The 57,671-nt window shown below is 67.0% G+C and carries 48 protein-coding genes; 7 read left to right on the top strand and 41 right to left on the bottom strand.

Translation table 11 applies throughout. The annotated features are described in order from the left end of the window. From AB0L57_RS29980 to AB0L57_RS30060, 17 genes are all read right to left on the bottom strand, one after another. Window positions 1-2,504, bottom strand: a 2,504-nt coding sequence (locus AB0L57_RS29980) for an NAD-glutamate dehydrogenase domain-containing protein (RefSeq protein WP_364969275.1), incomplete at its 3' end; no start/stop codon positions are given. A gap of 120 nt (window positions 2,505-2,624) precedes the next feature. Continuing rightward, entirely contained in the window at window positions 2,625-3,395 is a 771-nt protein-coding gene (locus AB0L57_RS29985; protein WP_364969278.1) for a hypothetical protein, read from the bottom strand. Then, window positions 3,392-4,426, bottom strand: a complete 1,035-nt coding sequence (locus AB0L57_RS29990) for a discoidin domain-containing protein (protein WP_364969280.1) — start codon at window positions 4,424-4,426, stop codon at window positions 3,392-3,394. Before AB0L57_RS29990 ends, AB0L57_RS29985 begins: the two co-directional genes overlap by 4 nt. 74 nt (window positions 4,427-4,500) lie before the next feature. Beyond that, a complete protein-coding gene (locus tag AB0L57_RS29995; RefSeq protein ID WP_364969282.1) occupies window positions 4,501-4,839 on the bottom strand; it encodes a helix-turn-helix transcriptional regulator in 339 nt (112 codons plus the stop codon). 27 nt (window positions 4,840-4,866) lie between these two features. Further along, complete coding sequence (gene eccE / locus AB0L57_RS30000; RefSeq protein ID WP_364969284.1) at window positions 4,867-6,528, bottom strand: type VII secretion protein EccE; 1,662 nt, start codon at window positions 6,526-6,528, stop codon at window positions 4,867-4,869. Window positions 6,529-6,572: 44 nt separating this feature from the next. Then, complete coding sequence (mycP, locus tag AB0L57_RS30005) at window positions 6,573-7,931, bottom strand: type VII secretion-associated serine protease mycosin (protein ID WP_364969287.1); 1,359 nt, start codon at window positions 7,929-7,931, stop codon at window positions 6,573-6,575. Then, on the bottom strand, window positions 7,931-9,445 hold the full coding sequence (eccD, locus tag AB0L57_RS30010; RefSeq protein ID WP_364969289.1) for a type VII secretion integral membrane protein EccD: 1,515 nt from the start codon (window positions 9,443-9,445) through the stop codon (window positions 7,931-7,933). The genes mycP and eccD overlap by 1 nt, the downstream gene beginning before the upstream one ends. Next, entirely contained in the window at window positions 9,442-10,920 is a 1,479-nt protein-coding gene (locus AB0L57_RS30015; protein ID WP_364969292.1) for a MinD/ParA family protein, read from the bottom strand. Before AB0L57_RS30015 ends, eccD begins: the two co-directional genes overlap by 4 nt. Before the next feature lie 335 nt (window positions 10,921-11,255). After that, the gene (locus AB0L57_RS30020; protein ID WP_364969294.1) at window positions 11,256-12,101 is read right to left on the bottom strand and encodes an ESX secretion-associated protein EspG; all 846 of its coding nucleotides are present in this window, start codon (window positions 12,099-12,101) and stop codon (window positions 11,256-11,258) included. A gap of 68 nt (window positions 12,102-12,169) precedes the next feature. Continuing rightward, window positions 12,170-12,475 carry a hypothetical protein gene (locus tag AB0L57_RS30025; RefSeq protein WP_364969297.1) on the bottom strand — a complete coding sequence of 102 codons (306 nt, stop codon included), beginning with the start codon at window positions 12,473-12,475 and terminating at the stop codon, window positions 12,170-12,172. Between the two features lie 33 nt (window positions 12,476-12,508). Beyond that, window positions 12,509-12,910 (bottom strand): hypothetical protein, encoded by a 402-nt coding sequence (locus tag AB0L57_RS30030; protein WP_364969300.1) that lies wholly within the window; start codon window positions 12,908-12,910, stop codon window positions 12,509-12,511. A gap of 24 nt (window positions 12,911-12,934) precedes the next feature. Next, on the bottom strand, window positions 12,935-14,431 hold the full coding sequence (locus AB0L57_RS30035) for a PPE family protein (RefSeq protein ID WP_364969302.1): 1,497 nt from the start codon (window positions 14,429-14,431) through the stop codon (window positions 12,935-12,937). Window positions 14,432-14,453: 22 nt separating this feature from the next. Then, window positions 14,454-14,768, bottom strand: coding sequence for a PE domain-containing protein (locus AB0L57_RS30040; RefSeq protein WP_364969305.1), 315 nt, complete (start codon window positions 14,766-14,768; stop codon window positions 14,454-14,456). 107 nt (window positions 14,769-14,875) lie between these two features. Next, entirely contained in the window at window positions 14,876-18,889 is a 4,014-nt protein-coding gene (eccCa, locus tag AB0L57_RS30045; protein WP_364969307.1) for a type VII secretion protein EccCa, read from the bottom strand. Continuing rightward, window positions 18,886-20,451, bottom strand: coding sequence for a type VII secretion protein EccB (eccB, locus tag AB0L57_RS30050; protein ID WP_364969310.1), 1,566 nt, complete (start codon window positions 20,449-20,451; stop codon window positions 18,886-18,888). The genes eccCa and eccB overlap by 4 nt, the downstream gene beginning before the upstream one ends. Window positions 20,452-20,455: 4 nt before the next feature. Then, window positions 20,456-22,216, bottom strand: a complete 1,761-nt coding sequence (gene eccA, locus AB0L57_RS30055) for a type VII secretion AAA-ATPase EccA (protein ID WP_364969313.1) — start codon at window positions 22,214-22,216, stop codon at window positions 20,456-20,458. Window positions 22,217-22,509: 293 nt separating this feature from the next. Next, window positions 22,510-23,478 (bottom strand): NlpC/P60 family protein, encoded by a 969-nt coding sequence (locus AB0L57_RS30060; protein ID WP_364969316.1) that lies wholly within the window; start codon window positions 23,476-23,478, stop codon window positions 22,510-22,512. A 203-nt stretch (window positions 23,479-23,681) separates the two neighbouring features. Here AB0L57_RS30060 and AB0L57_RS30065 point away from each other — a divergent pair, with 203 nt between their 5' ends. Further along, a complete protein-coding gene (locus tag AB0L57_RS30065) occupies window positions 23,682-25,235 on the top strand; it encodes a hypothetical protein (RefSeq protein ID WP_364969318.1) in 1,554 nt (517 codons plus the stop codon). A gap of 65 nt (window positions 25,236-25,300) precedes the next feature. Here the strand turns inward: AB0L57_RS30065 and AB0L57_RS30070 are convergent, their stop codons facing one another. The 10 genes from AB0L57_RS30070 to AB0L57_RS30115 form a co-directional block, all read right to left on the bottom strand. After that, window positions 25,301-27,217 (bottom strand): type VII secretion target, encoded by a 1,917-nt coding sequence (locus AB0L57_RS30070; RefSeq protein ID WP_364969320.1) that lies wholly within the window; start codon window positions 27,215-27,217, stop codon window positions 25,301-25,303. Between the two features lie 83 nt (window positions 27,218-27,300). Then, the gene (locus AB0L57_RS30075) at window positions 27,301-29,874 is read right to left on the bottom strand and encodes a hypothetical protein (protein ID WP_364969323.1); all 2,574 of its coding nucleotides are present in this window, start codon (window positions 29,872-29,874) and stop codon (window positions 27,301-27,303) included. A gap of 5 nt (window positions 29,875-29,879) precedes the next feature. Beyond that, the gene (locus AB0L57_RS30080) at window positions 29,880-30,197 is read right to left on the bottom strand and encodes a hypothetical protein (RefSeq protein ID WP_364969326.1); all 318 of its coding nucleotides are present in this window, start codon (window positions 30,195-30,197) and stop codon (window positions 29,880-29,882) included. A gap of 33 nt (window positions 30,198-30,230) precedes the next feature. After that, complete coding sequence (locus AB0L57_RS30085) at window positions 30,231-30,572, bottom strand: hypothetical protein (protein ID WP_364969330.1); 342 nt, start codon at window positions 30,570-30,572, stop codon at window positions 30,231-30,233. Window positions 30,573-30,584: 12 nt separating this feature from the next. Beyond that, on the bottom strand, window positions 30,585-31,349 hold the full coding sequence (locus AB0L57_RS30090) for a hypothetical protein (protein WP_364969332.1): 765 nt from the start codon (window positions 31,347-31,349) through the stop codon (window positions 30,585-30,587). Continuing rightward, window positions 31,346-31,693, bottom strand: a complete 348-nt coding sequence (locus tag AB0L57_RS30095; protein ID WP_364969335.1) for a hypothetical protein — start codon at window positions 31,691-31,693, stop codon at window positions 31,346-31,348. The genes AB0L57_RS30090 and AB0L57_RS30095 overlap by 4 nt, the downstream gene beginning before the upstream one ends. Further along, window positions 31,690-33,207, bottom strand: coding sequence for a PPE domain-containing protein (locus AB0L57_RS30100; protein ID WP_364969338.1), 1,518 nt, complete (start codon window positions 33,205-33,207; stop codon window positions 31,690-31,692). Before AB0L57_RS30100 ends, AB0L57_RS30095 begins: the two co-directional genes overlap by 4 nt. 24 nt (window positions 33,208-33,231) lie before the next feature. Then, entirely contained in the window at window positions 33,232-34,923 is a 1,692-nt protein-coding gene (locus tag AB0L57_RS30105; protein ID WP_364969341.1) for a hypothetical protein, read from the bottom strand. A gap of 11 nt (window positions 34,924-34,934) precedes the next feature. Then, a complete protein-coding gene (locus tag AB0L57_RS30110) occupies window positions 34,935-35,360 on the bottom strand; it encodes a hypothetical protein (protein WP_364969344.1) in 426 nt (141 codons plus the stop codon). After that, window positions 35,357-35,485 (bottom strand): hypothetical protein, encoded by a 129-nt coding sequence (locus tag AB0L57_RS30115; RefSeq protein WP_364969347.1) that lies wholly within the window; start codon window positions 35,483-35,485, stop codon window positions 35,357-35,359. The genes AB0L57_RS30110 and AB0L57_RS30115 overlap by 4 nt, the downstream gene beginning before the upstream one ends. A gap of 793 nt (window positions 35,486-36,278) precedes the next feature. Here AB0L57_RS30115 and AB0L57_RS30120 point away from each other — a divergent pair. Next, window positions 36,279-37,301, top strand: a complete 1,023-nt coding sequence (locus AB0L57_RS30120; RefSeq protein WP_364969349.1) for a DUF4226 domain-containing protein — start codon at window positions 36,279-36,281, stop codon at window positions 37,299-37,301. Then, entirely contained in the window at window positions 37,301-38,494 is a 1,194-nt protein-coding gene (locus AB0L57_RS30125; RefSeq protein WP_364969352.1) for a transglycosylase SLT domain-containing protein, read from the top strand. The genes AB0L57_RS30120 and AB0L57_RS30125 overlap by 1 nt, the downstream gene beginning before the upstream one ends. A 9-nt stretch (window positions 38,495-38,503) precedes the next feature. Here the strand turns inward: AB0L57_RS30125 and AB0L57_RS30130 are convergent, their stop codons facing one another. The 10 genes from AB0L57_RS30130 to AB0L57_RS30175 form a co-directional block, all read right to left on the bottom strand. Next, entirely contained in the window at window positions 38,504-39,967 is a 1,464-nt protein-coding gene (locus tag AB0L57_RS30130; protein WP_364969355.1) for a DUF4226 domain-containing protein, read from the bottom strand. Further along, the gene (locus AB0L57_RS30135; RefSeq protein WP_364969358.1) at window positions 39,964-40,851 is read right to left on the bottom strand and encodes a hypothetical protein; all 888 of its coding nucleotides are present in this window, start codon (window positions 40,849-40,851) and stop codon (window positions 39,964-39,966) included. The genes AB0L57_RS30130 and AB0L57_RS30135 overlap by 4 nt, the downstream gene beginning before the upstream one ends. Window positions 40,852-40,921: 70 nt before the next feature. Further along, window positions 40,922-43,474, bottom strand: coding sequence for a hypothetical protein (locus AB0L57_RS30140; RefSeq protein ID WP_364969361.1), 2,553 nt, complete (start codon window positions 43,472-43,474; stop codon window positions 40,922-40,924). Window positions 43,475-43,490: 16 nt separating this feature from the next. Further along, window positions 43,491-46,019, bottom strand: coding sequence for an ATP-binding protein (locus AB0L57_RS30145; protein ID WP_364969363.1), 2,529 nt, complete (start codon window positions 46,017-46,019; stop codon window positions 43,491-43,493). Continuing rightward, on the bottom strand, window positions 46,019-46,546 hold the full coding sequence (locus AB0L57_RS30150) for a hypothetical protein (RefSeq protein WP_364969366.1): 528 nt from the start codon (window positions 46,544-46,546) through the stop codon (window positions 46,019-46,021). Before AB0L57_RS30150 ends, AB0L57_RS30145 begins: the two co-directional genes overlap by 1 nt. Then, window positions 46,536-46,805, bottom strand: a complete 270-nt coding sequence (locus AB0L57_RS30155) for a hypothetical protein (protein WP_364969369.1) — start codon at window positions 46,803-46,805, stop codon at window positions 46,536-46,538. The genes AB0L57_RS30150 and AB0L57_RS30155 overlap by 11 nt, the downstream gene beginning before the upstream one ends. An 18-nt stretch (window positions 46,806-46,823) precedes the next feature. Further along, complete coding sequence (locus tag AB0L57_RS30160) at window positions 46,824-47,837, bottom strand: conjugal transfer protein (RefSeq protein WP_364969371.1); 1,014 nt, start codon at window positions 47,835-47,837, stop codon at window positions 46,824-46,826. A 69-nt stretch (window positions 47,838-47,906) separates the two neighbouring features. After that, window positions 47,907-49,031, bottom strand: coding sequence for a GAF domain-containing protein (locus AB0L57_RS30165; protein WP_364969374.1), 1,125 nt, complete (start codon window positions 49,029-49,031; stop codon window positions 47,907-47,909). A 193-nt stretch (window positions 49,032-49,224) separates the two neighbouring features. Further along, window positions 49,225-50,115: an ROK family protein gene (locus AB0L57_RS30170; protein WP_364969377.1), complete on the bottom strand. Its 891-nt coding sequence runs from the start codon at window positions 50,113-50,115 to the stop codon at window positions 49,225-49,227. Window positions 50,116-50,162: 47 nt separating this feature from the next. Further along, window positions 50,163-50,630 (bottom strand): hypothetical protein, encoded by a 468-nt coding sequence (locus tag AB0L57_RS30175; RefSeq protein WP_364969379.1) that lies wholly within the window; start codon window positions 50,628-50,630, stop codon window positions 50,163-50,165. Window positions 50,631-50,914: 284 nt separating this feature from the next. Here AB0L57_RS30175 and AB0L57_RS30180 point away from each other — a divergent pair, with 284 nt between their 5' ends. Together AB0L57_RS30180 and AB0L57_RS30185 are read left to right on the top strand one after the other, a co-directional pair. After that, on the top strand, window positions 50,915-51,622 hold the full coding sequence (locus AB0L57_RS30180; protein ID WP_364969381.1) for a MerR family transcriptional regulator: 708 nt from the start codon (window positions 50,915-50,917) through the stop codon (window positions 51,620-51,622). An 81-nt stretch (window positions 51,623-51,703) separates the two neighbouring features. Then, window positions 51,704-52,117, top strand: a complete 414-nt coding sequence (locus AB0L57_RS30185; RefSeq protein ID WP_364969383.1) for a DUF6508 domain-containing protein — start codon at window positions 51,704-51,706, stop codon at window positions 52,115-52,117. A 4-nt stretch (window positions 52,118-52,121) separates the two neighbouring features. Here AB0L57_RS30185 and AB0L57_RS30190 read toward each other — a convergent pair whose 3' ends face one another. The 3 genes from AB0L57_RS30190 to AB0L57_RS30200 are packed head-to-tail and all read right to left on the bottom strand — an operon-like array spanning window position 52,122 to window position 55,188. Then, window positions 52,122-52,883, bottom strand: a complete 762-nt coding sequence (locus AB0L57_RS30190; protein WP_364969386.1) for an SDR family NAD(P)-dependent oxidoreductase — start codon at window positions 52,881-52,883, stop codon at window positions 52,122-52,124. After that, a complete protein-coding gene (locus AB0L57_RS30195) occupies window positions 52,880-53,815 on the bottom strand; it encodes an alpha/beta fold hydrolase (RefSeq protein ID WP_364969389.1) in 936 nt (311 codons plus the stop codon). The genes AB0L57_RS30190 and AB0L57_RS30195 overlap by 4 nt, the downstream gene beginning before the upstream one ends. Further along, window positions 53,812-55,188 carry an NAD(P)-binding domain-containing protein gene (locus AB0L57_RS30200; RefSeq protein ID WP_364969392.1) on the bottom strand — a complete coding sequence of 459 codons (1,377 nt, stop codon included), beginning with the start codon at window positions 55,186-55,188 and terminating at the stop codon, window positions 53,812-53,814. Before AB0L57_RS30200 ends, AB0L57_RS30195 begins: the two co-directional genes overlap by 4 nt. 150 nt (window positions 55,189-55,338) lie before the next feature. Here AB0L57_RS30200 and AB0L57_RS30205 point away from each other — a divergent pair, with 150 nt between their 5' ends. Together AB0L57_RS30205 and AB0L57_RS30210 are read left to right on the top strand one after the other, a co-directional pair. Further along, window positions 55,339-55,968 (top strand): helix-turn-helix domain-containing protein, encoded by a 630-nt coding sequence (locus AB0L57_RS30205; protein WP_364969395.1) that lies wholly within the window; start codon window positions 55,339-55,341, stop codon window positions 55,966-55,968. A gap of 453 nt (window positions 55,969-56,421) precedes the next feature. Beyond that, entirely contained in the window at window positions 56,422-57,129 is a 708-nt protein-coding gene (locus tag AB0L57_RS30210) for a hypothetical protein (protein ID WP_364969398.1), read from the top strand. Between the two features lie 59 nt (window positions 57,130-57,188). On the opposite strand, the gene AB0L57_RS30215 is transcribed toward AB0L57_RS30210, so the two are convergent. Continuing rightward, a complete protein-coding gene (locus AB0L57_RS30215; RefSeq protein WP_364969400.1) occupies window positions 57,189-57,437 on the bottom strand; it encodes a Smr/MutS family protein in 249 nt (82 codons plus the stop codon). Window positions 57,438-57,671: the final 234 nt, after the last annotated feature.

Raw genomic sequence — 57,671 nt, forward strand, 5'->3', positions numbered from 1 at the left:
TCCAGCCGATCCGACCACCGCAAACCACCACGCGCCACCGCACCGAACCGCAGATGCACACCCTCCACCCGCGGCGAATACACGAAAATCTCGAATCGCGGACGCGGCCGCGGCAATTCGGCGATCGCATGCGGATCGAACTTGAACGACAGCCGGCCGAGCGGATTCCCGTCCGCGTCCCGGCGGAAGTAGTTGGTGCGCAGGGTCGCGGTGATCAGGCCCAGAATCGCACGCAGAATGCGATCGGTGTCGAGGCTGACCACGGCATCGATCTCATCCTGCAGCCGCGCGGAGATACCGGCCGCGCGGGCGGTGGCGACCGGGCCCAGATCTTCGGGATCGAAATAGGCGTCGAACAACTCGGTGAACGCCCGCGCCGTGCTCGGGTGCGTCAGCAGCACGCGGGTGATGTTGGCGAAGGTATAGGCGAACCCGGCCTGCTGCAGATACTTCGCGTAGGCGCGCAGCATGGCGATCTGCCGCCAGTGCAACCCGGCCCGCAGCACCAGTTCGTTGAGCCCGTCGACCTCGCAGTCCCCGAACCACATGGCCGACACCGCTTCCGGCAGTCGACGCCGAATACTGGTGGAAGGCAGCGAATCCAGTGTGGTCGGCTGATCGAGATCGGCCGCGGGATCCGACTCGCCCGCACCGCGAATCGTGTTCGCCGCGACCCGCAGCCCGAAATCGTAGATCCAGCGGGTATTCGAATCCGGCAATTCCAGCCGGTAGGGCTGCTCTTCCAGCACTTCCACCCCGAGGCTGTGCAGCACCGGCAGCACCCGGCTCAACGAGACCTCGGCCCCGGCCACGTACAGCGCGAATCGCCACTCCCCCGCCGGTGCGCCCGGCACCCGGTACAGATCGGTGTCGATTCCGCCATCGGAGAGGCCATGCAGGCGGCGCAGATCGTCCAGCGCCCGCTCCGGCTCGTACTCCTGCCGGTAGGAAGCGGGGAAGGCGGCGGCGTAGTCCGCGACGACGGTGGGTTCGAGTTCGACGGCGCCGGCCGCCGCGGTGACCAGCCGGTCGGCCCAGCTGCGCGTGGTGGCGAACAGCAGATCCTGAACCCGCTCGCGATTGGTTTCGGTGATATCCGCCGGTTCGGCATCGGCACCGCGATGCACCGTGAAATACACGACCGCGAGCTCGGATTCGGTGACCCGGGCCGAATAGGCGATCTGCTCGGCATCGAACTCCCGGCGCAGGATGTCGTACATCCGGGTGCGCACCTCGGTCGAGTAGCGGTCGCGCGGCAGATACACCAGACAGTAGACCGCGTTGCTGCCGACGTCGCGGCGCAGGAACAGCCGGATCTGGCGGCGCAGGCCGAGATTCATGACGGCCGAGACGGTTTCGAACAGCCGGCGCGCATCGGTGGAGAACAGTTCGACCCGCGGGAAGGTCTGCAGCATCTCCAGCAGCGCCTGCCCGGAGAACGAATTGAGCGCCAGCCCTGCCCATTCGATGACCTGGTGTACGCGGCGCGAGATCACCGGGATGTCGAGGATGTTCTCGTGTAGTCCGCTGACGGTGAAGGTACCCACGAACACGTGCTCGCCCACCACCGTCCCAACGACCGACGGGGTGGTCTCGGCGCCGTAATCGGCGACGCTGACGACATACACGTCCGGCGAGCCGGGCAGCAGCGAATCCAGCGATCCGTTGGACAGTCGCAGGATCTGGTCCGGGCCGGTGGCCACCGCACCCACGTCCACACCGGTTCCACTGCGCAGCACGCCCAGCGCGGTACCCGAAACCTGTTGCGGCTCCGGCCCATCGGCGGCGGGGTGAACCCGGTAGTAACCGTAACCGAGCAGGTTGAAGTGCCCGGAGGTCAGCCAGCGCAGCAGCTGCGCGCAGTCGGACGCCTCGGCCGCCGAGGGTTGCGGCACCACATCCAGGCGCGCGGCCAGCGATGCCATGGTGCGGGTCATCGCCTCGGTGTCGTGGGCGACCTGGCGGAGTTCGGCGAGCAGGGGTGGCAGCGCCCGCTCGATCCGGTCCAACACCGCGTCACTGTCACCGGCACCCAACTGGACATGGATCCACGATTCGGTGACGACGTTGCCGCTGGCCTCTCCACGACTGTCCGGATTCGCCTGCGCCGCATCGAAACCCTCACTGGGGGCGATGGCGCGCAGTCGCCCACGGCGGTCGCGCAGCACATCGAAGACCGGGTGGACCACCTCGGTGACGGTCGCGCCCAGCCGCTGCAGCGCGGCGGTCAGCGAGTCGACCAGCAGCGGCATATCGTCGTTGACGATCTGCAGGGCCGGCCCCAGATCACTGCCGTCCCCCACCCGATAGAGCCGGGTCAGCGCGGTTCCGGGCCGCCGGCCCGCGGCCAGTTCCAGATGGTGGCGGAAGATCTGCTCGGCACGGCCGGTGATCGTGGGGGCCGCGGCTCCGGGCTGGATCCAGCGGAAATACACCGCCTCCAGATCCGTCGGATCATCACGGAATCGCTTCCATGAAATCGTCTGCTGGGTAGTTGCCACCATCGACCCGTGCCTTCCCGCGCTCGGTACCCGTCCGCGTCCAGTGCGAACTTTGTTCAATGTACCGTTAAATAACGGCACATTAAAGAGTGTAACAAGGATCGAGCTGATCTACCCGGTTTCTCAGCGAACCAAACCCGAGCGGTACAAAAACGTCTGTGCGCCCGCACGATTGGCGAAGGCCGCGGTCTCGATGCGCAGCCCGGTCCGGGTGTCGGCATACCGGACGGTTGCCGACGGGCCGACGCCGATGAACACCGCGCCGTCCGCGACGACCGTACCGCCCGCCGCGCGCCACCCACTCACCACCGCCGTCAGATCGGCCGGTGGGTCCTCACGCACGGTGAAGGTCAGCGCCCGGCCGCCGGTGATTGCGCCGGCCAGCAACGGCTGCTCGGCGGCGATCACGCAATTGTCCACATCACCGGTGCCGGCCCGACTGCAGGAGGACACCGTCCGGATCTGATCGGGAAGGGACTCGACCGGCGTCAACTGCCCGACCGGCGCCAACTCGCCGATCGGCGACGGCATGTCGATCGAGCAGGACCGGATGACGACGACGACCAGCACCAGCAGGCCGGCGATCACGACGAACACGCCCTTCCAGCCGAGCACCGGCAAAGTCAGTGCGGCGAAACCTTTCTCGGCCTCCCCGGCGACCTTGCGCACACCCTCGCCGGCCTTGCCGATCTCGGCTTCCACCTTTTCCGCCGCATGCGCGGACCCGGTCACCAGCCGGCCCGCCCGCCCGGCGAGCTCCTCCGCGTCCGAGAGCAAGGCATGCCCCACACCGTGTCCCACGGCCGGCAACGGCGCACCGCAATGCGCGCAACGGGATTCGGAATCACCGTTGCGATGATTGCAGTACCGGCAGATCGATTCGGAAATGCTCAATGTCCCGTGATCACAATCGAGGAGATGGCGGTGGCATTGACCGACCTGTCACCCTCGGACTGCTGAACCGTCAGGGTGACCTTCGACGCGTTGACCGCTGGATCGATCTTGGTGACCACGAGGCTGCGCTGGTCGAGAGTCTGCTGGGTGTACTTCTTCTGAGTCGGATCGTTGAACTCGTAGGACACCCGGCTCACCGTGCGGAATTTGCTCCACTGATCGGATCCGTCGCTGCCCACGCTGTCGAAACCGGGGACGATACCGATCGAATCCACCTGATAGCTCTTGCCCAGATCGATCGTCATGACCTGTCCGTCGATCTTGAACGAACGGACACACGACCATGCCTTACCCGGTTCACCGGAAAAGGCATTCATCGCATCCGTACTACCGGCAGAGCACTTGGCCTGCGCGGATTTGGGTTTGATGACGGAACTGGAGGCTTCCGGGGCCTCGCTCTTCGACGGCGGGGCGGGTGCGGCCGAGACCGGTGTCACCACGGCCAGCGGCTGGGTCTTCTCGTCTTTGCCGCTGGTGGTGATGAGCACCAGTACGAGCACGACCGCCAGCACCCCGGCGATCGTGAGGGCCACCTTCGGCTTGCGTACCTGGGTCAGGATCTGCTGCGGGAGGTCGGCTCGCTCACCCGGTGCGGGTTTCGCGGCCTGCTCGCGAGGACCGGATTCGCCCGGGGCGGACTGTTCTCCGGCCCCCGAGGAAGCGCCGAGCCGGCTCGAGCGCTCGGAGAAATCGGAGGCGAAGTCCATCTGCGCCGGGCTCGCAGCGGACTCACCGCTGAGCAGCGCCATGATCCGGTCGCTCGCCTTGGGACCCGAATCGACCCGTCGCGCAGACGGTACGGAGTCCGGATCCGGTAGTGCGGCAACGGAATCCACGGACGACGACGACGCAGACGTCGCCGGGCCGCTGGTCGGCTCGACTTCGGGCGGTCCGAAGGACGGGTCGGAAAGCAGGGCGTCCAGGACCGCGCCGCGATGGCGAAGGAAGACATCTCCCTGGTCCTCGGGCATATCCCGGATGTTATCGGGATTCCCGCCGACGCCCGGACGGCGCTATTCCCGCTGGGGAGAACACTTTCCGGCGATCAACCCTGCCGATCGTCGGTCACGAAATACTCCGGTGGCACGTCGAATACCCGGGCCAGGGCGATGATCAGATCGAGCCGGGGAATCGCCTCACCGTGCACCAGCCGGTACAGGCCCGACTGCGAGACCGGCACATCGGGATAGGCCAGCTCCAGATGCTGCGCCAATGAGTACAGCGTCAGCGACCGGGTCGCACCGTCTTCGGTCGACACCATGGATTCGGCGATCAACTCCGACAGCCGGCGCGAAAATATCGCCGCTGCGCTCTGCCTGGGGGTCAGCGCACCCTCACCTTCCGGAGGTTGGATGTCACCATCGGCCTGTGAGTCCGCTACCACGTTGATGAACATTACCGTCCCGATTCGTCAGCCGGCACCAGGACCTCCGAGCCGCGGGGCCGCGATCACCGGTCCATCGCCTGTCGTTGTCGGCACCTGCGGCGCCGGATTGTCGTAATAGCGGGTCTCACCCCGCGGTTCGATGAGATCGACCCGCACCGTCCGCATCGGAATGCTGACATCCACCGAGGTCGCGGTGACCTGGTTGATCGCGAGATCCACCGACTTGCGCCGCGAGGTACCCGGATCACTGATCGTCACGGTGGTGTGGGCCGTGGAGGCTCGCGGCGTCATCTGGTCGAATACCGCGATCGTGGCCGCCGCCGGAGCGGCGGCCGACTCGGTGGCCACCGATTCACCCGCCAGCCGCAGCGACGACGGGTCACCGACCGCAGATACCAGCTGCGACCAGCGCTGCGGACGAGCGGAGTGCACCTCCACATCCGCGCCGACCACCATCGCCCGCAGCACGATCTGCTGCGCCACCGGCAGGTCCGCGTGGACATCGATGGTGCGCCGACGTGGATTGTAGTGGGCCGGGTCGAACAATGGCAGGGCCAGTGCGTGCTGCGGCTGACCGCTGATGGCACCCAGGATCTGGCCGTTCGGGCCGATGGTGATGGGCAGCTCCGCGAGCATTTCCGCCGTCGCGAGATCGTTGCCGGTGTCATCGCGCGGCAATTCCGACACCGAGGTCCGGGTGGGCAATGTGGCCATCAACGCGGTGGACTGCCGCCCGCCGAGACGCCGGAGATAGTCCGCGGGGGCGGAGGTCACCGGTGGCCCGACATAGCGAACCAGCCCGCGTGGTCCGAGCGCACCGCCGGCGAGACTGACCACCAGCGTCGTGCGTCCCCGATTCCAGCTCCAGCAATCGTCGAGGCCGGCGCCGGCCAGGCGCGTCCAGTCGATGGCGAAACTGGTGACGCAACGTCCCGAGGACGGCGATTCCATCTGCCCCCAGCGCTCCCGCAGATCGGTCAGCTCCACACCGGCGTGCAGCAGCCGGGTGGCCTCGCGCAGCGCGTCCGCGGGCAGCGCATGCGCCGAGAAGCCCTGCTCCCGCAGTCGGGAGGCGATCCGATGAGCCGCGGTGGCAAGCGCTTTCGGCCCGGTGACCTCGCAGGGGCCGCGCCGCGACAAGGTGGCCAGATTGCGCTCCTGGTCCAGCCGGACCACCAACCAGGTCATCCGCTCACCCACCACCGGATGGGTGCCGATCAGCTGGTCGTAGAGCATGCTGTAGCTGCTGGCCGGGCGCACTCGCTGACCGGTGGTCACGATATCGATGTCGACGTGCACGCCGTACTGGTCGAGCATCCGGGCCAGGGCGTCGATCGGCACGACATCTTCGGTGTAGAGGGTCTTCTCCCCGATCACGGTGGGCAGGTCCAGGTTGGGGGCCAACTGGATCATGGCAACCAGGGTGGAATCGTCCGTGTGCACACCACAGATACCCGCGGCGACCTCCACATCGTGGATGTCGCGGTATCGGCTGCGGTCCTGAGCCCGCGCGGTCATCCCGGTGCGATACACGCACCAATCCAGCAGCCAGCGCACCCCGGTGCGGCCGTTGACGCGCACGATGACCGCCGTTGCCATCGCCACGACCACCAGCGAACCGACCCACAGTGGCGCATGAGACCACAAACCGACCAGGACGAAGCTGGCAGCGACCGAGGCCGTCACGATCGGCCCACCTTCCAGACTGCCGATTCGAAAATTCGGAGCGCTCACCGGCGTCTCCCGATCGCATTCCCGGCGTAACTCACTGCGACACCCGCCACGATCGCGACGAGGATGATGATCCCGGCGACGATCGCGGGACGGCGGTCGGCCGCCCGGGCCGGCGGCGGCACGTCGAGCTCGGCCGAACGGAACAGGCCGGTCGGCGGTTGTGGTGCGGTGCGCAGGCTCAACGCGGCCAGCGGGTCGATCATCCCGGCGCCCACGGCATTGTCGATGCCCCGGGCCGGTGCGTGGGCACTGGCCTGCAGCCGCGCGGCGATCTCCCGCGGCGTCTCGTTGGGATAGCGCGAACGCAACAGCGCCGCGACCCCGGTGACATAGGCCGCCGCGAACGACGCGCCACCGACGGGGACCAGCTTGTCCGGCGCGCCGACACCATTGATCAGGCCGCCGCCACCGGGGCCCAGCGATTCGATGCCGGTACCGGGTGCCGCAACCGAAACCCATGGGCCGGCAAGGGAATCCGCCATCGCCGCACCGGTCGCCGTGGTGAAACCGGCGGTCAGCACATCGGGCCCGAACCAGCCGGGTGAGGAGATGGTCTTGACCGAACCCCAGTTACGGGAGTCACGGGGACGGCTGGGATCGATCGGCGGGTTCTGCTGACATCCCGAGGTACCGGTGTTGCCGGCGCCGGACACGATGAGCGCGCCCCGCACATGCACGGCGAATCCGATGGCCGCCGAGAGCATCGACTGGTCGATCTTCGCATCCGCCGGCACACAGACCGGCAGCGATATCGAGATCACCCCGGCACCGAGGTTGGCCGCGTGGACGATGGCGCGGGCCATCGTCCGTAGCTCTCGTTCCATGTCGGCGTTGGGGTTGTTCGCCGGCGACTGCTCCAGGCTGAACGCGCCCGAGCGATAGCGAATCGACACCAGGCGGGCACCGGGCGCCACCCCGCTGAACCCGTCGGCGGGATCGGGCGCCGCGCCGATGATTCCGGCGACCAGACTGCCGTGTGCGTCGCAGTCCGACAGACCGTCACCACCGGCGGCCACATAATCTCCGCCGCCGGTCAGATTGGGTAGCCGCGCGCCGGGACCGACGCCGGTATCGATGATCGCCACCGTCACGCCGGCACCCCGGCTCAGTGCCCGGGCGCGGTCGAGCTCGAGTGCCTGTTCCGGTGGCGGGGTCTGTTTCACGTCGCTGTTCGGCAGCACACCGGCGGCCAGACATCCCTTGTCCTGTTTCGTCGGCGCCTCCGGACCGGGCGGACCGTCGGGCGGCTCGACACCGACCACCACCTCCGGCGGATCCACGGCAAGGGCCGGCGCCGCTCCCAGCAGGACCAGTGCGGCGACCAGAGCCACACTCGCGACTCGGACCGGACGCATCAGATCTCTCGCATGGCGGTGTAGACGCCCATGATCCAGAACGCGAGCACCGGAACCACCACGATCAGCGCGTATTCGGCCAGGTCGATGACACGGCGGGTCACCGGCGACAGGCGCTTGCCCGGCAATCGCAGCGCGGCGACACAGGCCAGTACCGCGAGGGCCACCACCACGATCACGACCACGAGCCGCGCGAACGGCGTCTGGTAGGCGTTGACCTCGATGAAACCGACACCGGCGACCGTGACGGCCGCCGCCGCGACCAGTGCGATCGCCTGTACCCGGTCCGGATACCAGCGTGAGCGCAGTGCCAGCAGACCCGCCACCGCCACCGCCATCACGATCTCGCGGATGCCGCCGGGGCTCGCCGACGCCGCGATGATCGTCGCCACCGACAGCAGGACCGCGATCGCGGCCATCAGCCCGCGCAGACTCGTCACTGCCAGCCGGGCGCGCGCCTCGATCCCCGAGCGCGCCTGTTTGCGGTCGCGTTCGGCCTCTTCCTCACGCTCGGGGTCGCCCTCACGTGCGGCTTCGGCGTCGAAGATGTCGGTGAGTGTCGATGCCGACACCTCGCTGCCCGGATCGGGCAGGTCCGGCGGGCGGATGCGGGCGACGACCACGGCCAGCCGAGGCGCCGCGGTCAGCAGGATGAGCGCGGCGAACACCACACCGGCGGCGACCTGCCGCAGCTCGAGGTCGATATAGGTGGCCGGAACGGCGGCCGCGGTGAGTACCAGCCCCAGCACGGTCACCGACATCAGCGTGGCGATGCCGAATCGGGTGACCCGCATCATGGTCGCGGCGGCCACGGCGGCGACCACGGAGCCCGCGGCGATGTTGGCGGCCGCGAAGGCACCCGGCTCACCGTAGGCGGGTGGCACCAGCATCGCCCCACCGGCGAACAGCAGCGGGATGGCCGATAACGCCAGCCCCAGACAGATGCCCTGTGCCACCCGGCGCCCGCGCGCGACCAGCGCCGCACCCCAATAGGCCGCGCCGAGCAGCAGCGCGGGCACTCCGCACCACCACACCGAGCCGGTCTCGGTCCACGACCGGGCCAGCATGCCCGCCGCGGCGAGCGCGCCGAGCCCGAGCGCACTGACACCCACCAGCGCGACCGTGGGCCGATCGAATTCGGCGAACTCTCGCTCGTTGATCATCGCCAGGGCGTCGGTGATGTCCTCCACGACGGGAGTGAACATCTCGGGCGATTCCACGGCGGTCAGCATGAGAACCGCGCCGTCGACCACATCGTGGTCGGCCAGGCTGCGCCAGCGCGGAATCGGCGGTTCACCAGGACGGGCCAGGCTCCACTGCCCGCTGGGCGGGGCGAAATCCACGGCCTCGTCGTCGATCGCGCGGGCCAGGACGCCCAGCAGATCGTCGATGAAGGTCTCGATGGTGAATTTGGTCGGTACCACCACATCGACCTGATAGGTCGCGACCATGACCGCGATCCGGGCCCGGGCGACCTCGGCCGAGGGCTGCGCCGAGGCGTACGCCGTTGTCATAGCCACGCTCCACGATCGCCGCCGGAGGTCATCGGCGAGCCGGGGAAACTGTCGGCCAGGGCGGCGGCCAGCTCTTCCAGGGCCAGGCCGGTGTCGTCGTCGAGCAGGCGCAGGTCTATCTCGCCGCCCTCGGCCAGATGCGCGTCGTAGGGCAGCTCGAAGGTCGGCCGCTGGGCGGTGGCGAACAGCTTCTCGATCTGGTCGACCTCGACCGTCGGTTTCACCGGATGATGGTGCACGATCGAGACGATCGATTTCGATATCAAATGTTGCATCCCATGGGAATTCAGCCAATTCAAGGTCGCGACCGCGCCCTTGACCCCACCGACGGTCGCCGGAGTGACGACCAGCACCGCGTCACTGTTGCTCAATACGCTCCCGGTCGCCGAATCAAGTACACCCGTTCCGCAATCCACGAGCATCAGGTTGTAGTGACGGCGCAGGATGTCGACCGCGGTGGCGTATTCGCGCCCCGACAACGCCTCCACCGCCTCGGTACTCCACGGCGAGGCGATGACGGCCAGGTCGGCGTCGTTGATGGAGGTGAACGAGTGCACCGCGGAAAATGCCTCGAGATTGGGCGCGCGCACCAGATCTCGCAGTGTCAGACCGTAGGGATGCGACCGCGTACGGGTGGGCAGATCCCCGAAATCGGGATTGGCGTCGATGGCGACCACCCGGTCCGGGCGCAGCCGCGCGAAGGTGGAGCCGAGCGCCGCGGTCACCGTGGTGCGGCCGACACCGCCCTTCACACTGATCACGGCGATCTGGTACGGGGTGTTCAACTGGGTCCGGATCCGACCGCGCCGATCCTGTTTACGCTGTTCGGCGGGTGAGAGGCCCAGGCTGAAACCGACCTTGTTGAGGGCGCCGCGCATTCCGCTGGTGGACTTCAACTGAGCCCGGTGCGCGGCGGCGATATCGGCCAGCAGTTCCGCGGAAGTCAGGGCGGCGGGCAGGATCTCGATGCGATCCGCCCCACTCTGGACCGCGCGCTCCACCCGGTCGGGTACCCGTGTGGCATTCGGATCGGCGGTGGCCCCCGTTGCGGCGGAATAGGTCGCGGGTGTGGACGGGTAGGCGGACGCCCCCTGCCATGAGGTCTGCGGCGCGGCGGATTGCCAGGTGCCGGTGGGGGTTTCGGCCGCGCCCGTCGTGGGTGCGGTGGCCGCCGAAGCCCCGCCGGGCGAAGTCGGCGCGGCGGAGTCGGCGCCGGTCTGTTGTGTACTCGGCTGCTGAGCACCGCCTTGGGGCGCCGGTGCGGCGGCCGGCGGGCGGTTCACCGACTGCTGCGGTCCGGCCTGGGCACCGGCGGGCCGGTACGGACCCGGTGCGGGCACAGCGGGCTGCGCCGACGTTGTCTGCGGTGCACCGGAGTGCGCGGCGGCGGCCGCGGCCGATCCGGCGGAGGGGTCGCTCTGCGGCTGCCCCGGTCCGGCCGCCGACGCGCTCGGCGCGGCCGGAGCCGCAGGCATACGAGCGACATCGTGTTGAGCCGAGGAAGCCGTCGACGCACCGGAGGGCGGCGCGGACCGCTGTGGCGATCCGCCGGCCACCGGCTCGTTCGGCGCTGCGAATCCCGGTGTCGCGGTGTTGCTTCCGGACCAAGCGTCCGAGGATGCCGTGGACGAGTTCGCACTCTCCCCCGGGTATGCCGATCCGCCGGATGGCCCGGCGCCCTGCTGGTCGGGCACCGGGGAGAAGAAGGCGTCATAACCACCCCGAGTCCGTGCCGCATCGGCCGAATGCCCATTGGTGCTCGGTGCTCGGTTCATATCCTCATCCTCTCGAAAACGCCCGGCGGACACTATCAATCGACCCGACTGGTTTCGAACCAGTTGCGGCTGGGTAATAGGTCGACCAGTGCCGCGACACCGGCGCGTAGCGCCGTGTCGTCACCGGGCGCACAGGTCGCCCGAATTCCACCGTCCAGCGCCATACTCGGAGTCACGATGATTCGGCCCGACATTGTGTCGAGCACACTCACGCACGCCTCTGGCTGTGTCGTCGCGCCGTCACGGTGCTCGATCATCACGATCTCCGCACGCCGGACGATCTCGTCCAGCACCCGGCCCAGCAACCCCGCGGTACGGGGCTCGGCGCCGAGTTCGACCAGCGCACGCCGACGCTCGTCCTGCCCGGTGGGCAGCTCGTCGAACTGCTCGGTCCAGGCCGCGAACGGCTCGAATCGCAGCGCCTGGGCAGGCCCCAGCGCCGCGGCCAGTGCCGCGGTCAGTGTGTCCGTTCGCGAGTCGGCACCGAAGACCGACTGGATGACGACATGATCGTCGGAGCGCAGCGCGAGGACATGCTGCTCACCCGAGCGAACCAGCGACAACCGCAACATTCCCTTCGGTTCACCGTCCCGGCCGGTGGTCACTATCCGGGCGGCGAGTTCCACATCCGGCCGGTACAAGCATCGCAGCCAACCCTCGATGGCCGGGTGTACCCGCCCGTCGATCACCGCACCGGCCTCGGCCAGCTGTTCGGCGACGACGGCACGGACACGTTCCCGGTCATCGATCCGGAAGATGTTGGGCAGCAATGCCAGTACCGGCGGATATGAGTCGATGCCGACCATGTGCTGTAGCAGCAGGGCGGCATCGACGTTGATCTCGATCGCGACCGGATCCTGGTCTTCTCCTTCGTCAAACATGGTGTCGTGCAGTGCTCCTCGCCGCCTCGACGGTCGTGCAAACGACGGACGAGGACACCGCTGATCCGTCAGGCGAAGATCGACCCGGCGTCGAAGCCCTTCGCACTCACCTGGTCGGAGGTCTGGAAATCACCACCGCTGCCGGCCACCGTGCCGGTCGCCGACTTCAGCGCCGCAAGCTTCGCCGTGTACACACCCAACTTGGAGTTGAGCATCCTCGTGATCTCGACGTGTGCCTCGGCGGTCGCACCGCCGAAAGCGGGTGCAATCTCTGCCGGCAGCTTGCTGATATTCGCGGCGTTGGTCTCCATTTCACCGATGATCGCTTGCAGCTTCTGAACATGAATATTGGTGTTCTCGAAATCTACGAACATTTCTCACTCCTCGATATCTGTCCGAATGGGTTCTCAGAAGTTGACATTCACGGACGGGGTAGGCACGGCGCCTTCGGCCGTCGCACCGGCGAAGGACTGCCCGTCGCCCACGTTCATACCGTCGTGGACATAGGACTTGGCCACCGATGACAACCCCCGCAGATCGTCTTCCGTGATCTTGCCGGCGCGAGCGGTCAGCTGCCTTTCGATGTTCTCCAGGAACTGCCTGAGCTTCATTCCCTCGGCATGCGCGTCAGCCATCTGCCGCTGGACTTCTGCACCCGTCGCCTTGGTGGCGATGGTCGTTGCCAGATTGTTCTTCGTACCATCGAGCAACCGGAGGTGTGCCTCCAGTTCGCCGATGTATTGCGCTGTCCGGATGGCGGCATGTTTGACATCCGCCTCATCACCCTTCAACGGATTCTGTGATGGCATTTCGCATTTCCTTTCACAACGGGCTTATTCGTGGCCCCGGTGAATACCGGGGACATCCGTGAGCACGGAATCGGTTTCGTCGTCGAAACGTTCGATGACACCGAGCACCGGAACCAATTCGGGTACCGAATCGATCGTCAGATCAGTGTCGTCGTATTCGATGACGCCGACCACCGGAGGCTTCTCGAGTACGGGAACATCTTCATGTTCACCGGGAACGAAGACTTTCGACTCGTTCTTCTCGTCGTCACGACGACGCCGCATCCGAGCCTTCGGCGCGACGGCACCGCGCGGCGCCCTGCGCGGCGGCACCGGCCCGCCGGCCGGTTCGGCCGGTAGCGCACCGAATGCCTTGGCTCCCAGAGAATTCCAGTTGCCCGGCATCCGGAAACCGGTAGCGGTGCCGGGCATGGCGCCCAGTCCGCCGCGGGCCATCGAGAACGCCACGCTGCTGCCGATACCACCACCGAGTCCCGCGAGGGTGGTCGAATACGGTGAGGCGCCGTAGAAGCCGTGTTGCTCTTCGGTCAGATAGTCGCCGCCACCACCGGAGTCCGACAGCGGGTCGGTCATCGACGACATGGCGTCGTTCACCTGGGAGACCGCCTGCTCGGCCTCCGATCCCTGCGGTGTCAGCTGTGTGGGATCGGTCTGGGCAGGATTGTCCGGAGTGACCGCGTTCCCACCCGTGGGATCGGTGCCACCGCCATGCGGCCCACCTCCCGGACCACCACCGGGCCCACCACCCGGGCCGCCGCCCGGCCCACTCGGGCCACCGCCCGGCCCGGACGAATCGAGGCCACCACCGCCGGGAAGATCGAAATGCGAACCGGTCCCGAGGTCCGGTCCACCTCCGTTCCCGGCAATGGGTGGCGCCACCAACGGTGGCGGCAATGCCTCGATGAGACCCACCGATGTCGTCTGATAGACGTTCATCGTGACAGCGGCCTGGATCCGCATCACCTGATACGCCACTTCGTTGGCCAGCAGCAGCGGCGCGGTGCCGAGACTGCTCGACGCCGCCAGAGCGACCGCGGCCTGACGGTTGGCGAGGATCAGGGGCAATGGCGGCATCGATATACGCGCGGCGGCATTGGCCGCCGCGGCACCGAAGGCCAGCCCGGCCGTCACCTCGGCGATGGCGGCCTGCTCCTGATACCACAGGGCATGGTTGGTGAACGCCTGGAGTGCCCGGCGTCCCGCCTCGCTCTGCCAGCCGAGACCCATTGTCGTATTGGCGGCAGCGAGTTCAGTGGCGGCACTGAGCAATCCGGCCGCCACCGCCTGATATGCCGTCCCGGCAGCGAACATCGGGCCCGGACCGGGCCCCCAGCTCAGCATCGCCGACAAGATTTCCGGCGGCATGGCGGCGAACTCGAGCGATTGCATGGCGCCGGTGGCGGCATGCGTCAGATTGGCGAGCTGATTCGCCACCTGCGCACTGGCAGCGGCGTCGGAGGCGGTGCGGCCGGCCGCACCGAGCGCATTCGCACCGGCGGCCGCGCCGGTCACTGCGTCCATCGCGACATCTCCCTGGGCGCGGTCAGGCGGTTCCGAACACGGTCGATCCGACTCGGCTGCCGCCCTTCATGTCGGTGGTCTCATAGTTGGTGATCGACTCCGGCAGCTTGCCGTTGCCCTCGTGGGTCTTGGCGATCCCGTTGTCGGTGATGCCGCAGTAGCCGACCTGATACCGGCAGAACGCCTCCGACAAGACCATGCTGATCGGATCGGCGCCGGCCGACATCGGCATACAGGCCGCCGAATTCGCGTGCATCATGCCCGATGCCGACCCCGCGGCGGTGCTGTTCGCGGCATGCGCGGCCGCGACGGCTTCCGGATTGAACTGGAGAAACATAGAAGTCTCCTCACGAGTGATGCCGACTCTTCAACCGAGCGGTACAGCAAGAACGGTATGGCATTCCCATCTTTGGGAATGTCTGTTGTCTTGCCCACGAACCGGTCTCATTCCTCCGGTGGAACCCAGGCGGCCTGCACCAGATCCCGGCGCGAATGCAGTGGTTCGACGAAGATGCCCCGGCCCACCGGTTGCTTGGTCGGCTTGACGTCGCCGATCAGCATACCGTCGAGTTTCGAGCCGTCCATGATGAATCCGGAGGAGTTCAGGTTCTTGATCTGGCCGAGTACGTTGTCGTACAACGCCATATCGGCCTGCGCGATATTGCGGGCGGCAATGAGATGGAACCCGGTGTCGCGACCGTCGACGATGATGTCCTTCAACGGATCCAGCGGGTTCAGCGCGCCGCGCGACGAGACCATGTGGTAGTCGTCCACCACGACGAAGATCTCCGGACCGGTCCACCAGGATCGCTCGCGCAACTGCTGCGGTGTCACGCCGTTCGGTGGCCGGCGGCTGCGCATCTTTTCTGCCAGCAACGGCAGTCCCTCGATCAGATCACGCTCGGCGGTGAGGTAACCGATGCTCTGTTCCGGCGGGATCGCCTCCATGTGCTGACGCCGGTAGTCGACGAGCAGCACTCGCGCCTGGTCCGGGGTGAACTGCGTCCGGATCGACTGCAGCAGGGCTGCCAGCACAGTCGACTTGCCGGACCCCGGTGAGCCGAAGATCGCCAGGTGGGTCGACACCCCGAAATCGATCGCCGCGGGGCTGAGGTCGGACTCGCGGACACCGAACGGCACAACCAGCCGCTGCGCCGGGGTTTCCGGTGCCGGCCGGCCGGCCATGATCTCGGGCAGCGTGATCCGCGCGGGGAGCAGTTTGACCTCGGGCGCGCGCCGTCCTCCGTAGCGGCGCTCCAGCTCGGACACCGCGGCGGCCGTGCCCTGCGCGGTGGATTCCGGATCTCCGACGCCATCGATGCGGGGCAACCCGGTGAGCATGTGCAGACCCTCGGTCGACAGACAGCGCCCGGGCCGATCGGGCGGAATCGACGCCACCACGGCCCGGTGATTATTGAAGACCGTGTCGGTGAGATCACCGAGTCGCATTTCGAGCCGGGTCTGCAACAGGTCCTTGATGTTCGGCCGAATCGCCGTCCAGCGCGAACTGCTGATCACCAGATGGATGCCATAGTTGAGGCCCTGCAACGCAATGGATTCCACCACCGGCAGGTACTCGTCGAAATACGGTCCGTTGACGGAGAAACCGATGTCCCAGCCGTCGATCATGAAGAACACATCACCGTGTTCGTCACCGTAGGAAGTCAGTTCCGCCGATGCGTCCGGTGAATTCCGGCGGCGGCGGAATTCCCGCATGCTGTCGATACCGAGCTCGGCGAATATCGTCTGCCGGCTCGCGATGAGGTTCGTGATCAGGGCGAAGGTGCGGCGAATCCGGTCGGTGTCGCGCGCCGATGCCACCGATCCGACATGCGGCACCTGCCGCAGTGCGGTCAGGCCACCGGAGAAGTCCAGGCAGTAGAACTGCACCTGTTCCGGAGTGTGCGTCAGCGCGGCCGACAACGCCAGGGTCTGCAGCGCGGTCGATTTTCCGGACTGCGGACCACCCACCACGGCAACGTGGCCACCCGCCGCGGACAGATCGACGGTCCATACGTCCTGGCGCTGCTGCCTGGGCCGGTCCACCACGGCCAGGGGCACCTGCAACCGGCCGGGCTGCACCGCGGGGGTGAGTCGTTCCAGTGTGGGCGGCACTCCCAGCGGCGGCAACCACATCTTGTGCGCCGGCCGGCCGCTCCCGCCCATCTGAGTGAGGACGGTGTCCATGAGGGTGGTGACCTCGCTGTCGTCGTCGGACTCCGGCGCGGCGACCGTCGGCTCGACGAAGGTCTCCGGCCGCAGGGCGACGATGTGCGCGGTGGTGAACTGCTGCGGCGGTTTGTATCCGCCGCCGGGCCGCCGGGCCCGCTGCGCATCGGCCGATGTGGCCGCCTGGGTCGGCGCCTGGTACGGCGAACCCACGTAGGCGGCCTGGAAACGTTGCAGGTCGCCCGATCCCACTCGCAGATACCCCGACCCCGGTTTCTTCGGCAGGTGGTAGGCGTCCGCGGTACCGATGGCATCGCGCGAGTCGCTGGTCTGGTTGGTGCGCAACGCGATCCGATAGGACAGGTGGGCTTCGAGCTCACCCATCCGGCTGGCCGGCACCTTCTGCGAGGACAACAGCAGATGGATACGCAGCGAACGGCCCAGCCGGCCGATCGCGACGAACAGTTTCGCGAAATTCGGATGCTGTTCGAGCAGTTCGGCGAATTCGTCGAGAATGATCAGCAAGGTCGGCAGCGGTTCCAGCTGCGCGCCCTGCTCCCGGGCCCGCTCGTAGTCGGCCACATTCGCGAAGTTGCCGGCATCACGCAACACTCGCTGACGACGCGCCATCTCGCCGTTGATCACATCTTCCATACGGGTGACCAGGTCGGCTTCTTCCTCCATGTTGGTCACGACCGCGGTGACATGATGCAGACGATCGAATCCGAGGAAGGTCGCGCCACCCTTGAAGTCGACCAGCAGCAGATTCAGCACATCCGGAGAGTGCGTCGCGATGGCCGAAAGCACCAGGGTACGAAGGAATTCCGACTTGCCGGAACCGGTCGCGCCGATGCACATGCCGTGCGGGCCCATTCCCTCCTCGGCCGATTCCTTGATGTCGAGATGGACGACCTGACCGGTGGGATCGTGGCCGAACGGGATGTTGAGCCGGTTCCGATCGATGTCGCGGCGCACCGGCCACTGGCGTTCGACGAGGATGGAACCGGGATCGGCGATGCCGACCATTTCCTCCCAGGAGGTTCCGGTGCCGGCCTGATCGGCGACCACCGCCTCGACCACCGTCGAGAGCCGGTACGGCGACAGACTGCGCGTCAGCGCCGTCATCGCGGGCATCGAGATCGCGTCGGCCACACCGACTTTGCGCGGTCCACGGCTGGTGATCTCGTGCAACTCCCGGTCCTGCGACACGGTGAACTTCAGCGCGCGCGGCAGATCTTGCTCGGTGGCGCCCAGCCGGATCCAGGTGCAACCGTCCACACCCGAGATGTCGCGTTCGCTGGCCGCCCCGCTGACATCGACGATCAGGATGTAATGGGTACGGTCCAGGGTGGGCTGGCTGTTGGCGGAGAAGGGGCCGCGGTTCAGTCCGGCGAGAACCTTCGCGCGCAATTCGGACACCGAGCGATAGACCATCCGGCTGGAGCCGATCGCATCGGAATCGCTGGGATGCTGGGTGTGCGGCAGCCACTTGAGCCAGGACCATTGCGGCGCATCGGGATCCGCCAGTACGGCCGCGACGGCCACCTGATCCGGTCCGTGCAGCACCGTGAGCTCGGCGATCATCGACCGCACCAGCGCGGCCACCAGATCCGGGTCACCCTGGAATCCCACCTGTGGCGCGGACAGCAGGTTGATGGCGACCGGCATTCCGCCCACGGTCGAATACGCCTTGGCGAATCGGGTGACCTCCACGACGCCGACCGGGTCGAGATCGGAGGTGGGCGCGGCCTCGGGCACGATCACCCGGACCTGATTGGCGATCCGGCCCCGCCCGATTCGTACCCGCAGGAATTGCGGGCTGGCGACCTGCACCTCCCACATCCGCTTACCGCCGACCAGACGCGCGATCTCGTTCGGCCCGGGATGGGTGTGGCGCAGATAGGTGTGCAGTTCGGTTTCGGCGGTGTGGACGGTCTTGCGGTTCTCCCCGATCGAGCGCAGATAGTCCTTGCGTTCCTCGTTCAGCGAGGCGGCGCCGCCACCACCGTTGCCACCCATGCCGCCACCGACCATGCCGAACATCGACACCAGCATCATGACCGGGAACATCATCATCATCGGGTTCACGGTTCCGCCGCTGCGGAACATCATGACCATCATCCCGCCCATACCGGCGACCATGACGACCGGCATGATCATCTTGATCCGCGACGGCGGAACGGGTTTGGGCAATTCGGTGGGCGGCTGCAGCCGCAACTCCGTGACCGCCGGTGCCTTCGGTCCCCGCTCGGAACGAGCGGGGCGGACGAATCGGCGGGTGGTGGTCATGGAGTTCCTCCATCGGACTTCTCCGGCAGACCGACCGCGGACCTGTCGGTCGGAATTCCGTCGTGCTGCATGCGCGCATCGCGCTGGGACAGTACGGGTCCGACGGCGAACAGCGACACCACACTCCACGGCGCGGGCACCGGCGTCCGCAGCCCCAGTGCGCTCAGAGTCTGGTCGTTGCTGGCGCCCGGCGCGACATCGATGCCGTAGCGAACGCCGCTGTCGGAGACCCAATAGAGCGATTCCCGCAGCGGTGAGCCCGGATTCGCCCCGGTGACCTGGACGAACCGGCCCGTGCCGCCGGGCAGGTAGGCGGCGTCGGCGGTGGCGCCGTGCGAGGCGCTCGCCGTCACCAGGCCCACTGCCCGGCTCTGCTGTTCGCTGGTGAGTGGCAGTTGCCGGCCGTAGAGCAGCCGGGTGCCCGCCTTCGAATCACCGCTGCCGCGCGACCAGTGGTAGCAGGTCACACCGTAGCGGCCCGGATCGACCAGTTCGACCGCCTTGGCGGGGTAATCCGCGGTGCCGGGCCAGGTTCCGGGCCGCAGATTGGCGGCCACCACATCCGGCCCCACCGCCATCGTGGTCGCGGTGCCGTGCGAATCGGCGTTCCGCACGATGGCCGCGAGGACCGCGCTGATCTGCACCAGACCCGACTGCGAAGCCAGGTAGTAGGACGCGCCGCGGTCCGGGGTCGAGACACTCAGCACCGAGCCGATGGGCACCGACAGCCCGGACGACAACACCGTGGTGTTGCCCGCACCGGGCACATCGGGTACCCGCAGCGGCGGCATCTCCGGCAGTGCTTCGATCAATCCGCGCGAGGCCTCGGGCACGTTGGCCGAGCCATCGATGCCCAGGGCGAGCGTCACCGCGGAATCCGACAGATCGATCGATGCCCGGACCACACCCTTGTCACCGTCGGCGTAGACCAGCCATACGACCGAACCGTTGCGCAGCAATCGTGCTCGATTACCGGACAATTCGACGGTGGCGTCACCGTCCACGGTCAACGGACCGCCGATGGCCGTCGTCACCACCGCGGATCCCGAGGTCGTGGGAAGTCCGGTGGACCGGTCCACCGGCCGGTCGGCTCCGGTGCGCGCGGTATCGCAGACCGCCCAGGAGGAATCCCGGTCACCGCTGTCGACGATACTGCCCGGGGCGCCCGGAATTCCGACCCACGGACCACGCGGAAACTTGTCCAGTTCCGCCTGTGACACCTGCACCGGATCTTGTGCGGTGCCGGCGATCAGCCGTGCCGAGGTCAGATTCAGTGCCGGATGCAGCCGCCCGCTGACCTTCACATACAACGCACCGCTGCTCTTGTCGGCGACGATCGCGGAATTGCCCACCTGCTTGGCGGGTTTGAAGAACGCCAGCACCGCGGCGGCGGCCACGACCACGCAGGCCAGCGCGATTCCGATCGATAGGGCGGTGGAGCGGCCGCGCTGCGGATCGTCGATCATCGAGACCTCGCGGCGTACCAGCGCGTGCTCGATGCGGCGCAGCAAGAACCGCCAGCCCGATATCTGGTGTTTGGTCACCACCCGGAATCGCGGCATGGCCTCAGCTGGTCGCGGCCGGCGCCAAACCCGCCAGCGCTGCGGCGATATCGAAGGCGTCGATCGTCATCAATTCCTCGTTGGACAGCGCCGCGATATCGACGTTGTCACGAGTGAAGCGATAGTCGCGTTCGGCCTCGGCGGCCTCCACCACATTGCGGATGAAGCGGCCGTTACCGGCGAGATCGATCAATCGGCGGCCCTGTTTGGTCTGTGCCGCGAGCTGATCACAACGCTCGCGCAGGACCTCCCGCGCCTGTTCCGAGAGCAGCGAATCCTTCTTCTGCGCAATATGATCCGCGATCTGCACCAGCTCGTCGCCGCCATAGCTGGAGAAGCGGATCCGCTTGGTGAAGCGTGAGGACAGACCTTCGTTCGAGGCCAGGAACCGGTCGATCTGGTCCTCGTAGCCGGCGATCACCACGACCAGTTTGTCACGGTCGTTCTCCATCCGGGCCAGCAGTGTGTCCACGGCCTCCTTGCCGAATGCGTCCCCGCCGGAGAGCCCCTCCTGGATCAGGGTGTACGCCTCGTCGATGAACAGCACCCCGCCCAGGGCGGAATCGATGAGGGAGTTGGTCTTCGGTGCGGTGTGACCGAGGTGCGTGCCCACCATGTCGTTACGCGACACCTCGATCACCTCCGGATTCTCGACCACTCCCAGGCCCGCGAAGATCTTCGCGATGACGCGGGCGATGGTGGTCTTACCGGTACCGGGCGGGCCGGAGAAGATCAGGTGCTGCGATTTGGATTCCACCGCCAGTCCGCGCTTGGCCCGGACCTGATCCATCAGCACACCGGATTTGAGCCGGTCGACCTGTTCCTTGACCGAATCCATGCCGATCTGGGCCTGCAACAGCTCCGAGGCCTCGGTGAGCAGCGCGTCGCGTTCCTCCTTCGCCGCCGACGCCGCCGCCTCGGCCGGATCGTCACCGGTGGACGGATCCCACAGATCGGTGCGTGAAGCGAGCAGATCCGGTGTGATCACCTCGAGCCGGAAACCCTTGTCCCGGACCGCGCGCTGCCACTCCTCGCGCTCGGACCACAGACCCGATCCCTGCAAACCCTTGAGGATTCGATCGGCGGTCTCGTGATCGCCGTTGTGCCGGTGCAGCATTCCGAGCAGGAAGTGCGCATCGGCCCAGATGTAGGACAGGTTGCCCGAGGCGCTGTCCTCCACGATGCGCTGTGCACGGGGCATCGCCTCCCCCATGCGGCCCAGATGGGCCAGCGCCGTCGCGGTCATCAGCTCGGCCGCGATATCGAGCAGTCCGTCATCGATGACCGGTTTGGCCGTACGCGCGGTGAGCACATCCGGCCACCGCCGGGTGCGATAGAACAGCGACATCCGCACGAAATCTGCGACATCGTCGCGGGGCACCTGGTCCAGAATCGCTGCGGCTTCCTGCCATTCACCCCCCTCGGCGTAGTAGCAGGCCTGTGCGATCGCGATCTGATCGCGATCGGCCATCGCCACCCGCAGCCCGTACATGCCGATCTCGACCTGACACCACAGCGAGCGATCGACCAGACCCGCCCGTTGCTGATCGCGATAGAGATTGTGAGCCGATCTGTACGCGCCGTAGATCACCTCGGAGGTGATGTCACCGGCCATGGCGCGACCCAGCCAGGCATCGCACATATCCGGATCGAGATCCGTCGCGGCTTGGAACGCCGCCATCGCTTGTTGTTCGTTGCGCACGCCCCCGGCGACCAATCCCAGTGATTGAACACCCGTGTAGAACGCGTCCTCGGCCGCTGACACCTGGACATCCCTTTCGACGCTCTCGCCTGCCCGAACCATAGACAGTCCCCGACCTACGCGAAGGGAGCAATTTCCCATTTTTGGGAATACGTACGCAGGTCGCCTCGAACACCCCCCTCACCCGCACGCGACCAGTGCGAACAGGCACTCCATCAACACCTATTTAGCGGCACACTATTGAATGAGCCGTCAAATAGCGGTAAGATTATCGTGGATCGACAGTCCTCATCCTGACGGTCCAATTCTGGGAAACGAGTATCCGGGAGCCGCGATCCGGCAACCGGGTACTCGTCTCACATCACCCGGACCACCACGGCCTCACTGGGCATCCGCGACCATTTGACGGTCGACCCGGTGTACGGCGCCTCGATGACCATCCCGTTGCCCGCGGCGAGTTGAACGTGTTCGGGCCCACGCGAACTGAATGACGCGGCCGGAAAGACCAGGTCACCGGGCCGCACATCCTGCGGCGGAATCCGCACCCCGCTGTAGATCTGCTCATAGGTGGTGCGCGGCAGCACGACCTTGCCATCGGTGGCTTCCGAAACCGCGTACTGCGTCAGTCCCGAACAGTCGAATCCACCACCGCTCGGTCCGCCGGACCCGCCCCCGCCCCACACATAGGGCAGGCCCAGATAGGCACTCGCCGCGCTGACCGCACGCCCGCCGTTGGTCCCGTCCGACGGGACCGGCCGGTGCATCGCCGGCAACGCGCGGGCCGCACCGCTCGCGCGCGAGACCGTCCTGGCCCTGGTCCGCCGCCGGCGCCGCCCGGGATTCGAGGTGACGCGGCCACGAACGGATTTGGGCGCCGACGGGGGCACGATCTGCGCCGCGTGCCGACGCGCCTGCTCGATGTCGGAATCGACCTGCCGGCTGGCGTTGGTGACCGCGGTGTGCGCGGCATCGAGCAGGGCCGGACCACTGAACCGCAGATCGGAGACCTTGGCGATCGCCTGCAAGCGGGTCTGCAGATCGGCGATCTGCCCATTGACCACCCCGCGACCGGCCACGGTGCCATCACCGGCGGATGTGACGGATTTGTGCACCACCGCGTCACGCTCGGCATGACCGGCCGCGACCGCGGTGTGCATACCGGCCATATCGCGATAGCTGTTCGCCAGCTTTCCCATCCGATTGTCGTCTTCCGATGGCCCCGACATCGCGGATGCGGCATTTCGCCGACTGGGCTCCCCGTTCCCGTACAGACCGAGCAGTGAATTCAGAACGCCGTCCACACCGGCGGTCAATTGCACAGACATCCGACCGCCCCGCCTTTGCTCAGCACCGATCGCCTCCCGAATCGGCCCCGGCTGTCAGGGACCGGTACCCGCGCACCTACTTACGAATATGCAAGCCGCACACGACTATGCGGCAACATCGTCGAGGACCGGAAGCCGCCCACGTTCCCAATTGCGGGAACAACCCACAATGAGGAAGAACTCCGAGGAGGCGGTGCAACGGTATGGCGGGGCCAACCACGACGACGGAATCGGAGCCGGGCTTACTGCGCGGCGCCACGCAATCGCCGGTCAGCGGGACGGTACAGGTCGCACCCGATCAGACCATGGGCGAGCGTGCCGAGCCCGTGCAACCGATCATGGCGCACGATCCGGGCACGGGGCACAACGGTCCCGGTGGCAGTCAGCCGTCCGGCCCAGGGCAACAGCAGGGTGGTCCCGAAGGCACCGATCCGCATCGGATCGACACCCCCGCAAACCCTCCGCAGGTCCCCCGCAACCCCGGCGAGCACCCTGGCGACAACCCGCAACCGGGCCAACCCGGGCAACAGCAGCCGGGCGCCGGGCAACCGAACGGCCGGCCCGGGGATTCCGATCGCATCGGAATCCCGGAGCACTCGCCGCAGACCCCGCGCAACCCCGGCGAAACACCGGGTGACGGCGGGGGCAACAAGCCGCCGCGCAGCACCGACGGTCCCGTCGCCGACACGCACTACCGGACCGTGAAACTGGACCCACCGGCCGGCGCCTCGGCCGCCCTGCGATCCGTTGTCGGCATGGCGCGCACCGCGATTCAGACAGCGGTCGACCTGCTCGGGCGCGGTATGCCGGTACCACCGCCGGAGGTGAGCGATCTGCTCAAACCGGTGGTGTACGGCTATCTCGGCCAGGCCGAGTCGACCGAGAAGTACCAGCGCGCCATGACCGCCGTGAACGCCCGGCAGAGTTCACTACTCACCTACGACCATCAGATCGCCCAGACCTCGATCACCGTCGCCGCGAATCAGGACCAGACGCTGGCCGCCATCAAGGAAATCGTCGACGAATTGCAGACGAAGCTGAAGGCGGTGCCGGCGAAGCTGACCACCAAACAGGAAGTGGCGGTGATGGCGCATGTCGGGGCCGCGGTGAACAAGGTCTACAAACTCGTCTCCGCGGTCTATTCCGACAACCAGTCTCATGCCGGAAATGGCAGTGGCACATCGAATTCCGGGGGCTCCGACAGTTCGAACGGCACCGGCAGCGGCACCGCCGCCAACGCCGGTGCCGCGAACACCGGTGCCGCGAACGCGGGCGCGGGCGGAGGCGGGATCGGGGACATCATCGGTCAGCTGCTGCCGATGGCCGCCATGATGGTTCCGATGGGCGCGATGGCGCTGACACCGGTCATCACCCAGATGATGCAGAAGAACGAGCACGACAAACAGCAGCAGGAACTGCAGTCCAACGGCGAGATCACCCCCGGCGGTGGCGCTGCGCCACTGGCCGCCGACCCGAATGCCGCGGCGCCCGGCGCCGTGATGCCGGGCGTAGCTCCCGCTGCGGTGGATCCCTCGATGGGTGCGCAGAACGCCGGAACGCCCGGTGCGACAGCTCCTTCGACCAACGCACCCTCCGCGGTCACCCCGAACACCGCGCAGACGCCGGGGTCGCTGCCCCCGATCAAACCGTCTCCGGGTACCTCGAAGAACGACCGGACGAAGCCTCCGACTGCTCCCGACACAGCTGCGGAACCTCAGGATCCGGAGCAGCCGGAGGCGGGCGCGTCCCCGGCCTGAGCCGACGTTTCACCCAGGCAACCGCGGAAACCCGCCGGTGGGGAAACCCCGCCGGCGGGACGCACTCACCCGCGCGAATGCTCAGCGGCGTCCGGCGGCGTCACCTTCGGTGCCACCACCGCGCCGCCCGGCGGCGGACCGGCGGTCACGCTCGGTGCGCTGACCGACGGCGCCGCCACACCGGAAGCACCGGTGCCCGCGCTCGCGGTGGACGGGCGGACGACCTGCTCGTCGGCGGTGGCGACCGCGGCCGGAACCTCCACGAAGCGTGGATGTTTCACGATCTGCTCATGGGCGTAGACCGCGTCGCGCAACTGCTGCCGTGATTCCTCCTCGGCCAGCAGCAGCACCAATTCGTTGCAGCGGCGCTCGAAGACCAGCGATCGCAGGGCCGAGACCTCGTCGTCGATGCGAAGCTCACCCGGCTCGACCCGGCCGACATCGACACGGCGGGGCAGCATGGCCGCGGCGAGCAGATCGTCGGCATCGCGCAACTCCTCCCACCACTCACGCGGAATCGTGCGACCGGACCGCTGCGCGGACAGGATGCGATCACGCACGCCCCGCGATTCCGCGGCTTCCGGCCCGCCCGGCGCACTGCGGGCGACCAGTGCGTGCGCCTCGGTGGCCAATTCGCCGCACCGGGCCCGCACTTGTGCATCCGAGACGGAGGCAACGTGTTCCAGCGCCTCGGCCGAACCGGTGAGGCCGAGGCGATCGGCCGTGTCGGGGGTGAAGACGCGCAGGTCGACGTCGTAGGACGGACCGACCATATCCTGCATGGCAACATCGGTGAACCGTTGCCGCAAACCGTTGTCGATCGGGCCGGAGGAGACCAGGGCGGTGAGGTTCGCGCCGGCCTTGCGTCCCCAGGCGAGACCGAATTCCACCAGCACCCGGGCCGGATCGGACACCCCTTCCCACGGGGAGCCCGCACCACCGGAATCACCGCCGAGCAACTCGTCCCACGTCCACGGGGACGACACCTCGAGCGGCAGGTACAAGCCGGCCGGGAACCAGCCGCGGCCCTCATTGGAGGTGATGAACACCCCGGAACCGGCCTCACCGCGCATCACCGCAACGGCCCAATGCAGGCCCAGCACAGAGGAATCCACGGCCGCCAGCACCGCTCCCAGCAGAGTGCGGGCCAGGACCAGATCGCTGTCCACGGCATCGCCCACCACGTACGCGGGCTCGGCGTCCTGGTCCTTGGCCTTCGCGACCGCGGCGGCGAACGGCGTCGGCAGCGGCACCGGCGGCAGATCGCCGGCCGCACTGGCACCACTCGGCGGAGCGGTGGCGGCACGCTCGTCGGGGCCGCCACCGGACGGTCCACCGGGCGGCATCGCACCACCGGGCGCCGTGACGCCCAGCGATCCCGGCGCGGAACCCGAGGACGAACCCGGCGATCCGGCCGATACACCGGCCCCGGCCCCTGCGCCGGCCGCCGCGGGCGCGACACCGGCACCCGGCTCGTCGGCATCATCGGACGTGCTCGCGGCTGTTCCTGGAGCACCCGACGCGACGGCAGCGGCGTTGTCGGCGCCCGGTGTCCGACCGGCGACGTCGGCAGGTCCGACACCGTTGGACGCACCGGCCTGGGGGCCGGTCGCCGATGGTGTCCCGGGACCGGCCGCTACCGGAGCAACGGGTGGTGCGCCGGCACCGGGAGACTCGGCGGCCCTGCGTACGCGTCCGAGACCGTCGTCGTCGGCCCGCTCGAAGTCATCGGCGGCCTTCCGCAGTTTCGCCGCGGTATCGCGGTGTTCCTTGGCCAGTGCCCGGCCCGCGTTCTCCCGGGCGCTGTAGTAGCTCTTCAGTGCGTTGTACACCGGATTGGCGATATGACCGTAGCTGCCGGGGAATTCGTTCAGCCAATCGATGGGCTGATTCGCCCACTCATCGGTTTCGTCGGCGATCCGCAAGTGCTGAAGGGCCAACTCACGTAAGACCGCAGGGTCGATGTCCATGCTGTCGGCCATGCCGAATCAGATCCTTCCGCCGATGACGTCCCCATTCTCAAGCCTTCCCAGCAGCGGGAAGGTTTGAGAATGACACCTCCGGGCTAACCGTTCGGCCCCGCCGTGATCCTCGGCCGCCGTGCCGGTTCCGGCGTGCTCGGCCCGGATGGCAGGCTCGCCAGATATTCCGACACCTGGCCGTGGGCGTACACGATGTCACGCAATCGCTGCCGCGACGGTTCCCCCGACAGCAGCAGGACCAGCTCGTCGCACCGGCGTTCGGCGACCAGACGCCGCAGCGTGGCGGCCTCGCCCGCCGAACGGCCGACCGGCGCGTCGGCCCGTAACTCCCCCAGCGGAACTCGCGAGACATCGATGTGCAGCGGCAGCATGGATGCCGACAGCAGGGTATCGGCGTCGCGAAGCTCTTCCCACCACTGTGCCTGCACCGGGCCACCGCGCAGAATCGTCTGCAGGATGCGGTCGCGCAGTTCCCCGGTCCCGAGGGAGGCGAAGGGATTGGCCGCTGCGCCGGCGAGGCGTCGATGGGCGTCGTAGGCGAAGTCGAGCCCACGGCTGCCGAGTCGGTCGGGGGCAACGGCGGCGACCCGTTCGAGGACCGGTGCGGCGCTGACCAATTCGAGCCGATCGGCCAAACCCGGTGCGGCGGTCGCGAAGTCCATGTGGGCACAGGGCTCGACGCCACCCTCCAGGGCCACCTCGCCGAGTTGCCCGGCGAGGATCTCGTCGAACGGATCCGACGACACCAGCGCCGACAGCCGGGCGCCGGTGCGCCGACCCCAGGCGACGGCGAATTCGGCGAGCACGCGAGCCGGGTCGGCGAACCCCTCCCATCCCGGTCCTTCGGCGACCGACCACACCCACGGTGTGGACATCTCCCGCGGTAGAAAGACCTCGGGCGGCAGCCATCCCCGGCCATCATTCGAGGTCACGAATGCGGTGAGGTCCGCGTCGTGACGCATCACCGACACCGCCCATCCGGCGCCGACCGTCGCGGCCTCGCTCGCGGCCAGCAGACTCGCCAGAATGCTGCGTGCCAGGACGAGATCACCGTCCACCCGCTTGCCCAGCATGAATGTCGGTGCGGCCGAAGCGAACATCGCCGCGCCGACCGCGTCGCGCATCATCTCGCCACTGCCGGCGTTCTGGTCGGACCCGGTCGCGGCGACCGGATCGCCGGGCGGGCGCGCGGGCGGCTCACCTTTGCCGGCGGCGGCGGGCGGCGGGACCGACACACCCGGCGCCGAGACACCGGGGCCGCCCACGGCCGGGCCGCCGGTCGGCGCCGAGACACGTGGCGCCACCACGGGGGCTCGGGAGTCGAATCCCGGCGCGGCCCGCGGATCCGGGGGCGATGCCGACCCCGGTGGAGCGCTCGCGCCGGCCGGTGGAGCTGCCGCGGGTGGCAGCTGCTGCGGCATGAACATCGCCGACTGTGCCGCCGCACCCGCCGCCGCACCGAATGCGGTGGTTCCCACAGCGCCGGGGAACAGATCGGTGCGCAGGTCGGACTCCGGCCCGCTCTCGTCGTCGTGGTGTCGTTCGTCGCCGGAATGCGCGGCCATGGTGGTGGTTTCGGTTCGATCGCCGACCAAGCCGTCATCGGAGGGGGATGCCGTGATCGGATCATGTTCCGAATCGTCCTGTGACGACGAAGTCCGCGCGTATTCATGCGTGGCCGCCGGAGCGTCGGCCGTGTCGGTGGCGGCCATCGGTGTGGCCGGCGCGCCACCGTCCATCTGCCCGATCTGCGGCGCATATCCGGGTTCGGTGAGCTGCCCGGGTGCCGGCCGGCCCTGCACCGGCGGGGCCGCGACGGCCGGGGCATCGGCCATCGCCGGATCACCGTGCTCGAGCGCACCGCCCGCCTCGGGTCCGAGCAGATCGAACCCGGGCAGTTGCGACACCGGAAGTCCCGGCAACAGGTTCCGGAACAGATCCCGCAGATCCTGCAGGGCCGGTGCGCCCGGAACGAAGGTCCCGGGCGGCAACCGCAATCCGTGCGGGAGCGTTCTGAAGCCCGGGGGCACTTGCGGTCCGAACCGGTCCCGGTTCCCCGCCCGCCCCGGTCGGGTACCAGGTCCTCCGGCGCCGCCCGCCCCGGTGGGCCTGCGCCGCCACGGGCCCGGCTGGCCGAGGGCCGCCGCGATCGCCGCCAACTCCGGAAAGCCCTGCGGGCCGACCTCGCCGAGGGCCGCCCGGGCCACCTGATCGACCTCGGCGCGAGCGCGCGCGAGGATTCCCATGATCCGATCCCGCCGCTCGGCGGCGGTGGGCCCGTCCTCGTCATCGGGTTCGGCGTTCACTCGCCCGATATCGCGCAGCGCGCCGTCGACGATATTGAGAATCCGGTCCCGGGTGCGGTCCACCAGAGCCGCCGCGTGCCCGAAGGTGTCCGCCGCCGCGACCAGCGCATCGACGAATCCACGCGTCGTTCCCTGATGTGCCAGCAGATCGTCCTTGACAGGCTGTAGTCCGGCACTGGAATGAACCAGCTCATCGAACGCGCGCCGGGCGCGATCGGCCTCGGCCGGATCGAGGGCATCCGCACCGTCGCGCGCCCGCGTCGCCAGATCCCGCCACGCGCGCGGCGGGATGTTCGGCCAGTTCTCCCCGACAATGGTCTTCCAGTACGGGCTTTCGCGCTCCGGATACATGCGGATCAGGCCGATTGGGACCGGCGCACCTGCTCGCGACCGTCGACGTCGACCGTGTGCAGTGCCGATGCGGTGTCGGTGGCTCGACCGTCGGTTGTGCGCGTGTGCTCGGCATAATCGACGGCAGCGACATCGAACAGGTCGCCGACCTTGTCGAATATCTTCGCCCGCAGCTGGTGATCGAGCTCCGATCGGGGGCTTTCGTCGATCGCCCATCCGCCGGTGACGGCGCCGACCTGGTCGATGAACGACAGTTTCGTTGCCGCGACATGATGCGAGGCGGCGATGACCTCATCCGGTTCACCCATGTTCAACGACGACATGCCGGGCTCCTGTCTCCGAAGTGCCTGTGATACTCAGGAATTCGTGCCGAATTCGGCGATCTCCAAGGCGCGGTAGGACGATTCGGTGGGCAGATCGAACGAATCGATCGTGTACGAGCGGGTGCCGTTGGCTTCCATCTCCGACCGCAGGCCCACTCGCGATTTGGTGTGCGCGAGCCGGGCCAGGCGCACGATCTCCGCGGCGAGCCAGGCGTCGCCGTTGTCACGGGCGTCATCGGTGATGTGCAATCCGATCACCTCACCGTCGCGGTCACAGGCCACCCCGACGGTGCGGTCGGGGTTGAACACCTCGTAGGTGAGGTTCTGCCACTCCGTTGTGGCCGTGTCCGATTCGTCGTCGTATTCATCTGTCATTCGTAGCTCCTGTCACTGTTTCGGCGCGCTGACGGCTCCGGGCGCCGACACCCCTCGGGGCGGTGCGACGGCCGGGGCCGCGGTCGGGGCAGCCTCCGGCGCGGCGGCCGGCTCCTCATCGGCCTCCGACAAGCGCGCGGCGATCTCCGCCCAGGCGTCGTCACCGATGGTCATCACCTGACGCAGCTGCCAGAACCGGCTTCCCAGATACATTTCCGCCGTACCGTCGGCCCCGATGTCGAGGTGATCCGGGCCGTCGGCGGCGGGGTTGAGGGTGATGGTGGTCAGCGGCGGCTGCATATCGTCGACGTTGATGATGGTGGCGGTGCTGCCCGGAATGAAACTGTTGCGGCAGCGTTCTCCGACCGCGGGTGCCAGCTCGGCGCTGTTGGTGGTGATCATCACTTCCGGATTGAGCAGCAGCTGCAGGATCCACGAGCGTGCGGCTCGTTCCGCCGGCTCGGCATTGATCGAAATCGACAGGGAAGCGGCCAGATCCACCACCAGCATCGCATTCGAACTGGTGACCCCGACGATCACCAGCCGTCGCGGCGTCCCCTCCGGATTCGGCAGGTCGTCGGCGGCGAAGGCCAGTACGTCGGAACCGGCGCCCCCGCCGGTGACCGGGTAGGCATTGACCGTCCCGGTGGCCACATCGATGGTGTAGGCCGCCAGCAGATCCGGCGTCCGCTCGGCGAGCGCGGCCAGACGGATCAGGCCCTCACCGTGCAGCCAGCGCGCGGTGTCGGCGATGGTGACACTTCCTGGATCGGTCACGAAACCTGCTCCACCCTGGCCTCTTCCGGTTCCGCGTCGCCCCACGGATCGCTGTCCATCAGCAGCTGGTACTGCCGGGCCGCGTCGGCACTGCTGTCGCGGATCGCCGACGTGATCTCGGAAATCAGTTCCGCACAGCCGAATCGGTCGACGGTGCCCGGTGCCAGGTACAGATCGGTGAGCCGTCCCATCGCATCCACCTCGGGGATCACCGCACCACTGGGCGAGGGCCGGCGGGCGCGGATGCCGTCGATCTTCTCGCGCAGATCGGCGATCTTGTGCCGGAGGTCGCGGGCCGCGTCCAAGGCGGCCTGCACCTCCGGATGGATGTCGGTGTCACTCATGCGGAACCTCCGGATTGAGATGGCAGCTGGTTGGCCGTACTGGGCGTCGCCGGCGTCACGGTCGGCGCGATCGTCGGCTTCTCACCGATCACCGCATCCGTGTGCGGTGTGTCGTCGACATACATCAACCGATCGGGATGCCAGGCGACCACGCGATTGCGCTCGTTGTTCCCCCCGCCCGCACCGCCCATCCCCGGCGACATCGGCATGTACGGCATCATCGGCGAACCACCCGCCGTGCCACGGGCAGCGGCCGCCGCCGGATTCTGCAGTGGCTCGATGACCGGGGTGCGCGGCACACTCGACGACGCGCTGCTCGCGGTCCCGGTGGACGACGACACCATCGGCATCGGGCCCACCGTCACGGGTGTGGACGAAGACGAGCCCATGGCACCGGTGATGTCGCCGATCGAGGCCGAATCACCACCGCCGCCACCGGAGTAGCCATAATCACCGCCCCCGGTGGAGTATCCGTAGTCGTCGTAGCCGTAATCCTCGAGTCCGGTCTCCGTACCCGTGCCGTCCTGACCCAGCATCGGCATACCGGCGGCCATCATGGTGCTCATCAGGGTGGGCAGCATCGAGGCGAGCTGGCTCATCATCTGACTGCTGTCACCCGAGCCACCGCCGGTCCCATCCGCCTGGGCGGCCGCGGCCTTGTCCGAATCATCGGCGTTCTCACCGGTTTTCACCCCGACCGTCGTGGAGTAATCACCGATGGTCTCGGCCGAGCGCGCGTTCTGCTCCTCGAACTTCGCGAGCGCGGCGGCGATCGCGGCCTTGTTCTTCGATCGTGTGGCCCGCACCAATTCCTTGCGGGCCGCCTTGATCTCCTCGGGGGTGGGATGTTTGGCCTTGGCGGTATCGAAAGCCTTGGTGTAGGTGTCGATTCCGTCGGCCAATTTGCCCATGGTGGCGCCGAGATCGTCCAGCCAGCCGCGGTGGCGGCCCAATTCGGCGGCTGCCGCGGTACCCACCGGCTGCCAGTGCTGCATGGCCCCTGCCGCACCGTCCACACCGGTCAGCGCCGCCACATGCGATGTCCCCAAATAGTTCCGGATATCGGAGACGAGTTGCGTCGCCGGTCCGGTACCGGGGCCCGCCCGCAGCTGCTCGGCGAAGGTCAGCGGATCGACGGACCCACCGGCGGCGGGCAGGCCGAAAGCCGGAGGCCGGCGCTGGGTCGGCGGCGGCGCCTGCGGCACCGGGTTCTGCAGCACTTCGCCACCCGCGCCACCGACCTTCCTGGCGCCCTGGTCATCGGTGTCCGTGTAATTCTGTGCGGCGGAACCGATCTTGTGGGCCGTCTCGTGCACCTTGCCGAGAATTCCGGCCATCCCGTTGATCAGATTGGCCGTATGGGTGTTCAGCTGTGGTACCGCCTGCGCGGATATCGGATCACTGCCGGCCGGCAGTACCCATCCTTTCGGCATGGAATCGCCGGTGCCACGCGCCAGTCCGGCGAGTGCCGCCGCCGCAGCGACGAGTTCGTCGGGATCGACTTGTAACGCCACACCTGCCTCCTCTCACCGCAATCCTCACGTCGGGGTGCCGACCGCGGCCGACAGCACTCCGCCCGACTGATCCCCGGGAATGGGCGTACCCGGAGCCGAATCTCCGGAAGCGTCCGGTGCGGCATCGATGCCCGCCGGGCGCTGGAAATCACTGAACGGCCCGAACTCCCCTGCCTTACCGGACAGCGAGTCCATGTTGTCACCGTCCAGGACATGCAGGTCGCCGTCGATGATCGCCTCGATGGAGCCACCGGATTCCGCGGTCCCGAACTTGGCCACCACGGCCGTGACCTTCTCCCAGACCCCGACGACACCGGTGATCATGCCCTGCTCATCTTCCGGAGCCACATGTTCACCGATCTGCTTGGGAGTACTCCATGTGACAGAGGTCTTCTCGTAGGCCTTCTTCGCATCGGTGGCGCTCTTGTTGCCGAACGCGGCGTCCAGCGCCTGCGCCACGACGACCGAGACCTTCTGGGTGCGCCCGTCAGGGAAGGGGTACTCCACCATGCCGTCGGCTCCCGGGGCGCGTGCCGCCGGCGCCGCAGGGCCGTCCGGATGTCCCTGCTGGCTCGACGAGGACCCCTGCGGCGGACCCGACTCCGTCGAGGCCGGTGTCGCATTCGCCGGCTGCGGGGTGGCGTTGACCGGTTGTGCGGAGGTCAGCGGCTGCTGCGGGTAGGCCGCCTGCAGCTGGCCGCGCCGGTTGTTCATGTCCTGATCCTGCATCTGGCGCATCATCTGCTGCTGCGCCAGCATCGGCAGCATCTGACTCATCATGTCGCCCATGCCCGAACCCCCCATCGCGGAGGCCGGCGTGGACATCGACGCCGGAGTCGCGTCGGTGACACTGCTGGGAGTGCTGCCGTACCCATCACCGACGCCGGTCGGATCGGAAGCGGAATCGGTGGATCCGGTGTCCCCGAGCGAATTACCGAGATCATCGGTGCCGGTCGTATCCGCCCCGTCGGTGCCGAGATCATCGAGACCGAGATCGCCGAGACCGAGATCGTCGAGGCCGGTCGGATCGGCGCTGGGATCGGACGGCGTGAGAGCGGTGGGGTCGTAAGGGCTGCCGGTGACGGTACCCGGGTCGGCCCCGGTTCCCTTGCCCGCCTGCAGGTCCTTGACCTGCTGCTCCAGCTTCTTGATCCGCGCCTCGTCTTTTTTGTGCTGATCGGTCAGATCTTTGACCTTCGACGCGGATTCACCGTTGTCATTCTTCGCCTTTTTCAGCGCCTTTTCACCGGCAGTCATGGCTTCTTGCATGTAGGCGAGGATGTATTCGGTTTCGGATATACCATCATCCGGCACCGTCGGCGCCTGCTCATTGACAGCATCGACGACCTGGTCGAGCGTGTCCAAGACCTTGCTGGATACATCCGCAGTCTTGATCGCAATAGGAGCCAGACCTTTATCTGTCTCTTGCATATCCAAGATGGCCTGATTCAATGCCAGCGCGATGACCCCATAGTTTTTCATCGTCTGCGACGCATCCCCGTGCACCTTCAACTTGGAGGCGCTTTCAGGAAGTTGCGGCGCTTCCTTGACCGTGGGCGGCTTGACCTTGGATTTCTCGCCACAACTTTGATAAATTTTATCGAGAAAGTTCAGAGTTTCCTGAGCATACTCACCGGCTTTTTTGTAATAGTCATACCTATGGTCATAGCCATCGGCTTTCATATCCGGTATGAGCATGCGGTGGATCTTCGCCATAGACCGACCTCTCAGACGGCCATGGAGTCGGGCGCACCACCGACTGCTGCCGGTTCATCACCAGGTTTCATCCATTTTGTCGGCAACTTCTTCGGCTTCGGCGGCGTGCCATCTTTCCAATTCGACGTCTGCCATATACTGACGCCTGTTGGAATTGCGGCACGCGCAGCTCCTCGGCCGGCATAGCGGGCAATCGTCCGGAGCATGCCGGCTCCCGCCGCGCCCGCAGCTGCCCGACCCATAAACCTCGTCACGCCCATTCCCGGAATCAGGGCGGATGCGCCGTCCAGCGCCCCTTCCCCGAGCGCCTGCTTCCAGCCCTGCCCCGCCCCCAAGGCACCGGCGGCGCCGATAACGCCAGCCGAGACCGCGCCGATGGGGCCCGGAATCAAAGACGCCGCACCGACGCCTATGTTGGTCCAAGTCTTCAGACTCATGCCCAGAAATGGCATGCGCTCACCCACTCGATCCCAGGGCTGACGCGCATGCGCAGCACGAAAGCTTCCATCGGTGCCTCGACGACGAGATCGGTTCTCGGCACATAATTGGTGATCACAGCCATAGTCGGACCAACCTCCGATCACGAGTCCAGGTACCGGTACACCACAAATCCAGCATCGAACGTCGGTCGGACAGCGACCCGACGCTCGATCTCTCTCATTGTTGGCCATTCCCATAGCTGGGAACCTGAGTTGCAGAGAGCGGGCGTCAGGATTGGTTCGGAGTAAATTCGGCGTACCGGAGAGTCGCTCGCGCAATGGCACGGAGGGAGAGCACATGATGGGCCTCCACGTTGGGCTGATGTCCGCATCATTGCACTGCAACGTCTTTCGGCGCAGGGCTGCCGAGGTTCCCCCCCGATGACTAGTACGGAGCGTACCGCGACAGCGGCGACGGACGCCGATACCGACGAAGCACGGAACGACGGTAACGATGTGCCGACCGTACCGACCACACCGTGGACCAGACCGGTCCGGCGGGAACGCGAAGCGCGCAGTCCGTCTGCATCACTGCCACAGAGCCCGACCGATCATGCCGGGGCGGCCACGGATTCGAGCAGGCAGTCCGGCTCCGCCGCACCGACACCCACCCAGGCTGTCACATCACCGGCGCCGAGCTCCCCGTGGTCGGCGGCCCGAACGACCACACCTGCCGCGCAGCCTGTTTCATCGGCCTCGGATCGATCCGGAGAACCGGAACCGACGTCGGTACCGAGTTCTGGCGCCGCGGTTCTCTCGCCTCAGACGAATCGAGCACCGGCCGCGTCCACACAGATCGCCCCCGCACAGAGCGATACCGGCCAGGGTGATCCGGGCGGGATCGATCCGGCTTCGCTGTCCGGACCGGCCTCGGCGATGAGCATGCTGCCGCTGCTCGCCTCCGCACTCGCCGGGCTCGGCGGAAAGGGCGGGAACGGCTCGGGCACAACCCAGCCCACCAGCGGAGACGGCAATACCACGGGCAGTGGGTCGCTGCCCCCGGAGGCACAGCAAGCCCGCGATGCGTTGCAGAAATTGAAGGACACCTACGGGGACGACAGCAAGGACCCGGCCACCTCCACCACCGCGCCCCGGAAGAAGAAGCTCGACACCAAGGCCGGAACTCGCACTCGCGGTAGCGGCAAGACCGCGACACGGGTGCGGGCGAATCAGCTGTATCAGCGCAATGTCGCGTCCGCGTTCAACACCCTCGACAACGATCTCATCGACTACATGCGCGGCCTGGGGGGTAAACACCAGGTCGACAAGAGGGCTGTCGCCGAACTCCTCCGCGATGTCGACGCCCAGCTCGCCAAGATCGGCCCCGCCGCCTACACCAAGGCCGGGGTGCAACAGGTCCACAAGATCCTGATCAAGGCACTGCTGCAGGCACACCGTATCGTCACCGGTAGTACCGGATTGTCGAAAAGTGGTGCGGCCGAGATCAACCGCTTGACCAAGCAGTACGTCTACAACCTCGCCGGAAAGCAGTATCAGGGTGCGAGCGGTGGTTCGGGCGGTTCGGGTTCGACGGCCGTCGGCGGCACCGTGGGGCAATGGATTCAGCAGGCGCTGCAGGTGCTGAGCGCCGCGGGCTACAACACCGCCGCGATGGATCCGGAAGCGATCGCGATGATCATTCAGCACGAGTCGGGTGGAAATCCGTCGGCCACCAACAATTGGGACAGCAATGCCGCCAAGGGAACTCCGTCGATCGGGCTGATGCAGACCATCGGCCCGACCTTCAACTCCTACGCGCTGGCGGGGCACGGCAACATCTACGATCCGGTCGACAACATCGTCGCGGGTGTGCGGTACGCGATCTCCCGGTACGGGTCGGTGTCGAATGTGCCGGGCGTGGTGGCCGTCCGCAACGGCGGCTCGTACCGGGGCTACTGATGTCCGGGCCGCGCGAACCGGGAGAGCCGCGGGCGAGCGGCACGACGCAGGCCGGTATCGCGACCACCACGCCGACGCGTGATCCACGGTCGAAGCCCTCGGCCAAACAACCTTCGCGGGGTGCGTCACGGTCCTCGCCGGCAACGGGCGGCGCCGCACCGGCGACGGGTTCGGCTCCCGCACAGTCGTCGTCGAGCCCCGGAGCGGGCACCGCATCCGTCGCCTCCGCTCCGGCGGCCGGTGGCGGTTCGGATCTGGCGATGGTCGCCGCCGCCGCGGGACCGCTGGCCATGGCCGCGATGACCGCGTTGAACGCGATGGCCGGTCATTACGGTGGCGGTACCCCGACCGCCGACACCGGCCAGGCCGCGGCGCCCCGCACACTCGCCGACACCGGTGCGCCGACCGGGCCGATCGCTTGGGACAGCGGCGCCGGCGCACGGTATTCGGCTGTGCAGCAGAGCACTTCGGAAGCCGCCGGTGCCCTGGGGTCGGTGAATTCCGAGCTCCGGCGCATCCTGGACGGCGCGGCCGACAACACGATCGCGGGCCGCGCGGCGATGGCCTCGATCATCGCCGAGGCGGACGCGGCGCTCACCGCACTCGGCAAGGTCGGCAATTCGGCCGCGGCACAACGACAAGTCGTGAGCGCACTGGATGCCGCCCTGCAGCGTGCCGGGGCGGTTGCCGGTGACGGTCGCACGCAGTCCGCGGTCACCGCGGATCAGATCAACGCCCTGGCAGCGCGATACATCCGCGAGTCCGGCGGCGGGCAGCCCACCCGCACCTCGCGAGCAGGTGGTTCGAGCAGCGGTCCGCCTTCGGCTCGGCCCTCCGGTGCGGTCGGGCAGTGGATCAACGAGGCCATGCAGATCCTGGCGCAGAACGGTTACGACACGAGCCGGATCGACCCGGCCGATATCGCCGCCATCATTGGACACGAATCCGCCGGCAACCCCAATGCCATCAACAACTGGGACAGTAACGCGGCCGCGGGCACCCCGTCGAAGGGGCTGATGCAGACCATCGATCCGACATTCAACTCGTATGCGCTGCCGGGTCATCACGATGTGTGGAATCCGGTCGACAACATCATCGCCGGTGTGCGTTACGCGATCGATCGTTATGGTTCGGTCAGCGAGGTTCCGGGCATCGTGGGAATGCGCCGCGGCACCGGATATGTCGGATACTGACGGCCGGTATCAGTTCGCCCACCGGCTGGCGGCGTAACTGCTGGGCAGATTGGTGACTCGCACCGTCGACCCCGGCTTCGGCGCCTCGATGCACTGCCCGTTTCCGATATACATCATGACGTGCCCCGGACTGCCATTGTTGAACTGGGCGGCGGGGAAGATCAGGTCACCGGGCTGGATATCGGCCGGATTGACCTTCGGCAGCTGCTGATACTGGTCCGCCGCCACCCGCGGAATGTTGACGCCGGCCGCGCGGGCGGCGTATTGGGTGAGACCGGAACAGTCGAACGAGTTCGGTCCCTCCGCACCCCAGACATACGGGTCACCCTGTTGCTGCAGCGCCACCGCCACCGCCTGCTGCCCCGCGGTGGAACCACCGCCGCCGCCCGCGGCGCTGGCCTGCTTGAATTCCTTACCGGCGAGATTGTAGATGTATTGCTTTGTCAGACGGTTGATTTCGGCGGCCGCCTCCTTGGAATTGACGTTACCGCCGGAGACGATCTGCGTGGCCTTCTTCAACGCGTTCGTGAGAATCTTGTGGACCTGTTGCACTCCGGCCTTGGTGTAGGCGGCGGAACCGATCTCGGCCAGCTGGGAATCGACATCACGCAGGAGTTCGATGACGGCCTTCTTGTCGACCTTGTGTTTACCGGCCAGGCGGCGCATGTAGTCGACGAGGTCGTTGTCGAGGGTGTTGAACGCGGACGCGACATTGCGCTTGTAGAGCTTGCTGAGCTTGATCCGGGTGGCCGTGGCGCCTTTTCCGGCACTGCCGGTATCGCTGGTGTCGAGTTGCTTCTTCCCCGAGGCGCTTTCCGGATCGGAGGGGTCCTTGTCCTCGTCACCGTAGGTATCCTTCAACTTCTGCAACGCGTCCCGGGCCTGCTGCGCCTCCGGTGTCAGACCGTTTCCGGATTGGGTCGCGCCCGAACCGTTCCCGCCGCCACCGAGCCCCGCGAGTGCGGACGCGAGCATCGGCAGCATGCTCATCCCCATCATCGCGGCCGGGGCCAGCGCCATCAAGGTATCGGGATCGAGCAGCCCACCCGAATCCTGCTGCCCGGCGGCATCCTGCGCAGCGACCTGCCCGGTCAGCGGTGGCACCCCGGCCGCGCCCGTCCCCGGGGGAGCCGCCTGCACCGGACCGCCCGCACCGACATTCTGCGCACCCACGCCGGACGGGACCGTGGGCGCCGCCGGAGCCGGTGTGGCCCGGCTCGGCGCGGGGGCGGGTGGCGCCGGGGTCGCGGCTGGTCCGGGCGCCGTCGCCCCGTTCGAATCGGGTGTGCTCCCACCGGGATTGGACGGCGGGGTCGGCGTCACCCGGCCCCCGGAGCGCCCCGCGTTCGGCCGCCCGGTCTTCGACCACGGAGTGTCCGGGTGTTGTTCCGAACCGTCGGCCTGCTCGCCCTCGGCAGGCATCGGCTCCGGCTCCGGATCGATTCCGGTGTGCCACACTTCCGCACTGGTCATGAACTACTCCCAAGCACCCGTTTCACCCGTACCGCGCTACCGGACGGGATCACGGACTCGACGACGCCACCGGTGGCCGGGTCGACCGTCACCATCACCTCCGAGCCGATCACGATTCCCACCCGGCTCGGCGCATGCCGCTGATAGTCCCAGAAGACCAGATCGCCGGACGAGGCCGCGGCGGGATCGACTCGTTGACCACAAACCCCCTGAGCGGCAACAGTCTCGGGAAGGACCACGACCGTACGCGCAGTTTCACCCGGTATCTGCGTGGTGCTTCCGCAGGAACCCGCCGCCGGTGCGAGATCGGTGCCCGCACCGCCGGATGTCGCCGCGGCGTCACCGGGTGCGGCGCCCAGCAGTCCGCAATGACCGGTCGAGTCGACCGCGGACGCCTGGTAGATCACGTTCCGCACCAGAGTCGCGGCACCGCCGGTCCCCGCCGGCTGCCCGATCTGCGCCCCCGCCAGCTGCCGTGCGCAGTTCGCGGCGGCACTCGAATTGATCATCTGCGATTCGGGCAACTGATATGGCGCCGACGCCATTGCCGAGACGCAGTCTCGCTGCCACTGGGAAACACTGGAGTCACCGGGATCGACGGTCATCTCGGCGTAGGGGTTCGTCGTCGGAACGTCCGAAGCGGGCGGCTGCTCCTGAGTCTCGCGTACCCCGTTGCGTGCCGAGGTGGTCGTTTCGGTCTCGGTGCTCTCGGTATCGGGCCCCACGGCACTGTCGCACTGATATCGGAAATCCGAGGACAGGTCCGACGCACTGCCACCGGCCATCAACGCGATGAACATGATGGCCGTGACGAGACCGCTGATGACCAGCAATCCCAGCAGCACCCATCCGGGGAGCAGGGTCAGCAGCCATGCCGAATTCATCAGACGACCGATTGTCGACTGTCCCTGGGGGTTCGGGTTGCTCCCACTCATGCCGCGGATCCGGTGTGGCCTATGGTCGGAATTCCGGCGGTGCCGGGTGGGTGACGGCTCGGTTGGAGTTCGAGGACCAGTTCTCCGTGTTGATCCGGCGGTTCGAGAAATGCCGCACCCAATGGTGGAGATCTTCGTCCAGCATTGTCGTAGAGTTCATGGCGAGCGCGTCGGTAGCTTCCACCAATTTGCCCGCCTCGTCGTTCGCAATATGTTTCATCAGGCGCGCTGCAGGGTCCCGCTCGAGCGACGTATACGGAATATTCAATGTCCCCAGGTTTCGATCAAAAGCGTCGGCCATATCACGGGAATCGCCACGAGAAGCCTTCTCGAGAGCTCTCATTTTCGCCTCGGTGGGATTCGCCAGGTAATCATCTTTGATAGCAATCAGGTGATCGGCATAATATTTTTCATTGTTGAGCGCATTTCTTCCATCACGCAGAGTGACGCCACCCGGGAGCATGTTCTCGCGATAATGCGACGCCCGCGCACGCAATGCGTATACAGCCGCCTCGAGATGATCCTCTTCGCCCTCATGCGGCCTGCGACCACCTACGTGATTGATTCGAAGCAGCGAGTTCTCGGCCAGGTTCTGGGCCGCCATGATGCCCGCCAAATGCCCATCGGCCAGCGGATTGCTCTTGGCCAGCGAGTTCATCAATCCATACACCTGGCCGGCATGCCTGACGGTATTGCGATCCCAGCCGGCCATCTCCAGGGTGGCCATGGAATCGCCCACACCGACATCGCCACGTTTATCGAGCGCCAGCATGGCAGACGCCGCGCCGCGAGCCGACCCTACTCCGCCATCGACATGATCAGCGTTGGACCATCTGCGGGCGAGGTCATTGTAGTACGGCCATTTCATGTACGACTCTTTGTAGGCGCCCATCGCACCGCCCATTTCCGGGTCCGCCCAGAACGGAACCTGCATCGACGAAATGGCCGCCGAGTTCTCGGTGATCCGTTTCTTCTTCAGCGCCTGCGGGCGGCCGACACCAGGAATCGCGCCCAGGGCCCATTCGGTGATCGGTGAATTCACAATCGTGCTGGCGCCGCCCAGAGCCGCCAACATCATCCCGCTGTTCATCTTGTGCGCGGCGCCCATCTCGCCCATGCCGAGCGCCCGGCCACCGCCACCACCCCTGCCACCGGCTGCCGTCGCCCCTTGCGCGATCAACGCCAGCCGGTTGGCCGCGCTGTCGTTCGCGCGTTCCAGAGTGTCGCTCAGCCGCTTGTACTGGGCCATGAACACCATCATCGCGATCGCGCCGATCACGAAGATCGACATCTCGTGGCCCTTCGCCTGCTTGAAGAGGTCACCGAAGAACAGCAGGTAGACCGCGAGTGCGATGATCTGCAAACACATCCGCACCGCCGACATCAGGCCGTGGACGACCGCACGGATCGTGAAGGTCTGTGTCGCCCCGTATATCAGTGCGCCGCCGGCGAATCCGAAGATGGTCGCCAGCCCCCAATACACCGAATCCAGTGCCGACCAGATGATTTTGATCGCCATGTACACCGCGAAGGCGAGCAGGATGAGGGCGGTGAACAACAGGACGAAGCCGGAGCCGATCTGCCCGAAGCTGGGATTGTTCGCCGACGCGTAGGCGGCGGAATCCCCGCAGGACTTCATACCGTCTTTGATCTTGTCTTCACTCCCCGCCCGGACCCCGGCCGACCAGGCCGCGCCACAGCCGGGCCGGTCGTCGACCACATGCCCGAAGTTCCAGACCTGCACCGGATGTCGCGCGAAGTTGTCGGCCATATCCTCCTGCAGGCTGACCACCATCTGGGAGGGATTGGGGTTGCTGTTGCCGTTCAGTCCCGCCGATACCGACAGACCGACATCACGTCCCTGCGCGAGCATTCCGTGCGAGGACAGCACCTCACCGAGTGGATCGGACAGGAACATCGGGCCGAGCACCGCGATGAGCAACATCGCCACGCCCTGCATCGTCGCCTTGGCGTAGTGCCCTTGCTGGACGAAAACGGCGACGAACAACGCGCCGATGGTGGCGCAGGTGATGAACATGATCGTCGTGGCCAGTTGTCCGGTCAGCGCATGCGCGACCCCGTTGAGAGGCCCGCTGAACGAGTCCATCCAGCCGAAACCAAGGACCCAGCCGACGATCCAGGGCGGCAGGATGACAACCACCATGAAGAACCCGAACAGGATGCCGATTCCGATCGACAGACCGGTATTGCCGGGATGCAGGATGCTGCCGTGGTTGGTGGCGAAGATGTAGTCCGACAGCGCCACACCGGATGAATCACGCACCCCGGTGAATCCCAGCACACTGTTGCCGCCGGTGCCCTGGCTCTCCCCCTCGCCCGCGGCCGCGGCAACCGCGCTGACCAGTACCGGCAGCACGCCGAAGACGAACACCACGATCAGCGACCAGGTCACCCACTTGCGGCGGCGAGTGGCCGTGAGCTTGCACCAGATCCGCCGTGCCACCACCCGCGGCTGCCACTCGACAGGGTCCCAGAATTCCAGTTGCCAGGCCAGATCCGAGACACGACTACTGTCTCTGCGATCCCGGGGGGTACGCGTTGCGACGCTCATAGGCCCGACATTCCGATCATGCCGTTATCTGCCGCTCGCCGGACGCGCGGCGCGCGACCATGCTCGCGGTCTGTGGTGTACTGCCGATCGCCTCGGCCCGGTCCTCGCGTGCCGGGCCGAGCACCTTGCCGCGCCCGATGCGATTGAGTGCGTCACGCATGAACATCTCGCCGCGGCGCTCCTCGGGAACGGTGCGTCCCGGGCCGGTGGGCGGTGATGTCTCCTCCCGCAGGATCTGCAGGAGAAACGGCGTCTCCCCGAGATCGACTCCCAGCCATTCCAAACTGTTGCGCGCCAGGGTTTCGTCGCGCTGCCGGAAGACGAATCGGTTCGGAATCAGATTGTGGGCCGCGCCCTGGAAGTCGGTCGACGGATCGTGTGACGCCAAACCGATGGCGGCCAGGTGCTTACGGCCGTCGCGGCTGAAATCGGAGGTGACCGACGAACCCACATGGGTCTGGGTGAAATGGTGCGCCTCGTCGCCGACGAGCAGGCCGAACCGCCCGTTGTCGGACAGGAATGCCTCCCGCGCGGCCACCCCGACGAGTTCGTAGAGCGCCGTGCCCAGCCGTTTGGTCAATGGCAGCCGGTTGTAGAGGTGCGGCGTGATCAGTTCCTCGGCGGTCGGCAGTGCCAGGTTGTGACTGCGCACGACCGTGGCGGCGGCATCGAGCCGAAGCGCCGGCAGCGCGGGGTCGAACAGCACCGGGACGCGATCGAGAATGGTGCCGAGCCGCGCGGCCAGATCCGCGAATTCCTCACCGCTGCCGGGTGTATCGCGCATGCGGCACACCACGTTGTACAGATCCAGCATGCTGCGAATACCGTGTTCGGCAATGCCCCGGGGAGTCAGTAGCGCACTCATCGCGGCACCCGCACCGCTGGTCGGTGACAGATCCAGCAGGGGCAGAATCGAATCCAGCGTCCGCTCGCCCGCGACCCGCGCGCCGAACAGCCGCAGCGGATCGAGCGAGACGGTCGGATTACTCAGATCGATGACCACGGCATCGTCGATGGACGACGCGAAGTACTCCCACTCCCCCACCTGACTGCGGTCGATGGCCAGGAACTGCCCGCCCATATCGTGTACCAGGACGGCCATGAGTTTCAGGAAATACGATTTACCCGAGCCCAATTCGCCGGTGACCGCGAACGAGGCCGACAGATCGTGCAGTGCCGCCTCCATGATCCCGAAATGAATGGGCTCGTAGTTACCCGACAGCAGATTCACGCCGATGACCGGACCGCTGTCGTCGCCGACCTGGCTGGTGATGAACGGAACGAATCCGGCCCACATGTCCGACGGCAGGATGTGCGCGTAATCGTCGAAGGCACGCCGCGGCGGACTACCCGGGATCATCATCGACCAGAGGTCGACCTGCGCGCCCAGCGGTGCGGTCATATCGACCTGGAAACGCTTGTACCTGCGTTTGAGATTGTTGACGGCATCCATCGTCGTCTCCGGCGACGAACTGCCGACGGCGATCACCGTCGTGAACGACACTTCCGATTCACCGCTGTTGACCTCGAAATGCTGATTGTATTCGGCGAGCATCTGCGCCTTGGACATCAGCGTGTTCTGCGCGAACGAGACCTCCTGGTCCCGCTGGTCCATCTGCTCGCCCAGCCGGCGCAGATTCAATTCGTTGTTCTTGAGCACGGATTCGGCCGGTTTGGTCGACACCCGGATGCCCCAGTCGACCGTGACATCGCCGGCGCCTTCGAGGACGCTGAGGAATTCGCTGCCGCCGGGGAAAATCATCCCGTTGTACGGGAATGCGTGCGGAGTCAGGATGGCCTGGTAAGAGGGGAGGAATCCGTATTCCGGCTGCACCACCTTGATCACCGGGACGAAGGACGGTCGCAGGCGGCGATTGTCGGCCTGCGCTCCCTCGTCGAGCGCCGCGGAACGAAATACCGCGGCGGTCACATCGTCGATCACTCCGGCGCGGGTGGGCGCCACCGGATCCCCGGGTAGACCGCGCGACAGGTAGTGCTCCCACAACCATTGGAAGATCGCGGCCGGCACCGGAACGGGATTGAACTCGCCGCCGATCTTGGACAGGATCTCGCTGGCCTTGTCGTCGTATTGATCGAGATCTTCGCGCGAGATCGACGACATGTCGACGCCGGCCGAGCCGCCCCGCCACATCCGGGACAGGCCCGAGATGCCCGCACCCGCGTTGCCGACCGGAATGGTCAGCAGGAACACCCGCGTCTGCGGATTGATCGCACGCACCCGCTCGAACGAGGCGACCACTTCCAGCGCGTAATCCTCACAATCGTCGAGATCCACGCCCTCGACCATCTTGCCGAGTACGTCCAGCGTATTCAGCCGGGCTTGAATGCCCAGCAGCAGCGACCCGGCGGGCAGGCTGTTGACCAACGCGTGGTGCGCCGACTTCACATTGTGTTTGTCACCGGCCTTGCGCAGCCCGTAGCCGAGCGGGTCGATGAAATAGGTCGCGGTCACCAGTCCCGAATGGGTGAACTGCAGATTCCCGCGCACAGCCGCGGTCGGCTGCAGGTCGCGAACGAATGCCATCAGCTACGCTCCCCGGACCGGACGCCGTCACCTTCGTTCGCCTTCGTCAACGTCTTACTCCATCTGTCGAGCACATTCTCCGGCGGCAGGCTCGTGTGCACCGGCCTGTTGTCGAGCGACTCGACGACTCGATCGGGGAGGATCACGACCACGCTTTCCTCCACGAACATCGTGTGCCGGGCGGAATCCTCACTCACCGGAATTCCCGAGGCCGACACCGGCTTCCGAATCAGCACCAGCCGCCCGACCCACATGATCCGGGAGGTCAGCCGCACGCCGGTATACGGAATCAGGCCGATCCCGAACACCACGATCACCGTCACGATCAATCCCGCGATGAACGTCACCGCGGGATTGACCGGCAGTGCCATGGCCAGCAGTGAGGCGATCACGATCACCGTCACCCCGCCGATGATCTGCGGCAGCGTATAGGGACCGAACGGCAGTTTCTGCCCGTTCTGCGCTTTGCCGACCACGATCGGCACGCGTTTGATCGGGGTGTAGACCTTGATTACATCAGTGGCCATACACTCCGCCGACCGGCTGATCGGGAACGATCCGGTTGGAGTCCACCCGGGCGTAGTTCACCACGGTCGGCAGGATCCAGAACAGGATCGCTGCGAGGATGGCCGAGGCCGCCACACCGAGCACCTTCGTCGGCGAGAGCCTCGATTTGATGCCCTCGGAGATGAGCAGCGCCATACCGGCGATCGCGATGATGATGATGCCTGCCCACCGCACGAAGACCAATACGTTGTAGAGAATGAAGCTGAGCTGACTTCCCATGACACTGTCCTTTCCGGATCAGTTCTGTTTCGCCGGTGGTACCGAAGCGGCGGTCGACGGTGCGGTGGTGGGGGTACCGGACGCGCCGGTGGAGGGGGTGTCCTGAGCCTGCCCGCCGGAAACTACGGCGAGCGGATTACGCAGTGCCGGAACGGCATCGATCGACTGAACCTGCCATTGACCGGACGTGTTGACCATCGTCAGCGGGTAGGCGAGTGTCGGGGTGACACCGTTGCCGGCCTTCGGGTTGATGGTCGCGAGCACCTTCGCCGACGTTCCGCCCGAACCACATCCGGCGTCCTCCGAGGACACCGAGGTCGTCTCCACGGCGGAGAACGGCGCCGGTTGCAGTGCGGTGATGCCGGAATTCGGGGTGGTGTAGCGGGCCACGTCGCCGGACCCGGTCAGATAGGCCCCCATGAATCCGGCGGCGACCTGGGACAGCGGAGTATCGGTGCCGCAGGACATCGCGTAGTTCTGCACCAGATCGATCCCCCGGCCGGGTGGTCCCACGGCCTGCGGTAAGGACAACGCGCGGCGGCGGCCGTCGGGAGTAACCGAGACAGGGACGCGATAGTACTCGCGAAGTCCGCCCGCGGCACCGGTTTTCGCGATGTGCACCGAGACGGTGACCGCCCAGACATCGACACTGTTGTTACCGATGGTGCGCGAGGCGAACACGACGACCGGATCCGAGACCTGACGCGCGGTCGAGGGCAGATTGATCTGCTGTTCGCCACCGACGTACTCGGCGAGCTTTTCCTGCTGGCCGGAGGTCGCCGACAGATATGTCACGACGAACTCCTCCGCGAAAGATTCGGCCAGCTGGGCATTTCCGACGATCGTCGTGGTCGTCGCGTCGGAGGGACCGGGCGGCGGCTTGTCGAACCAGCTCAACACCGCATGCCCGCCACCGAGCACCGCGAGCACGGCCAGCACGGCGAACATCGCGTTGTCACGACGGCGGCGGGCGGCCATTCGGCGAAGCAACTCCTCGCCCGAATCGTCGCGCCTGCCAGCCGATGTCCGCACTCTCGAAATGGTAGAGAGCCACACCGGACGGTATCGTTGCTGTATTCCCGCACATGGGAACTGCGCGGGTCAGTACACCGGACTCCGATTCATCCGGCAGGCCAGCCGATGCCGGAGTTGATCGTCGTAGCCGATCGGGGCGCGCCGCTGCCGCACATCGAAGCTGTCGCGGTGGGGTTCGACCATCGGAACGTCATCGGCGACCCGCACCAGCTGCGCGATCGCCAACTGCCGCGCCGAATAACCCGGATACGGATACAACAGCATCAAAGTGGGGGTGTAGTCGCCGCTGTAATTCAGGGCGCGCACGGTCACGCCCGCGGTGTCGCCCGCCGCCATCCGTCCGCCGATATCGATCAGGCGGGCGCGATCGTCGGGATGAAAGACATCCACCGGCTGGAACAGATAATCCCATCGGATCCACGGGGCCGGATCGGTGAGCCAATGCGAGATACTGGTGCGCTCGAGTTCGATCACCGCCAGATGGGTCCCGGCGCGCCGATGCGCCTCCCGCAGCCCGACCCGCTCGAGTGTCGACCAGGTCGCCGGCTGATCCTCCGAGGACACGTCCTCGATCAGCCACCAGGCACCCCGGGTGCGCCCGTCGTCGCGAGCGCGAATGGTGACCCGCCACCGGCCGGGCCGACCCGAATTGTGCGGCACCGCAACGTCGAACTGCATCTTGGCGCCGGCGACCGGCTCGTAGAGCAGATCGAGTACCTCGGAATGGCGATCGAACGCCTTCATCCGGTGGAACACCTCCGCGATCGACATCCGGGGTGCGTATTCCTCGGCGGGAACACCGGACAATCGCGTGATTCCGCTGGGCTGCTGCAGCGTCTGGGTGTCGAGATCCCAGATCGCACCCACCGCGGCACGGGGTTCGGCGACCGCGGCGGCGGCCGGGCCGATCCACATCCGCACCGCGTGGACATCGCCGGCCGGACCGAAGACCGGACGCAGCTTCAGCTCGTGCAGTCCAGCTCTGGTAGGAATGCGCAGATCGACCTCCTCAGCCCGATCCCGCGCCGAGGACAGGGCGTCGGCCAATCTCGCCGTGGTGAGACTGTCGTACACCGCGGGCATCTTGGCCAGCGCTCGCTGCACCACCCGCTGCCAGCTCGCGAACTCCCGCGGCGTCTCCCCCACTGACGCCACCGTCATCACATCCGGCATCAACGTTTCAATGGTCATCCATGGGATTACTGCGTCGCTCCGCATCGCGCTCGCCCGTACCAACCGTTCCTTCGGGAACCCGGCTCAATTGAGCCGGTAGTTACCCGTTTAATGTACCGTTGGATAGCGGTTCAATCAACCGGGTTCGGCGTCTGCGCTGGTAGAAACAATTCTCCGGCCGTGGAGAACAGACCGATCGGAGTGTTTGAACCTACGACGCGGCCATCAGCGCGAGCACGCCGGCGCCGGCCAGGGTGCCGACGTCGTCGATCTCCGAGGGAATCACCCGCAGACCGGTGAGAAAACCGATCCGGGCATGCGTCGCCACCGCCGCGTTGAGCGATTTCCACAGCGCCGGACCGGCTTTCGACACGGTGCCACCCAGTACCACCAGGTCGAAGTCCAGCAGCGGCGCGACCGAGGCGATCGCCCGGCCGAGCGCGGTTCCGGCCCGCTGCAGCGCGGCGGTCGCCACCGAGTCCCCGGCGGCCGCGGCCGAGATCAGCGCATCGACCGTATCGCCGCCGAAGCCCTCCGCTCGCGCCCAGCGCACCAGCGCCCGGCCGCTCGCCACCGCTTCGACACAGCCACGACCACCACAGTCACAGGCGTCGTCGAATCCCGGAACCAGGATGTGGCCGAAGTTCCCCGCGTTGCCGGTGCGCCCGACCACCACGAAACCACCGACCATGACGCCGGCGGAGATGCGGTCGGAGACCACGACCGTCACCGAATCCATGACCTCGGCGGTCGCCCCGAAGTTGTGCTCGGCCAGGCCGTTACACACACCGTCGAGCCCGACCTGCACCTTCGCGGTCGGGAACAGCTTGCTCACCGCGTCGGTCAGCGCGAAGCCCGTTTGCCACTCCCGGATGCCCGCGGGTGCGACCACTCCGGCCGCCATGTCGATCGGCCCCGGCGAGGCGATACCGACCGCCTCGACCTCTTGCCCCTCGGCGACTTCCACCAGCAGATCGCGGAATATCTCCCAGGCACCGGCCGCCGGAATCGGCACCCGGCGGATGTCGTCCTCGTCGACGTCGTCGGCCACCCGGCACGCCGCGAAGCCATCGGCACCGATCTGCACAGCCAGAATTGTCATTCAGTCACCCACCGCCACAATAGTTTTCATCCTCGGCGGTGAGGTTCTCACGCGCCGATCCCGCTCGGCCGGAGCCGATGCCCGAGCACGATACGCCGCCGCGGGGTCGGCGGCGTGGGTTCGGTACAGACCGCCGGACGGGCACCCGTCCGGATGATACGGAGCGGGCGCTTGTGATCGATGGGGGTGGTGCGGTGACGGTCGAGGTTCTCCACGACCTTGCCCGCGCTGTCATAGGCGACACCGGCCCAGATCATGGCGCGGGGGTTGTCACCGCGCGCGATGAGAGTCTGTGCGAGCTGGGAACATTCGCTCAGCAACGGGCAGCCGGCGCAGATTCGCACTGCGGCACGCCAGGATTCGGGGTTGCCCACATCGAGATCCCAGTCGTCGGGGCCGTCCGCACACGGCGGGCGATGGGTGCCACGACCGGGCGCGGGTACCGCGGGAAGGGGTGAAAATGCTGCCGGCGCAGTCGATCCGAGAGGTAGCCGACGCGAGTGAATTGTGCTCATTTCCGTCTCCGGGGATGCCGAGGACACACGTATGCCATCGCGGGTGCTGACTCGCAAACGTGAGCCCATGGTCGGGCGGGCATCGGGGCTGCTCAACAGTCCCCGGCAACCAGCAGCGAACTGCTGTACTCGGCACGTTAACCCACGATTCCGATCGCAGCAAGCGCTTCTGCCGCTATTTAACGGCACATTGACCGAGTCGTTGCACCGATGTATCGTCGGTTAACGGGACGTTTTTGTACGGTCCGTTTTCCTATGGGGTAACTTGTGATTTCCTAAGAGGTATGGCTGTGCACTCGGAGTACACGATCGACGAGCTGGCGCGGGCAGCGGACACCACCGTGCGCAGTGTCCGCGTGTACCACGAACGGGGATTGCTGCCGTCACCCGAGGTGCGGGGGCGGATCGGCTATTACGGAACCGACCATCTGGAGCGGTTGCACACGATCAGCCGACTGCTCAGTCGCGGCATGAAGCTCAACGGCATCCGAGAGCTGCTCGAGGCCTGGGACCGCGGCGACGGCCTCGCCGACGTCCTCGGCGTGAGCGACGCTCCCGCCGATCGCGAACCTGTTGCGGCACAGGAGAAACCGAGCAGCGACGATCCACTCGCCGATCTGCCGGACTACGTCAGGCAGGCACTGGCGGGCAGTACCGACCCGCTGGACGCCTATCGGGTCACCAACCCGCGCTGTGGCGACCTGGCGGCCCGCCTGATGGACAGCGGTGTTCCCGACACCTCGGCATTCCAGGTCGTGGAGCGCTTGCGCGCGGACTGCGACGCGATCGCCGATCGCTATGCCACCGAGGTGTTCTACTGCCTCGCGGGTCAGGGCTACGAGCGCTCCCCGCGCGAGTCCAGGGACCGCGCCCGGCTGGAGACCGAACTGGCCATCGCCCGCTTGATTCTCACCCGGGCCGCCTCCGAACTGATCGACCAGGCCTTCGCGCGCCACGCCGAACTGCCCGCGCCCAAGGAAGCCGGCCACTGACCCCACGGCCGATCCGGCGCGACACGGCTCCGACCCCATGGTATGAAATGTAAGCATTTCATATGATGGAGGTACCGGATCGTGGCGCAGGCCCAACCCGCGACGGTCGATTCGGCCGAGGCCGCATTGGCACGGCTCACCGCCCACGATCGCAGTGTGCTGACCGAGCTGGTGTGCAAGGTCGACAAGCATCGCGCGATATGGCGGGCCAAGGACCCACTGGCCGACGAGGTGATCCGCTTCCTGGTCGACCGTCGCCTGCTGCTGTCCCATTTCAATTGGGGCGCTTGGGAAGAGGGACGTCAGGCCGTCGAGCGCCGGGACCGGGCGGCGCTGGCGAGCAGCCCGGCTCAGCAGTGCCTGCAGTATCTGACCCTGTTGATCCGCGCCGAACGATTCAGCGAAGGCATGCTGATCTCGGCCTTCGAGACCGGGCTGATGCAGGCGCTCCTACACCGCCTGCATCAGCACACCTTCCCGCATTCGGGCGGCTGAGCCGCTATCCCTCCTGGAGTGCGCGCACCCGTGCCAGGACATCGGGATAACGCTTGAGATGCGCGCCTCCGTTGAGATCGATCGCCGCACCGGTCATCCAGGACGCCCGGTCGGAGGCCAGGAATGCCGCCGCCTCGGCGATCTCCTCCGGGCGGCCGCTACGCCCCAGTGGCGTGTTCTCGAGATATTCCTCGGTGAGGCCCGGTACGAATGCGATCCCCGCGACCAGCGGTGTGTCGACCAGGCCGGGACTGATGGCGTTGACCCGGATCGCGCGCTCGGCCAGTTCCAGTGCGGCGACCTCCACCAACATCAGCACCCCGGCCTTGGCCGCGCAGTAGCCGGCCATCCCGGTCCCGGGCTGACGGCCGTTGAGCGAGGCGATACAGGTGATGGATCCGCCGTCGTCCAGGTGCCGACCGGCATACTTGACCACCAGGAACGACCCGGTCAGGCAGACGTCGACGGTGGTGCGCCAGTGTGCCAGTTCGAGTTCGGTGATCGGCCCGGGCATGGACAGCCCCGCACAGCTGACCACCGCGGTCAACGGTCCCGCCGCCGCGAATCCGGCCGCCACCGAATCCTCGTCGGTGACATCGAGTTCCACTGCCGTCGCGGGCTCGCCGAGCTCTTCGGCGACCGTGCGCGCCGCCTCGAGATTCACATCGGCGACCACCACGCGGAAACCGTCGCGCGCCAGCGCATGTGTGGTGGCGCGGCCGATGCCGGACGCACCACCGATCACCATCGCGCCCCGCGCGGTCATCGTGCCGCCTCCGCGGTCGATTCGTGCTCGACACCGAGATGCCGCACCAGGAAATGCAGCTGATGGTTCACGGCCGCCTCGAACCACGGGCTCCCGGCGAACAGATCGAAATGATCGCAGGGATAGTGGCGGACTTCGGCGCGTGCGGCGAAGCCGGCCTTGGCCGCGGCGTGCGCCGGTGCGGCCCGGTCGAAATCGGCGATCTGCAGCAGTACCGGCGCGGCGATCCGCGCGGCGATCCGGTCGGCCCGGTAGCCGCCGAGCTCCAGACCGATCGCCGAGTCGACCTCATTGCGCCAGGTGGGTCCGGCCATCGAGGTGTAGGACTCGTAATAGCCTTCGGCGGTCAGCGCGGCATGGTCGCCCGGCCTGCCCACCAGCGGCATCATCACCCGTTCGCCGCCGAAGCGACCCGCCAGCGCGCTGCGCACACTCGATACCGTGGATTTCGCGATGGCCGCGGCACCGACCTGTTCGAAAGCCTTCCGGCCCGCGGCCAATCCGTTCACCAGCGGTACGACCCCGATCACCGCGCAGATGTCGGGACGATCGGCCGCGACGGTCAGCGCGTGACCGCCGGACAGCGAAATACCCCACGCCACCAACCGATTCGGATCCACACCCGGTATCCGGGCGGCCGCCGACAGCGCGGCGCGATAGTCCTGCGCCTGCTCGGTCATCGACACACGCTGGCGCGGTTCTCCGGCCGAGGCGCCGAACCCCCGGTAGTCGAAGGCGAACACGGCGAGCCCGGCCGCGCTCAGTCGCTGCGCGAACGGTTCGAGGCCGGAATCCTTGGTGCCGCCGAATCCGTGCGCCATCACCACCACGGGACGGCCGTCCGGGCCGTCGAACGGCCCCGGCTCACCCTCGAAGAACCATGCGTCGCAATCGGTTCCGGAAGAGGAAAAGCTGATCTGGCGATATGTCACTGTCCCACTCCCACCGGCGAGTCCGACTCCGCCACCCGCGCCCACGGCGGTGGCCCGTAGATTCCGGCGCGCCGTGCGCCGGCGGGTATCTCGCGCGCCCGCATGTCGTGTTCGTAGAGGAAGTAGTCGACCTGCTGGGTGTGCCGGGCGCTGGGCACCATGTGCCCGGTGTAGTGCTGCTGCTCGGCGACGATCACATGCTCCATCTCCGCCACCGACGGCAGCCGGTACCGGCCCACCGCATAGGCGCCGATCAACCGGGCCTGGCATTCGACGAAGGGGAACAGTGTCGGGGTGGACTGCGCGAAGCCCGCGAACACCAGATCCTCGATGCCCGGCAGGAACATCCGCTTGTACAGATCGATCTTGTTGTCCGGTGCGCTGATGAACTCCGGATCGAAGAACGGGAAGGTGATGTTGTAGCCCGTGGCGTAGATGATCACATCGAAATCGTCGGCGGTTCCGTCCGCGAAATGCACGGTGGCACCGTCGAATCGATCGATGTTCGGCTTCGGGATCACATCGCCCGATCCCAGCCGCAGCGGCAGCTCCACCGATTGCGTGGGGTGCGCCTCGAAGAATTTGTGATTGGGTGCGGGCAGGCCGTAGTTCTCCGGGCGCCCGGCGGTCAGCGGCTGGCCCCACTGCGCGATCTTGCGCTGCCAGGAGAACGGGATGTACGGGCTGGTGCGGTAGTACTTGTCGGCCGGCCGGCCGGCGATGTACTTGGGCACGATCCACGCGCCGGAGCGGGTGGACAGCGTCAGCGTGTTGCCCAGCGCCTTCGACGACAACTCCACGGCGATATCGGCCGCGCTGTTCCCCAGCCCGACCACCAGGATGCGCTGATCGGTGAAGTCCATCGGGGTGCGCGGATCGATGTAGTGGTGGGCGTGCATCGTTCGCCCGGTGAACTCGCCCGGGAACTCCGGATAGCGGGGGTCCCAGTGATGGCCGTTGGCGACGACCAGGAAGTCGAAGTGGCGCACCTCGTCTCGCTGGGTGCGCAGCTCCCAGCCGCCACCGGGCAGCCGGCGCGCGTGCTCGACGCCGTTGCCGAACTCGATCGACCGATACAGATCGAAGGCCGCGCAGTAATCGTCGAGGTACTGCTTGATCTGGGTGTGATGCGGGAAGTCGGGAAACTCCTCGGGCATCGGGAAGTCGCGGAACGACAGCTGATGTTTCGAGGTGTCGATGTGCAGCGAGCGGTAGGCGCTGCTGTGCCCGTTCGGATTGCCGAAGGCCCAGTTTCCTCCGACGCGATCCGACGATTCGAAGCACGTATACGGAATCCCGTAGTCGGCGAGCATCTTGCCCGCGGTCAACCCGCTGATTCCGGCGCCGATCACCGCGGTACGCGGTTGATACATCACCACTCCTTTCACACCGATCAGTGAGTAGACAGATTTTGAATTATGTCTACGAGTAGACACATTCTCAGATCTGTCCACAGATTGCTAGGGTTTTGGGTGAACCGGGCGAACGCGGCCCGATCGGGCGCGCGACGGAAGGTGCGGCGGATGACCGAGGCGACGACCACGACGGTGGTCGATCGATTACTGGAGGCCACCCAGAAGTTACTGGCGGGCAAGGGAATTCGCGCCACCACCATGATGGAGGTGGCCGAGGAGGCCGGGGTCTCGCGGGCCTGGCTGTACCGGCACTTCGCGGACAAACAGGCCCTGATCGGTACGGCGATCGTGCGACTGACCGACGCCTGGTGGAACGACGCGCGCGCCGAACTCGACGCCATCGACAGCTTCGCCGACCAGCTCACCGTCGGCGTGCGGATCGGCCGCGGCGCCTACGACGATCCGGGCGCGCTACTCATGCGGCTACGCACCTCCGAGCCGGAGGAATTCGCCGCCTGCGCGGGCGCCGGCGTCGCCGCGCTGGTCCCCGCCCTCGCCGCCTTCTGGCGCCCGTACATCGACCGCGCCGCCGACCGTGGCGAAATCCATCCCGCCCACGACCGCGCCGAGGCGTCGGAATGGGTGGCCCGAATCCTGATCAGCCTCGGCACCATCTCCGGCGACACGATCGACCCGGACGACGGCGTGGCGGTCGGCCGTCAACTGCGCACCTACCTGCTACCGGCCCTGTACAGCGCGCCTGCCGCCGACCGTGACACGGAGCGTTCCGCCCGATAGCCGGGGCGCGCCGAGCTCGCCCGACCTCGCGCCTGCCGGCCCACCCGTCAGGCGACTCCCACCAACTGGCCGCTCCGCGCCACTCGCATACCCGGCCCACCTCCCTGCCGACCCGGCCATTCCCGCCGCCTGAGATCTCGGCACGGCCCGGCCACTTCGTCGCGCGCGGCGACTCCGCGCCATTCGGTCACTTCGGCACGGCGCCGCACGCGCCGCCGATCCTTCGATCCGCCTGAGCTCACCGCACGCTCCCCGATGCGGGCAACCCTCGCCGAGGTTCGACCGAACATGCCCTGAACAGGTCGAACAACAATCCGGCAGCACGTGTCGCGGGACCGGCGGCACGAATCCGGCGGCCCGTCATCGACCCGAATGGAGAATGGAAATCATTTCCGTTAAGGTTCGTTTGCGCTGCCGAGGGCCGCAGCGAGAACAGCACAGATGAGGGATTGCATGAACAAGATGACCCGGATGGGCGTCACCGCGGTGGCGATGGCGGGCGCGTTGAGCGTCGGTGCCGCAAGCGCGTCGGCCGCGCCCACGACGACGCCGGACCATGTACTGAGCACGGAGATCATGCCGGGCGTGCTCTACACCAGCTCGACCGCGGATCAGTCCGTGGTCATCGAGACCGGCGCTGCCACGCTCGTCACCGCGGGCGGACAGTTCCAGGTACGCGACGCATCCGGCGCCACGGTGGCCGGCGTCTCCGAATTCGCGGCCGAGCCGCAGGCATTGGCTGCCGCCCACGCCGCCCCCGAGGTGCGGGCGGCGGCACGCGCGGCCACACCGGCACTACGTCTCGGCGATATCGACGGCGATCCGCAGACCGAGCGATTCGATACGGCGGTCCAGGCCGCTGTCAACGAGTTCGGCCTGGCCACCGCGGTGGGAACCATGACCGGCGGCTTGATCGGCGTGGCCGTCGGTTGCGGCGTCGGCGCCATCGCCGGCGGGGTGGTCGGCGCACCCGTCCTCGACGCCGCGGGGCTCACCCTCATCGCGGGTTGCCTGGCCGGTGCGGGTGTCCTGGGCGGTCTGGGCGCCATCCTCGGCGCCGCCCTGCTCGGCGTACCCGTCGGCATCGCGTCCGCGATCAAGTTCCAGAACACCATGAACCAGCCGTACGAGCAGCACACTCACGACGACGACAGTCACTGAGAACGGCTCTCCGGGCGCGTGGGCGGATGATCCCGCTCACGCGCCCGTTGCCGTATCACTCAGAAGTACACCAGGATCCGGCCCTCATTGCCGGCGTCCACCTCGACCCGGCGGAAGAGTTTGCTCAGATGCGGCTGCTCGAGCCGTGCCAGCACGCGCCGCCGCAAAGTGCCCGAACCCTTGCCCGGGATGATCTCCAGCAGGTCGGCCTTACCGCCCGCCGCACGGAACAATGCCGCACGGATCGCTTTGTCGATATCACGATCATTGCGAAACACCGGATGCAGATCCACCGTTACGGTCTTCATCGCTTGCTCTCCAAGGGTACGGATGGGTCGGTGCGGGACCGCGCCACATGCCGAAGATACCCAACCGACCGGATCGACGTCGCACCGATTGCCGGCCACTTTGTCACACAACATGTTTCACCGTGCGGCACAGCAGGTGTCAGGGCCGGAAACACCTGCTGTGGCGCGCGCCGGGACCACCCGGGTCCCCATGCGTGGGAGTTCCACCGCGTCACCGGCGACGGTCCCTGCCAT

This window comes from Nocardia sp. NPDC052254 (assembly GCF_040679495.1).
Lineage (GTDB): Bacteria > Actinomycetota > Actinomycetes > Mycobacteriales > Mycobacteriaceae > Nocardia.

Excerpts from the sequence above, each read along its gene's own strand:
- AB0L57_RS30070 (WP_364969320.1), bottom strand. The coding sequence starts at position 27,217 with ATGGCCGACAGCATGGACATCGACCCTGCGGTCTTACGTGAGTTGGCC.
- AB0L57_RS30155 (WP_364969369.1), bottom strand. The coding sequence starts at position 46,805 with ATGGGAAGTCAGCTCAGCTTCATTCTCTACAACGTATTGGTCTTCGTG.
- AB0L57_RS30085 (WP_364969330.1), bottom strand. The coding sequence starts at position 30,572 with ATGACAGATGAATACGACGACGAATCGGACACGGCCACAACGGAGTGG.
- AB0L57_RS30060 (WP_364969316.1), bottom strand. The coding sequence starts at position 23,478 with ATGTCTGTGCAATTGACCGCCGGTGTGGACGGCGTTCTGAATTCACTG.
- AB0L57_RS30115 (WP_364969347.1), bottom strand. The coding sequence starts at position 35,485 with ATGGCTGTGATCACCAATTATGTGCCGAGAACCGATCTCGTCGTCGAG.
- eccD (WP_364969289.1), bottom strand. The coding sequence starts at position 9,445 with ATGACAACGGCGTACGCCTCGGCGCAGCCCTCGGCCGAGGTCGCCCGG.
- AB0L57_RS30095 (WP_364969335.1), bottom strand. The coding sequence starts at position 31,693 with ATGAGTGACACCGACATCCATCCGGAGGTGCAGGCCGCCTTGGACGCG.
- AB0L57_RS30040 (WP_364969305.1), bottom strand. The coding sequence starts at position 14,768 with ATGTTTCTCCAGTTCAATCCGGAAGCCGTCGCGGCCGCGCATGCCGCG.
- AB0L57_RS30015 (WP_364969292.1), bottom strand. The coding sequence starts at position 10,920 with ATGCCTGCGGCTCCGGCCGCGCCGAGCGCGTCGGCGGCCGGACCGGGG.
- AB0L57_RS30065 (WP_364969318.1), top strand. The coding sequence starts at position 23,682 with ATGGCGGGGCCAACCACGACGACGGAATCGGAGCCGGGCTTACTGCGC.
- mycP (WP_364969287.1), bottom strand. The coding sequence starts at position 7,931 with ATGCGTCCGGTCCGAGTCGCGAGTGTGGCTCTGGTCGCCGCACTGGTC.
- AB0L57_RS30030 (WP_364969300.1), bottom strand. The coding sequence starts at position 12,910 with ATGCCATCACAGAATCCGTTGAAGGGTGATGAGGCGGATGTCAAACAT.
- AB0L57_RS30130 (WP_364969355.1), bottom strand. The coding sequence starts at position 39,967 with ATGACCAGTGCGGAAGTGTGGCACACCGGAATCGATCCGGAGCCGGAG.
- AB0L57_RS30080 (WP_364969326.1), bottom strand. The coding sequence starts at position 30,197 with ATGTCGTCGTTGAACATGGGTGAACCGGATGAGGTCATCGCCGCCTCG.
- AB0L57_RS30190 (WP_364969386.1), bottom strand. The coding sequence starts at position 52,883 with ATGACCGCGCGGGGCGCGATGGTGATCGGTGGTGCGTCCGGCATCGGC.
- AB0L57_RS30170 (WP_364969377.1), bottom strand. The coding sequence starts at position 50,115 with ATGACAATTCTGGCTGTGCAGATCGGTGCCGATGGCTTCGCGGCGTGC.
- AB0L57_RS29990 (WP_364969280.1), bottom strand. The coding sequence starts at position 4,426 with ATGCCCGAGGACCAGGGAGATGTCTTCCTTCGCCATCGCGGCGCGGTC.
- AB0L57_RS30200 (WP_364969392.1), bottom strand. The coding sequence starts at position 55,188 with ATGTATCAACCGCGTACCGCGGTGATCGGCGCCGGAATCAGCGGGTTG.
- AB0L57_RS30075 (WP_364969323.1), bottom strand. The coding sequence starts at position 29,874 with ATGTATCCGGAGCGCGAAAGCCCGTACTGGAAGACCATTGTCGGGGAG.
- AB0L57_RS30215 (WP_364969400.1), bottom strand. The coding sequence starts at position 57,437 with ATGAAGACCGTAACGGTGGATCTGCATCCGGTGTTTCGCAATGATCGT.
- eccB (WP_364969310.1), bottom strand. The coding sequence starts at position 20,451 with ATGCCGCGATTCCGGGTGGTGACCAAACACCAGATATCGGGCTGGCGG.
- AB0L57_RS30205 (WP_364969395.1), top strand. The coding sequence starts at position 55,339 with ATGACCGAGGCGACGACCACGACGGTGGTCGATCGATTACTGGAGGCC.
- AB0L57_RS30140 (WP_364969361.1), bottom strand. The coding sequence starts at position 43,474 with ATGAGCGTCGCAACGCGTACCCCCCGGGATCGCAGAGACAGTAGTCGT.
- eccCa (WP_364969307.1), bottom strand. The coding sequence starts at position 18,889 with ATGACCACCACCCGCCGATTCGTCCGCCCCGCTCGTTCCGAGCGGGGA.
- AB0L57_RS30025 (WP_364969297.1), bottom strand. The coding sequence starts at position 12,475 with ATGTTCGTAGATTTCGAGAACACCAATATTCATGTTCAGAAGCTGCAA.
- AB0L57_RS30175 (WP_364969379.1), bottom strand. The coding sequence starts at position 50,630 with ATGAGCACAATTCACTCGCGTCGGCTACCTCTCGGATCGACTGCGCCG.
- AB0L57_RS30165 (WP_364969374.1), bottom strand. The coding sequence starts at position 49,031 with ATGACCATTGAAACGTTGATGCCGGATGTGATGACGGTGGCGTCAGTG.
- AB0L57_RS30020 (WP_364969294.1), bottom strand. The coding sequence starts at position 12,101 with ATGTTTGACGAAGGAGAAGACCAGGATCCGGTCGCGATCGAGATCAAC.
- AB0L57_RS30035 (WP_364969302.1), bottom strand. The coding sequence starts at position 14,431 with ATGGACGCAGTGACCGGCGCGGCCGCCGGTGCGAATGCGCTCGGTGCG.
- AB0L57_RS30105 (WP_364969341.1), bottom strand. The coding sequence starts at position 34,923 with ATGGCGAAGATCCACCGCATGCTCATACCGGATATGAAAGCCGATGGC.
- AB0L57_RS30180 (WP_364969381.1), top strand. The coding sequence starts at position 50,915 with ATGGCTGTGCACTCGGAGTACACGATCGACGAGCTGGCGCGGGCAGCG.
- AB0L57_RS30110 (WP_364969344.1), bottom strand. The coding sequence starts at position 35,360 with ATGAGTCTGAAGACTTGGACCAACATAGGCGTCGGTGCGGCGTCTTTG.
- AB0L57_RS30145 (WP_364969363.1), bottom strand. The coding sequence starts at position 46,019 with ATGGCATTCGTTCGCGACCTGCAGCCGACCGCGGCTGTGCGCGGGAAT.
- AB0L57_RS30120 (WP_364969349.1), top strand. The coding sequence starts at position 36,279 with ATGAGCATGCTGCCGCTGCTCGCCTCCGCACTCGCCGGGCTCGGCGGA.
- AB0L57_RS30135 (WP_364969358.1), bottom strand. The coding sequence starts at position 40,851 with ATGAATTCGGCATGGCTGCTGACCCTGCTCCCCGGATGGGTGCTGCTG.
- AB0L57_RS30125 (WP_364969352.1), top strand. The coding sequence starts at position 37,301 with ATGTCCGGGCCGCGCGAACCGGGAGAGCCGCGGGCGAGCGGCACGACG.
- AB0L57_RS30150 (WP_364969366.1), bottom strand. The coding sequence starts at position 46,546 with ATGGCCACTGATGTAATCAAGGTCTACACCCCGATCAAACGCGTGCCG.
- AB0L57_RS30210 (WP_364969398.1), top strand. The coding sequence starts at position 56,422 with ATGAACAAGATGACCCGGATGGGCGTCACCGCGGTGGCGATGGCGGGC.